Source organism: Oceanobacillus bengalensis (genome assembly GCF_003628445.1).
Taxonomy (GTDB): domain Bacteria; phylum Bacillota; class Bacilli; order Bacillales; family Amphibacillaceae; genus Oceanobacillus; species Oceanobacillus bengalensis.
In genome coordinates this window covers 1-44,580 of the sequence record NZ_RBZO01000031.1, presented here as the reverse complement: position 1 = coordinate 44,580, position 44,580 = coordinate 1, and the positions used below count along the sequence as shown (strand labels likewise).

Genomic DNA, 44,580 nt, shown 5'->3' with positions numbered 1-44,580 from the left:
AATTCAAGAGGAATGTGCGAATAAAGTGAAATAACCGTAAATCCAATTTAAAAATCATGGATTCACGGTTATTTGTCATGTTTACTTTGAAAAGTGCACTTTTTTATAATTCGGGCTTACGGTATACTTAAGGCAAGCTTGAACTACTCCATATAAATTAAAAAATAAAGCAAGAAAGAAGCTTCCCACAAATTTCATTAAACTTGTGGGAAGCCTCTTTTATGAGAAAGACTTCCTTCGAGCAAAAGCTCTCTCTTTCCTTCTTCTATTCTTACAACGGTTAAACTTGTTCCTTCTATTGCAGGAGGATCCCAAAGCTGTTTAATTGAATTACTTTTACACATCATTTGCAATACCTTTATAACCATACCATGTGTAACAATAAGTAGATTACCTGATTGATAGGTTTTTTGCATGGTTTTTAAAAATGCTTCTAGTCTTTCTTTTACATCTATAAAATTTTCTGTTTCATTTTCATTACGCATATATAAATTTGGATGATGGAAATAGCAATTATAGTTATGTGGGTCCATTTTTTTAATTTCCTCAACTGTTTTGCCTTGCCAGCTCCCAAGATTGATTTCCAACAAGTGTTCATCTGTTCTAAAAGACAAAGGCCTGTTCCCAATTAGTAATTCCGCGGTGTGAACTGCCCTTTTACTTGAACTAGAAATCACCGATTCAAATTTAGTTGCTTCTAATTTTCTTGCTAGTAATCTTGCACTTTGAATTCCATTAGAAGTTAACCTTGAATCTAACTGTCCTTGTAATCTATTTTGTACATTCCATTCCGTTTCGCCATGTCTAACAAAATAGAGATTCAACAAGGTAATCTCCTCCTACTATAGTTTATAAAAATGTTTCCCCGCAATTTCTTTTATTCTTTGTTCCGATTTAAAAGGATATGCAACCAAAAAGGAGGTCGATGGTCCTCCCGATTTTATCAAGTCAACTTTAGAGGATGATGTCGTCCCATTTTTCTCCAAACCAGGAATCATTCGCTCTAGTTCGTGGAGTACGCCCTTTGACCCAACTGGCCATACAGTTACATCTTGAATACTACATATTTCTTTAAATATAGATAATGGTGCGATTTTATCAGCTTGGGATATCACTTCTTCTCCTACCAATGGCAACCCAATCAATGCAATATGTTGTTGCTGTATGTCTTGTTGTTCCATATTACTTACATTTGATTTTTTTCCAATCACACTTAACCCCATTGCCGATTGGGATAGTGGAAAATTACTTTCTGTACTTCCTGTAATAGGTACGTTTTCCATTTGAAGTTCCAATAATCCCTTTTTCACTCCAGTAACGATTTCATCCCAAGCCTCCTCCCCGCAAAAGTTTTGAATAACAATGGAAATAGGTGTGGCTCCTGTGGCCAAGCATTCCATTATCGCTACTCTAAATGAATGGTAACTAACTGTTTTATATGGAACCTTTACAGCATCTTGTTCCTTCATTCCAATAGCCCCACTATTATCAGTAGTAATCACAAGCTTCTCGTCTTTGCTAATAGGAATGTAAAGCGCATCTCTCATCCTTTCACCTCGCCTCTATGATAAATCCCTTGAATTTTAGTAGTTAAAGGAGGAGTAACAACCCAAGCTATAGCTGTATTTAATAAAGAACCTATAAATAAAGAAGGTAAAAGTGCAAAATAAAAGGTCAAGTCAAACAAATAGATAAAAGGTATTGGGGAAACAAAGGCATTTCCAATAACAAAAAGAATACTCGCTAAACGTTTTTTCCCTCTTCGAAATAACATAGCAAATATGAAAACAAGGAGAGCCATTTCTAGTGCAATAATAAAATGAAGAGATCCAAGGGGCATCCCGCCAGTTAAAGCCGATATCATATGCCCAAGTCCTCCGACTATAGCACCTGGTCCTGCACCAAAAAATGTGGCACAAGTAAGGCTGGAAAGGAGTCTAATGCGACACTTCCAAGAATTGCAGGTACCTTAATGGCTGCACCGATAACAGACAGTGTAATAAACAAAGCTAATATACTCATTTTTCTAGCACCCATTTTACAATCCACTCCCCTTTAGTGTCCGATTAATACCATACCAAATTAAATCAACACGCTCACACCTAAGAGAAAGGTCTTGATAAAACCATCCTGTTAAATCCCGCCAATTTCTATTCTCTTTTTCCACAGGTACAATTCCTTTCATAATATCTGTACCAATGACGATGATTTTACGGTCGGAACTTAAACTTTCCCATTCTAGCCAATCCTCTATCACTTTCTTCAAATATTCCCTAGCTTGATTGATTGTCATTTTTGCGGACAGTTCTTTGGTCCACAACTCTACCCCTTCCAATACAATTTTCGAACTTTGCAAAATGGCGGGATTTTCCAATAACAACTCTCCTTTGTAGGCAGAAATCCATTCCGCTTCCTGATAGTTCTTATTTACCCAGGCTCGCTTCCCGTTAAAGGCACCTCCTGTAATGAAATGCAATGCGCTCCCCTCCTTAATTGATTCCAGTTAAATGTCAACACATATCCCGTACCGTGCAGAATTTCCCACTCCCAAAATTCTTTTTCACATGGAGACAACTTATCTAGTAAATACCGAATTACACCACCATGTGTCACAATGAACGCCTTCCGATAATCCTGTTGTACCATAGTGTCAACTAATCTATTCCATCCTTTTTCTACTCTCTTGGTAAACTGGCTAAAGTTCTCACCACCTGGAGGAGAATAAGTCAGCATATTATTCAGCCATTGCTGGTATTCTTTCCTCTCTTTTAATTCCTCATATGTTTTCCCTTGAAAAATTCCGAAGTTAATTTCTCTTAATTCGCGTAGAGTCAACGGGTCAACATGAGGGAATAATAGATTGATCGTAGACAAACATCGCTTTAAATCACTGGATACAAATATGTCATAGGTTTCTTTATTAAATTGATAAGTCGATAATTGTTGAATTGCTTCTTTACACAAGGGAGAATCATTCCATCCCATATACATCCTCTTCCTATTTCCCTCTGTTAACCCATGACGAAATAATGTAATAGCCACAGTGTCATCCATAAAACATTTTCAGTCCCCTCTACAGAAGCTCCAAGTACATCCCCTGTTATTCCACCAAACCACGTTACAGACTTTTTCCGAATGAAGAAAAAACATCCTACCGCAACTACTACAATGAAAAGCGCTAGTAAAAGTACATGCATATCAATAACAGCAATAAGTCCGAGCAATGCAATCAAATAAATAGGATAAATATTTAATGTACTAGGGTTACCTGCTTTCTTGAAAAAGAATGCCAGTCCATCTGGCTTAGCTGCTGGTACCCTTAAAAGCACCATTCCCATTACTACTTTACTCATAAAAGGAATGAATAGAATAAGGAAGAATGATAGGTCACTTACAAATACGGTAATTTCATAGATGAATAATAACCTTGAGCTTAGCAGAACAAGAACAGAAAGCGCTCCAAAAGCCCCCATTCGTGGATCCTTCATGATTTCTAGTCTTTTTTCTTTATCCTGGTAAGAGAAAAAGGCATCACTAGCATCCATCCACCCATCCAAATGGATTCCTCCAGTGATAATGATGGTGCAGAGCCAGACGATAAATGCAACGGCTAATACTGAAAAAGGTGTCCATTCCAAAAGTACATATAGCAATGAACTGTATAAAACTCCTTGCAACAAACCCAATAAAGGAAAGGATTGAATACTTTTCTCGATATGCACCTTATCCATTGGAAAGGACTTGTTAATCGGAAAAGCAGTTAAAAATTGCAGAGAAATGAAGAATCCTCTGAGCATCTTCATTTTTCCCTATCCCATCCATATGTAATATCTTTTATCTTTTCCCAGTTCAAGTGACTTTTCATTTGAAAAGCAAGTCTGTCATACCGATCCTCTTTTAACTCCCTTGTATACACTACATCCTTTATAGGTTGATGCTTCCATTTACGAATTTCATTCAACCATGTATTTCTCCATTCATCATTATGGAAAAGATGATGTACGTAGGTACCTATTATTTTCCCATCAAGACTGTAATACCCTTCGTTTCTCCCATCTTCCAATTTAAGGAATGGAGCTTCTTCTCCAATTATCACTGTTTTCCCTAAATGGATTTCATAACCCTCAATGGATTCATTTCCATTTAACTTTGTATTAGTATGGTAGTGTCCTTTCACACGAATTGTTTCTTTCTCCTCAAAGAAGTAAGTTCGAGCTGGAATAAAACTTATCCCTTTAACTCGCTCTCCCTTATTCCCCGTATCTGAGCCTGACTGATCGATTATCTCCAGCCCCATCATTTGAAAACCACCGCAAATACCCACCATAAAACCACCATGCTCAACAAAGTTATATAGTTGTTCCTGTAGCCCTGAGTCGTTGATTTCACGCAAATCATGGATAGTACTTTTCGTTCCTGGAATAATGACAGCGTCTGGTCTACCAAAATCGGATGCCTCTTTTACAAATCGAACGGAGACATCCTCCTCATAAAGAAATGGCTCGATATCACTGTAATTGGATATATAGGACAAAGAAAGAACAACAATATCAATTGGCTTCTCTCGTTTCATATAAAACTGTGACTTGATGGACAAGGAATCTTCCCCATCGATTTGATGGTTCTCTATATAGGGAAGAACACCAAGTACTGGAATGCTCGTTTTTTCTTCCAACCACTTTACACCATCTTGAAATAACCCGATATCTCCTCGAAATTTATTAATGATTAGTCCCTGTACCCGTCTTCGTTCCTCTGGGGTAAGTAGTTCCAATGTACCAATAATATTGGCAAAAACACCGCCACGTTCAATATCAGCCACTAAAATGACTGGCACATCCGCAAGTTCCGCTACCTTCATATTCACGAGCTCTCTGTCGTTTAGATTGATTTCTGCTGGACTACCAGCTCCTTCTATCACAACCATATCAAACTCTTTTTCTAAATAATCCAAGGAAGATTGGATAGCTTCCAGCCCTTTTCTATAGAACTTTTCTCGATAATCTCTCCCAGATAATGTTTCCTCTCTCTTTCCAAATAGAACCACTTCCGATTGTACATCTGATCGTGGTTTTAAGAGAATCGGATTCATCCATGCTGTCGCCTCCGTTTGAGCCGCTTCTGCTTGTATCCCTTGAGCCCGTCCAATCTCTTTTCCATCCACCGTTACATAGGAATTGTTTGACATATTTTGCGATTTATATGGAGTGACTTTCACACCCTCCTGTACAAATAGGCGGCATAACCCAGTTGTTATTAAACTTTTCCCTACATCCGAGGCAGTTCCTTGAATCATAATCCCTCTCATAATTTATCCCTCCTTCATAAGTAAAGGTATACCCGCTTCGACAACATATGCTTGTTTAGCAATGCTTGTAATTTGCTTGTGTAAATTCCCTAAAAGTTGACAATAGCTCATCATCTGTTCATTCTGAGGGATTGGATCAGATAAAACCTCATTACTCACAAGAACCAAATGGTTACAATTATTGGCTAACATTTTTATTCCAGTCCATATATGATGGAAAACTTCTTCTTTATGAAGTAACGGCTTACTCTTATCTAATTCATGAGCAAATAACTCATTCGATAATAAGGTGGTTAAACAATCCAATAGAAGAACATCATTTTCATGAAACTGAAATGCTACTGAGCCAATGTTGGTTGCTTGTTCCCACGTTTTCCATGAAGAACCACTTTCATTTCTATCCTTCCTGTGAAGTGCAATTCTTTCCTTCATCTCGCCGTCGAATGACTCACTTGTCGCGATATAATGAAGAGCCCCCCCAATTTCCATTGCTTTATTCAACGCCACTCTTTCAGCAAAGCTGCTTTTTCCACTACGCACTCCACCGGTGATAAACGTTATGGACGCTGTTTCCAATCCTTCAACACCTCCATAAGTTGATTATTTTCTTCTGTACTTTTAATAGCAAACCTGAGCCATTTTCCTTCTAAACCAGGAAAATTATACGTATGCCTCGGGACAATACCTTTCCTTAGTAGGAACTCAAATAGGGACAATTGATTTTTCTCCAATGGATCCCGTAATAAATAAAAATTAACTTGTGAAGGTGAGAAAGCAAAACCTTCTTTTCGAAAGAATGAAAATAACCTTTCCCTTTCAAAACGTATATATCCTGTCGTGTTTTGAACAAATGCGCCATCCTGTAGACATACTTGTCCTGCCAAAAGAGCCAAGGTATTTACACTCCAATGCGGCTGATATGTCGTCAATTTTTCTATAATCTGTTGATTCGCAAGCATATATCCTAATCGTAACCCAGGAATAGCAAACATCTTCGTCATGGAACGAAGAATAATTAAATGTTCGTATTTATTTACTAAAGGAGTAATCGGTACATAGTCTTCTAAAAAGTCATAAAAGGCTTCATCAACAATTAGAAAGATATTCCTTTGTGCGCACTCTTTTATAAGCTTAACGATTACTGAATAGGGGTAGTGAATGCCAGTTGGATTGTTAGGGTTACATAAAAATACGACATCCATATCGTCTAGTTTTTCAGCCATTTCATTCTCTTCCCATTTCCATTCCGACTCATTCAACTGGTGATAAAAAATTCGACAGTCATTTGCACGACAAACCTTCTCATACTCAGAAAAGGCTGGTTCAATAATGAGCACATTCTTTCCAGCGAATACCCGACCTAATAATGTAATTAGCTCGGATCCCCCATTTCCAATTAAGATGGAGCCTATATCTACGTCCGTTATTTTAGCAATCTGTTTCTTTAACAACAGTGCATGTGGATCTGGGTAATCACTTATCTCATTGTAAAAATCCACCCATCTTTTCATTAGATTATCAGGTGGACCCAATGGATTAATATTGGCACTTAAATCAATCCATTTATCTGGCTTTGGAATGCCCATCTTATCATATATATATTGCGGGTTAGAACCATGCTGTGGCAAATTCAAAAAGTATCCCTCCTAGCCATAAAATAAGTAAGAATAAAAGGCTGGTTCGTATTAATATCTTATTTGTCTTCGATATATGTTCTTTACTTAAAGATACAATAGGATCTCCCATTTTTGCTCTATTCGATTTGACTCCTTTATAATAATTCACTCCACCAAGTTGAATTCCCAGAAGAGCTGCTACTGCTGCTTCCAACCAACCACTATTCGGGCTTGGATGGCTTTTGGCATCCCGGAATAAGATTTTCCATGCATTTTTCACACTCATATTCTCTGGTCTATTTCCTAATAACATAAGGAAAGCAGTGAGTCGACTTGGTATCCAATTCACCAAATCATCCAATCTAGCGGAAGCCCATCCAAAGTCTTGATATTTTTCGTTTTTATAACCAACCATCGAATCACATGTATTAATTGCCCGGTACACAAAAGCAAGTGGTGCCCCACCAATCAGCCCCCAAAATAAGGGAGCAGTCACCCCATCACTTGTGTTCTCTGCAACGGTCTCTACGGTTCCCCTAACTATCTCTTCTTCACCAAGATTGTCGGTATCCCTGCCAACAATATAGGATAACTTAAGCCTTGCTTCCATTAAGTCTCCGTTCATAAGGGCACGATAAACCAATAAAGCGGCATCTTTTAATCCTTTTTGAGCAATCGTCGTAGAGATAAGGATACTCTCTAGAATGATCCCCGCAATCGGATGAAGGCGATAAAAGTAACAGACAAGAATAGCGGTAATGAGGAAAGTAACACAAGCGATTAGAATGACCATCAACGTCCCTTTGGCTCTACGTGACTTTCCGTGATTCAGCTTTTTTTCTAATAGGGATATTCCACTCCCAATCATCTTTACAGGATGGGGCCAGGTTGGAGGATCACCAATTAAAAAGTCAATGAAGATAGCTAATGCAATTGCTGTGAGATGGTATTCCATGCTCCCTGGTCCCTTCTTTCATTTTCTGATTAGCTTACAACTCGATTCCTTTAACAGCTGGTATTCCTTCATCATAATAATGCTTTTCCACCTCAACGACAGATACAAGATCAGCTATATCTCTTATTTCTTTATGTGCATTCCTTCCTGTAATTACAAGATGAACATGTTCTGGTTTGTTTTTAATCATGTGAATTACTTCATCTAATGGTAAAACATCATCAATTGGAAAAGTATCAATCGCTAAGGCGTTGTTTAACTCATCTAAAATCACTAAATCATATTCTCCACTCATCACTGTATCTCTAGCAATTGGCCAAGCCTTCTTTAAAGCTTCACGATGTTCTTCAGGTGTTTTCAACCAAGTAAATCCAATTCCTAGTTGAACCATCTCTACCCCTAGCTTTTCTAATGAAATTTGCTCACCATAAGAGCGTCTTGGTGATTTAATAAATTGCAGTATTTTTACTTTAAATCCTCTTCCAACTGCGCGTACAGCTAAGCCTACCGATGCCGTTGTTTTACCTTTCCCGTCTCCTGTATATACCAATGTTAATCCTTTTCTTTTACGCTTTACCATAACCTATCGAACCTCCTATTAATCTATCACTCTTTTTCATCTAGCAATTTAAATAATTAATCCATAGCCTTCATTTCTAAACATTTTTCAATCCAATGATCAACTAGTGATGGGCAAGAGGCAAAATGAATTTGAGTAAGTCCTGCCACAACATTGTAGGCGAGCATTCCTTCTTTATATTTTCCCCTCATCCCTTCTACCTCATAGGCAAATGGAATCTCTGAGGAGTGGTGATAGGTAGAATAATGAAATTCATGACCTTTTGCTACATTACTTTTAAGTAAAAAATTCCCTTCACATCCCACTATTTCTCGGTAACCAAGTGACTGTAAGGTAGGTTTCATCTGTATTTCACCAGGAATCATTCCAATCATTTCATGTTTGGTGTTATCTGTTGTTACCATTGATTCCGTTAAATACATAAAACCTCCACACTCCGCTAAAGTTGGTAATCCATTTTTAATTGCTGTACTTATGGACTCTTTTGTGACACGATTCCTACCAAGTTTCCTTGCAAACACTTCGGGAAAACTGCCTCCAAGGTAAAGCCCGTCCACATCATTTGGTAGACATTCATTAGCCAGTGGGGAAAAATATATAATATCTACACCATTTTCTTCCAACAGTTCTAGATTCTCAGGATAATACGTATTAAATGCTGCATCCTTTGCCACCGCTATTTTTAAAATCTTTTCTTTATTTTTGTTAAAAAGCGAGGGGCCACTAAAAGTTGTTAATGGTTCTGCAATAGAAAGTTCCAAAAACGTATCCATATCAACTGTCTCTAATACCAAGTCTCCTAATCTATCAAAGAAAGAATCTAAATCTCCTCTTTCAATCGTAGGAATCAGTCCTAGATGTCTCTCTGGAATTTCAATATCTAATTCTCGTTTTAAGTATCCAATGACAGGTATCCCACATTCTTGTTCAATTGCTGTCTTTACTAATTGAAAGTGACCTTCACTTCCCACTTGATTTGCGATTACTCCAACGATATTGGTAGCCTCCGCAAATAATTGAAAACCCTTAACAATTGCTGCAGCACTACGGGCCATACTCGAACAGTCGACAACAAGAAGTACGGGACTTTTCGTTAACATACTAATCTCTGCAGTAGAGCCGACATTTGTTTGTGGACTTTTTCCATCAAAGAAGCCCATTACCCCTTCGATAATCGAAATATCAGCGCCTACCTTTCCATGTGTAAAAATATCTAGTAACCTGTCTTTTGTAAACATCCAACTATCCAGATTTCGGGATTTCCTTTTGGTTACCGTTGTATGATAGGTAGGGTCAATATAATCGGGCCCACATTTATATCCCTGCACCGCGAGTCCACGTTTTCTTAATGCAGCCATTATTCCAATGGTTATGGTTGTTTTTCCTACCCCACTACCTGTACCGGCAATGACCATTCTTCTTTCTGACAAAATAATCTCCCCCTCCCTATTAAACTAAAAGGACCTTTTACCTTTGAACTCGTTTCAAATACTTCTTTACCGCTTTCATTGTTGCGTGATATACCAACTGACCAATCCCTTTGCCCATAACAGTTCCTGATCCAGCATAAGGGGTTACTTCTCCTTGCTGTGTAAGGCCAAGAAGGAGCGCGTCTGTTGATGTTCCAGTTGCGATTGTATCTGATTCAGGATCTTTAATTTGAAGGTCTTGTAATACCTTTACCTTTGCCTCGGTTGCGGACATGTAGCCATTAACAAGAGCCCCATCTGTAAAATGGGCATCTATAAACAACATCGTGTTAATCGTACCAATCTGGCTACTTGGATGTACTGCATATTCATTTGTGATATCGACAGCATTACCAATTCCAGCTGTTACAATGACCATCATGGGAATTCCTTCAATTTCTTTCGTTTCCATCACCATATCCTCCAAATTAACCGCAGTCATCATTCCTACTGCCTGTTCATATGGAATGTCGTACGTATTCATCTTCTCTTGCAAATCCTTTTTCGGATTAGAGCAATCATAGTGTTTATCCACATGGAAATTACAAAAGTGTTTTGCCCACTGTATCCCTTCTCCAATTACTCCATTTGAGATTGTTCGTAACGCTTGAAAAAATTGAACATGAATATACGTGCTATTTTTCACGATTTTATAGGACTTGTTGAAGTCGAAAGGGTTATCCGTTATCACATGTCCTGGTGTCATGAGAATCTGTGGTTTTGGTACTACTGGATGGGATTGTGATTTTACTTCGACCTCATATACCTTTTTTAACTGTTCTTCTTTCCGTAATACATCGACACCGCCGACTTCTAACAATTTGCCTTTTTCAAGTAAACCAATCCGATCTGCATAAAGGGAAGCAATATTTAAATCATGTAATATCGCTAAAACCGTTAGTCCTGTTTCCTGTTGCTGTTCTTTTAATAAATCAAGGATCTGAAACGTATGATTAATATCCAAATGATTGGTCGGCTCATCTAAAAGTAGAATTTCTGGCTCCTGTGCCAAAGCCTTTGCTAATAAAACCCGTTGCTTTTCACCTCCGCTAATCATCCGAAAAGGGGTATATCGATAATGGCTTATTTTCGTTTTCTCCATGACATCTGACATCATTTTTTGATCTGCTATGGATAGTTGCTTTAACATTCCCTTTTGATGAGGGTAACGCCCAAGACTAATAATCTCTTCAACCGTATAATCAAAGGAAACCTGGATTTCTTGGGTTAGGACGGATACTTTTTTTGCCTTTTCGAGCTTTGAATAGGAGGAAATTTCTTTTCCAGAAAGGATAATTTTTCCCTCCCTGATTGGTAGCTGTCCTGTAATTAGTTTAAATAGGGTTGTTTTACCACTCCCATTTGGTCCAAGTAATGCAAAGAACTCCCCTTGTTCTATCTCCAAATCCATTCCTTTAATAATGGGAGTATTTTTATATCCACCAACCAGATTTTCTATTTTTATCACTCTAGTCCCCCCTTCCACTGATTCGCTCTTTAACGAGTAATATCGCAAAAATCGGCGCACCGATTAGTCCTGTAATGACACCGAGAGGAAGCTCACTTGGTGCAACGACTGTCCTCGAAAGGAGATCCGCTAAAATGAGAAAGGCTCCACCTATTAACATCGATAATGGCAAAACATGCTTGTGATTAGGACCTGTCACTAAACGAACAAGATGAGGGATCACTAATCCAACAAATCCAATCGTTCCAGAAACCGCTACAGCAGCACCCGTTAATAAGGAAGCACCAATTAAGATGAATAGCTTTCCTCTTTTTACATTTACTCCTATATGGTCAGCTGCTTCCTCACCTAACGCTAAGGCATTTAATTCGCGATAGTGCACGAAAAGAATCAAGGCTCCGACTATCATAAAAGGGATAATAAGTTGCACATGACTCCAGCCTCTCATCGCCACACTACCATATAGCCAATAAATAATTTGGGTCATGGCATCTTGATCACCTAGCGAAATAATTAATGACGTAAGCGCCCCAATAAAAGCACTGACAATAATTCCTGCCAATATAATCGTTTCAATGGCCAAACTTCTGCTACTTAATCGAACTAAACCAAAGACAATGAATAATGTGATTAAACCACTTACGATAGCAACGACAGGAAGTGTATAGCTTCCTAATCCCACAATCGTCACTTGGAAAAATATGACAAATACTGCCCCTAAAGCAGACCCTGAAGAAACGCCAATCGTATAAGGGTCAGCTAATGGGTTTCTCAAAAGTCCTTGGAAGGCAGCACCAGCTAATGCTAGGGATGCTCCAACACAAAGTGCAAGTAAAACTCTTGGAAGCCGAATGTTCCATATAATCATCTCTACATTTTTAGGAACATCACTAAGCCACCCTATTCCAAGTGAATTTTCAAATACAATATGTAAAATGGTGGGAATTGGAATGTGCACACTACTTTCCAATAAACCGAGAAGGATTGTACCTAGTACAATCCCTCCTGCAAATAGATACAACCAAAATACTTTATTCGCCAAATACTTCTGGATAAATGAGCTCTGCAAGTGTCTCCACCCCTTCAATTAAACGAGGGCCTGGTCTTGTCACTGTATCGTTATTAACATCAAATACTTGCTCGTTCTTAACGGCAGGAACTTCCTTCCAACCATCACGTGAATACACTTCATTTTCTGGGTCATCTATATAAAATCCGTATGTCGTAATAATAACATCTGGGTTCAAATTGACAGCTTCCTCTTCAGTGAATTTCGCCCATCCTTCTACATCTTCTGCAGCATTTATGGCCTGGATGGACTCAAGCATCTCATGCATAAATGTATTTGTCCCTGTTGTAAAAATATCCGGAGATGGTGCTACTTCCACCCAAACCTTTTTCTTATCCGTTATTGCTTTTGCCTTTTCTTTAATTGCTTCATGACGTTCCTTCATATCAGCTATAAGTGCATCTGCTTCTTCTTGTGCTCCTGTCGCAGTAGCAATCATTTCCATTCCACTATATGCATCGTCAAATGATTCAGCACTTCCAGTTACGACAACCTCCATACCAGCTTCTTCATATTGGTTTAGCACATCCTCGTGATTGCCGTAGTGATAGTCCGTTACAAATACGACATCTGGTAAAAGCGTTAAGATAAGTTCCACATTCATATCCTGTGCTCCAACTTTTTGAATTTCTAAAGCTTCCTCTGGATAATTATCATAGTCAGATACTCCAATAATTTTATCTCCTAATCCAAGTGCAAATAAAATTTCTGTTGTACTCGCTTGAATCGAGACAATGCTTTCTGGTTCCGTTTCAATTGTTACCTCGCGTCCAACGTCATCTGTAAAGGTTATTGGAAACAATTCTTCTGCTGTTTCTTGTGTTTCCTCGTCTTTATTATCATTTGTTTCAACTTCTTCAGATACATTTGCCTCATTTTGTGTCTCTTCCTGTTCTTGTGTACCACAACCCACTAAAACTGCGATACTCAACAACAGAACAAAACCTATAAGCCCCCACTTTTTAAAAAAATTACTGTTCATTCCTTCTCCTCCTATTATTTCTTTGCAATAAAAAAACGCCATTTCCATGAGAAAGGGCGTAAAAGGATAAGGTACATTTATATCTTCAGTAAGTATCAATGAAGCATTTAGAATCCCAAATACTCTGACCGCTTAAATGTACTTTAAACATTCCTTTCCTCGAGGAGTTTAAAACCAAATAGGCAGGTCTCCTGACTTACGATTCAATAGTTGGTTAACCCTTCCCATGTAGTTTACACAGTGGATAATTTTAACCTTCCTCATCGCTTACAGTGGCGGGACCGTGTTGGAATTACACCAACTTCCCTTTTCATCTTAAATAAATCTTATAAAAATCATTTAAGAAACCTATTTGTCTGGCTATTTTTTATGCTATATACAATTTTAGTATAACCCCTCACCATTGTACAGAAATATTCCTACCTACTAATGTTTACCTAATTATTTAAAGGATAATATTTTTCATATTTACGAATTTCATCTAGTAATAACATGCAAAAGTAGTACAATGATAGTTAATACTGTAAATCGTACTACTATGTATTTTTATCTATCAAAATTACAACAAGGGAGAGTACCTCTTATGAATAATAAACAATGCCATTTCCGTGTAGAAAAGGATTTTTTAGGAGAAAAAGAAGTACCAATAGATGCTTATTATGGAATTCAAACAATGAGAGCTATAGAGAATTTCCCAATAACAGGTTATCGCATTGATGAGGCTTTAATTAGAGCAATGGCAATCGTTAAAAAAAGTGCAGCACTAGCTAACAGTGCCGTTGGACAATTAGATGAACAAATTGCTGATGGAATTGTAAACGCTGCAAATGAAATTATAGAAGGTAAATGGCATGACCAATTCATTGTTGACCCAATCCAAGGCGGAGCTGGAACATCAATTAATATGAATACAAATGAAGTAATTGCAAACCGCGCATTAGAATTAATTGGTGACCAAAAGGGTAATTATAGATTAATAAGTCCAAACTCACATGTGAATATGGCTCAATCCACCAATGATGCCTTCCCAACAGCCATTCATCTTTCAACACTAACAAGATTAGACCAATTACTGGTTGTAATGGAAGACTTGCATGCTGCGTTTCTAAAGAAAGCAGAAGAGTTTGATGGAATTATCAAAATGGGACGTACTCACCTGCAGGATGCGGTTCCAATCAGGTTGGGGCAAGAATTCGCAGCCTACGCACGAGTGCTTCAAAGAGATATAAAACGCATCAGTAGAACGCGTGAAAATCTATATGAAGTGAATATGGGTGCAACAGCAGTCGGAACAGGCTTGAATGCTGATCCAGATTATATGGAGAAAGTTGTCAACTACCTCACGCAGTACAGTGGACAACCAATCAAAGCCGTAGAAAATCTAGTAGATGGCACACAAAATACAGATTGCTATATTGAAGTATCGTCTTCATTAAAAAACTGCATGGTTAATATGTCAAAGGTGGCGAATGACTTACGCATGATGGCGTCCGGTCCACGCTCCGGCTTTGGAGAAATTAATTTACCTGCACGTCAGCCAGGATCATCTATTATGCCAGGCAAAGTAAATCCAGTAATGGCAGAAGTATTAAATCAAAGTGCTTTCCAAGTAACAGGAAATGATTTAACGATTACTTTAGCTTGTGAAGCAGGCCAGTTTGAATTAAATGTAATGGAGCCAGTTATTGTATTCAACTTACTGCAGTCCATAAAGGTTATGACTAATGTATTTACTGTGTTCCGTGAATATTGCTTAAGCGGCATTACAGCTAATAATAATAAAATGAATGATTATGTAAATAATAGTGTTGGTATTGTTACTGCAATTAACCCACATGTTGGCTATGAAACAGCTGCAATGATTGCAGATGAAGCAATCCGTACGAATCGTCCAGTACGTGAAATCGTACTTGAAAAAGGTGTACTAACAGCTAAAGAGCTTGATACAATTCTACAACCATTCGAAATGACACATCCAGGTATTGCGGGAAAAGAGCTCTTAGATAAAAAACGTAAAGAAAAGGAATTAGTAACTATTTAGTTAATAATTCAGCAAAAGGTGTCAGTCCCCCATACTTTAAAACTATACAACCGTGGGAGTCTGACACCCTATTTCTAACTAATTATTATTTTTAATGGCTGGGAGTATACTGCATAAATTGTTCTATGCGGCCTTAGCCAAAAAACACTTTCACACTACCTTCTTTATTTGCTATTTCTAAACAGTTTTGTAAGAAATCTAATATTTGTTTAAGATCCGACATTAAGAAATCACTTTCTGACAGTGAATTACCATTATCATATAATTGTTTGTAATCATTCAGTGCCTTTTCCATTTGTTGTATCGAGAAAGTAGAAATGTTGCCTGACCCACTAACACCCGCATTGAAATCATTTGCATCAAGTAAACTGTACAGTATAGTAGCATTATAATTCCCCATGCTAAAACGTGCATAAGCAATTGCTTCCCCAGCTTTATTGTATCCTGAAATATCGTGACCCATTAAATATCCTCCTTCAAATTCAAATCTATTTACCAGAAATGATATACATAGTGACAGATAATTAGTTCAAATAATTTTATCACTCCTTTCAAGCTAGATTTTTATTAAATAGTTCTTGTTAAAATAGGGTGAATGGAAAAAGGGTAAAAAGGTGAGCTAATTCAAAGTTCAATTAAGTAGTTATTCAAATACAAGGGGGCGTCATTCAATAATTTAAGGGTTTTAAGTACATGCAGCAAAAAAAGAGGAAATTACATGTATTTAAGTAAAAGATACGTAAAGCAAAAGAATTTGTCAAAAGAGCAAAAATCAAAAACACATTGCATATACTGCAGTGTTTTTGACTTTTCTATAGGGAGTATTTGAATTATGTAAATGGAAAAATGAATGAAAATAAAAAATCAGTGTTTTTAATCGTTAAGAAAATAATGCTTGCCCAATAGCAAAAAGCTGTCCACAAAGGTTGAAATAGATAACACTTTTGCAGACAGCTCTTTTTTATTTGGTTGATAGCACTCGGGCATCGAATAAACACGATAACTAAAAGAGAGGCTTTCTCAGTCTATTTATTAAAGAAAGATCACAATGTTGCTGTTAAAATAATGGAAAGTCCATTAAATAATGCATGAATAATCATTGCTGGATAAATAGAGTTTGTTTTTTCATAGGTCCAGGCAAAAATGAGTCCAGATAAAAAAGTGTATGGTAACGTATTAAATGTTGGGATGTGAACGATCATAAAAATGAAGGAACTAACGAACATTCCTGTGAAAAGCCCATACTTTGTTCTAAACCAACGATAAAGAAACCCTCGATAAAAAATTTCCTCGTAGATTGGTGAAATAATAGCAGCTGAGACGAATGCAATAATAAAGTTGATAAAAGTTAATCTTGTTTGTAAGCTCTCTGTTTTACTGTTGTCAACCCCAATTTGAAATACCCATTCCATCACATAAGAGACGATAATGGCAACGATTATTAGAACAACTGTCCATCCAATTATTGGTCCCCAATAGGATTTCGGGAATCGCTGTAAACCTACTTCCTTCCAAGATAACTTTTTCGGCTTAATCGCGATAAAGTACAACCCTAGTGTAAAAATGATGGACATGATAAACCCAACTAATGTCCCTGAATACAAATCATTTTGAAAGGCGTCAGTTAAGGCTTGCAGCAGTAAATATTCTATAAAAAAAGGAACAAGCACCAACACCAATACTAAGAGTAATGTTAACTCTTTCCATGACCACGGACTTCGGTTAAAAAAGTTTTTATTCATTCCTAATCCCTTCCCCTTCTTTTATGCTATATTTAGTTTATAAGATGACGTTACGTAACCTGCAAGTACTTTTTAGGGGGGATTTTTATGAAATTTTATTCTACTGGTGAAGTAGCAAAGAAGTTGACTATTTCTGTTCGAGCATTAAGATATTATGATCAAATTGGATTAATGACACCAAGTGAGAAGGATGAATATGGTAAAAGGCTTTACAATGATGAAGACTTATTAACCTTACAAAAGATAACGATATTAAAAATGCTAAATTTATCGCTTAATGACATTGGAAAAATCCTTTCGAAAATCACCATTGAACAATTACTTCATGCCCATAAAAAGTCCCTACAACAGAAAATGGAAGACCTTAATAACTCTATAAAATCTACGAATACTATCTTAAATATTATTAATATGGAAGGAGATTTAAATTGGGAACAATTGATTCCACTAATACTAGAAGCTCAGAAAAAGAATGATAAAGATATGAAGTGGAATGAATACTTTGACCAACAGGAGCAGGTAACCTTGAAGAAGAAACTACCTAAGATGGAAATAGATAACCCACAAATTCGACATTGGATTAACATCATTAAAAGAATTGAATTATGTATAGAACGAGGAGATACCCCTGATTCCATTGAAGCGCAAATTATTGCAGAGGATACCCTAGAATTATCCAATGAACTATTTGATGGGAATGAAGAGCTAGAGGTTAAATTTTTTGAAATACGGAAATCACCAGAAAAATCCCGTGATTTAAACCTCTATCCAGTTAAAGAGGACGTTTTACATTTTGTTGATGAGGCGATCCAATTTTATTTGGATAAGAGGAATCATGCATGAACCTTACCAGAAAGGTACTAGCAATGACTTAACAACTAAATTCAAATGTAAAATAGCCCTGGAAATCAACTCCAGGGCTATTTTACAAAAGATCACCAAATACTTTTTTACATTTTGTCATCCCTCTTAATCTACAGAAAGAAATCGGAAAGCTCGACTTAATACATGAGGAACAATTGATGCATGCTTTGCACCTACCATTTATTATGTACTTTTTCAGCAAAGCCAAAAATCTCGTTGACCTTGATTTTTTCCCCACCATTAATCTCTATATAACCGCTATACAATCCAAATATCTGGTTGGGATGATGTCTTAAAACACCTACATTAATATCAGAATGATTGAGATAAATCGGCTCAAACGTCATATCGATTGCTTTATCGCGGGAGGTGAAATGCCATGGATCCATATAATCAGAAGCAGGAATACCAAAATCCACATCATTTAATTTATACGCTTTTCCTTTGTAAAAAACCATATTTTCACTAGCCTTGCTTGTATCACCGAACCCGTAACCCAAGTTAAATCCAAACAACGTTCCATCTCCCAATCTCCCTGAGGCCGAACTCCAATACCAAGTATTATTATATGTCCAGACACCCCTTCCCCAATCCAATACTCCAAGCATATTCGTTAAGTCATATTTTTCTTCGCCTATTTTCAACATCCCTTCTGCTTCAAGGTTGTTCACTTTTTGATTATAGTAAAAGGCCTTTTCATCATCTGCAAATGGCGTCGCAATCACCATTGAATCCTGATTGCGGTAGTATAGTTTAACATCCAGTTCAAAAGTCTGCCCCCCATCGATATTTGGTATTCTGCAAAAAAGCCCCTTATGTGTCTCATGTGATTCCATACTCATTTGTATCTTTCGGTGCTGGTAAGTAATATCACCCGTTTTGCTGTCATTGGGCAAATTCATTTTCCCCATCGGAAAAAGGGATATTTTCTGAAAATCAAGCTGTTTTTGATTGGTAAAGTCAAAAAACTCCACTCCCGCTAATCCCATATAGGAATTATCAGCGATTGTCATGGTTACTCCAAAGTCTTTATTTCCAATAAAATAGTAATCCCATTCTTTAATCCTAAACTTCGATGCCTTAACCATTTGCCGGTTATATTGGAGAATTAAATGTTTCGCATAGCCTGACTGAGCTACGCGGCCTTGTTGATCAAGCAAGTTTCCTTTTTTCGTAATTTCAAACTGTTTCATTAATGTATCCATCCTTTTTAAAAGATTAAACCTTGTGCTAGCAGATGTTTTCTGCCCCCTTCCCTTTTGTATTAAATCTACTTATTGACCAATCAACAAAACAGAAAACGCTATCATTCCTTGCTATTCGTTAAAACAAAGACTAAAATAATTTACTATCCCTTCATAAATCAGATAAGCAAGTGGTATGTGAATAAAATGTTTTTGAAATATTAAGACGTTTATATTAATAGTATTATACCATTCTTTATTCATCAACCCAACTTTCCTACTGCAAGATTCAGACATTCACCACAATACATATAGCATAAACCCATTTATTAGTTAGTTCTTATGTAAAAACATGTGTAGAATAAATCGTGAGTCCCCCCTAAAAATGCCTTCAATAGAGTCGTAGATAGGATAGAAAATTTAACAAGTTATAGAGCTATAAGGCAAAACATTCACAGACCTAATGATAGATGTGCAGAAATGAAATCTATAGTAAGAATGATAGAGTCCATCAATATATTGTTTAACACTTGTTAGGATTTTACTATATGCTTCTTTGCAATCGTATCCTTTCTCTCTATATTCATTATACATTTCCTTCAAATTAACCTTTTCCATATCATTCACCTATTCCGTATAACTGATTATTTATCAATCTTACCCATTAGCTTAGTAACTGTTACCTAAATTCTAGCATAATATTCAAAAATGATATCACAGATTTTGAATAGAAAAGATGATCATTTAGACCAGCTTGTAGAGAATGTTTTTTCTCTATAAGCTTTTTTATTTGATTAAATATGGATATATATTTGGAGTTACTTTTTAGAAAATAGACTCCCATCCACCTACCCAAATCTGGATACGTGGCCTCCCCCAACCCAACTATATCTATTCCATGATAGTAGGGTCACTTGAGAAGTCACTCATCACTAAACCGAGTTCTGGAAGTTCATCCACATTATAGTAGGCAAAGTAAGATAAATAATAATGAAATATCATCATAAAATAGAGGAATTTCACGATACTAATTTTATGTTTTGCAGAAGATAGAAAAGAAAGCTACTCCACATATATTAGACACACTCGTATTAGTATGATGACAGAAGCTGAAATTGATTTAGCTACTATCATGGAAACGGTTGATAATGAGGATATGAAAACAACAATGAGGATTTTTACTCATTTTACAAAGGAAATGTCAAATTCTTCCACCAAAAACAAAAAAGTCAAGACGGAAGATTGCAATTGATCAATTTGTAATTGATGCATTTAAAAAAAATAAGACAGAACAAGAACGAATTATTAAACACTTTGGACAATCTTATCATAACAATGGTTATGTATTTGCAAATGTTAATCGCCATCCCGGTTATCCTTTGCTAATAAAATTCATTAAAAGCCGAATGGCAAGAATACTAAAAAAGACAGATTTGAATCTAAATGTAACCCCCCATTCACTTCGCCATACTCATACATCACTTCTTGCCGAAGCAGGTGTTGATCTAGATGAAATTATGGATGGTTTAGGTCACCAAGATGATGAAACTACTAGAAGAGTCTATCTTCATGTAACAGAAGGAAGGAAACAAGAAGCAGCTGATAAATTTAGTAATTTTATGGGTAATCTTACTGGAAAGCAAAATGTATCATAGCATTTTGCTTTCCAGCTACATATTTATTCAAATAATATTTATACCTTAATAATGCCTTTTTACTATTATATATAATAGTAAATAGTAAAATCTATTCCATTTTAAATAGTTACCCTAACTGGCGTTTAAATACTTTACTTGCAATTAAATAAGCGATGACTATGATCCCAACGCACCAAGCAAGCGCGGTCCAGATACCGTTGCCGACAGTCCCTTCATACAAGAGGGAACGAATCGAATTCACGATTGAAGTCACCGGCTGGTTCTCAGCGAACGCACGAACAATTTTAGGCATAGTTTCGGTAGGGACAAAAGCCGAACTGATAAACGGCAGGAAAATCAGTGGGTACGAATATGCTGTTGCCCCTTCCATAGACCCTGCTGTCAATCCCGGAATTACCGCAAGCCATGTCAGCGCCAGCGTAAACAGCCCAAGTATCCCAACTACCGCAAGCCAATCCACAATATCCGCGTTAGAACGGAAGCCCATCAAGAGCGCGACGAGTATAACCACCCCGACAGTAAGCGCATTGGAAATAAGCGAGGTCAACACATGAGCCCACAATACCGACGAGCGCTTGATGGGCATGGAAATGAAACGTGCCATCAGCCCGCTCTTTATATCTGTAAATAGCCGCAAGGAAGTGTAAGCGACAGCAGATGCGATGGTGATCAGCAAAATTCCTGGCAATAGATAATTGACGTAATTGTCCGTCCCTGTCTCTATGGCGCCGCCAAATACGTAGACAAACAACAGCATCATCATAATCGGAGTAATCGCCACCGTTATAATCGTATCTGGACTGCGTATGATATTGCGCATTAAACGCCCTAGTAATACTCCTGTTTTACTTTTCATTTACTTCTCCTCCTTTTTCCCGATGATTTCAAGGAAAATTTCCTCCAATGTCGGCTGCTTCTCGATGTATTCCACTTTCGCTGGTGGGAACATTTCCTTTAGTTCGGTAAGTGTACCGGTCGTGATGATTTTCCCTCCATGCAGGATGGCAATACGGTCCGCCAGTTGTTCGGCTTCCTCCAGGTACTGGGTTGTTAGCAATATGGTCGTGCCACCGCCTGCAAGCTCCTTGACAGTATCCCATACTTCAATCCGCGCTTCGGGGTCAAGCCCTGTGGTCGGTTCATCGAGAAAAATGACTGCTGGCTTCCCTATCAGGCTCATGGCTATGTCAAGCCGACGCTTCATTCCACCAGAATAATTGTCTGCACGGCGGTTGGCCGCATCGGTCAGGCTGAATCTTGCAAGTAGATTGTCGGCGACTTGAGCTGGATTGGAAACTCCCCGCAACTTGGCAATCATCATCAGATTTTCCCGCCCGGTTTGCATGCCATCTAAAGCTGCAAACTGTCCTGTTAGGCTGATACTCTGGCGAACATGATCCGGCTGACGCTGAACGTCAAAGTCACAAATACTTACTTCGCCGTCATTTGGCTTCATCAGCGTGGAGAGGATGTTGACTGTCGTTGTTTTGCCCGCTCCATTTGAGCCCAGCAGTGCGAAAATTTCACCACGCCGCACCTCAAAATCCACCCCCTTTAAGACTTCCTTGTCTTTAAATGTTTTTTTTAAACCTTTTACAGAAATTGCTGCATTGCTCATATTTTTTCCTCCTTATAAAATGCATTACAAGGCCGCATACGAGACCCGGAGATTGGGAAGTTTTGTCTGAGAAGCAACCGGGTTGCTCGCCTTCAGACAAAGGAATAATTATCCGGTCGAGTGCCTTGTGAAGGTAGATTGCCTTTTTTACTCTACTTAGTCTGACTGATAATCTGTATAACTTACTACTAAGTTAAAAATAAAACTGAATAGTAAGGTGGCAATTTAAATTTGTAACCAGCTATTCAGTAGGTATTATCTATTGAATTTTCCTTTTTTCAATCGCTTCATGATACTACTTTGCGAGATAGGTTTTAACATTAAAAAAACAGAATGTTATCAGTTCGGAGAAAATTCGAACTCATTTGTCGAGTTTGCCTTGTTAGCGTCAGTGCTAAGCGAAAATCCACTAGGATCTCGTCATTAGTCACGACCAATTGTATTGTTCAACTTCGCACGATATTTGTCCTTCCAAGTTTTCGCATCCTTCACTAGTTCGTCGCAAAAAGCGGCCACGTCCTCACCCGTGAGGTCAGTGACTTTCTTGCCTTCCGCTGCACCTTCCTCGAACAGGTCGAGAATGCTATTAAAGATACGGCTGATGTCCTTCCAATCGGTGGGACCACCAGCGGTCCACATATATTTTTTGATAGCGTTGTAAGCGTTGTGGTACTCACTTGGAAGTGCCTTCGCACGCTTCTCCATCGCCTTCCATTCCTGTTTGTCATCCATATTTCCGATAATTTTTTCAAAAATACTCATATTACCTCTCCTTTTGATTTTATTTTGTTTTGAGTTCGTTAATTTTGCTTGAGACAAATTCCCATTTTCCCCAAAAAAACCCAAGTTGTTCTTGACCTGCTGCGTTTAGTGTATAAAATTTTCTCGGTGGTCCCTTAGTGGATGGCTTTTTCTCGATGTCCACCAGTTTGTTTTTCTCAAGCCGCATGGTAATCGTATAAACTGTCCCTTCAACTACTTCAGTGAAGCCAAGTTCTCGCAGCTGTTGCGTAATTTCATAGCCGTAAGTTTCGCCACGGCTGATGATTTCAAGCACACAACCCTCAAGCACTCCTTTCAGCATTTCCGTAATGTTTTCCAATTTGTCACCCCATTAGTATTTCACTATATATTATTTAGTACTCTGTAGCACAGGTACTTTGTATTACCGATTACCAGTATATAGTACCGCAGAATAGCGTCACCTGTCAAGAATAAAATTTTATCAAAAAAGCCCCTTATTACGGACTTAATAGGACTATTTATAAAATTTGATGGCTCAGAATTAAGTCTGCTTTTTTTTTTTAAATTGATCACTTTAACCTAGTCTTTAAACTTTTCGTATAGGACGGACTGAATGGTCAACTTGAAAATCGCTATATTTATATTTACTGCATTTTCGTGGACATCAAGGATATTTGGAGCTTGATTAACAAGCGCTTGATTACGTGTGTCCTTAAAAACCTCTGATATAACCTTATTTGACGATAGAGATTCACCATTATCCATGCCATCAAACCAAGTAGTGAAGGACACGGGATTATTCTCAAGAAGACCATTTACTTTATCAATTGCAACAGAACGAATTATTCCCTATCAAAGCGAGAATAATGGACAATTGAACAAAATAATTAAGAAAGTGAGGACATTCAATGAAGTGAAAGGGCATTTTTACAAACGAGCTGTAAGTGCAAGAAGAAAAAATGCACTTGTGGCTCTAGATGGGCATTTGTCATCGATATTGGTATTGATCCAGTGACAGGCAAAGAAAACAAAAGACTAAAAGTGGCTTCGGGACGAAACAAGAGTCTGAAAAAGCAGCCACTACTATCATCCATGAGCTAGAACAAGGAATAGTCATCGAAGAAACAGATCAAACGTTTAATGATTTCACTAATGAATGGCTTCCAATCTACAGTGAAGCAAAAGATGTTAAACCGGGAACAGTTAGAGTTCGTCTTCTTGAAATATGTAAATTGACTCCCTACTTCGGTCAGCATAAATTAAAGGATATTACAAGAAAGATGTATCAGGACGCCCTACATGATTTAAATGATCAAGATTATTCTGATAGCACAAGAGAAGGAATTCACCGCACAGGAAGAATGATCTTCAGAAAAGCATTAGAAATGGAGTTAATCAAAAAGGATCCAACTGAATTTGCATATCTCAAGAAGGAAAAGAAAACAATTGAACAGTTGGAAGAGGAAGAAATTCCAAAGTATCTCGAAAAAGAAGAACTTGCTCTGTTTCTAAAAACAGCGGAGGATTATGGACTTGAACATGACTACCTAATATTTCTCATCCTCTCCTACACAGGAATCCGAGTTGGAGAATTAGTCGCACTCAAGTGGAAAGATGTTGATTTCGTCAATCACACAATTAGTATCACCAAAACGTATTATATTCCGACGAATAAGACGTTAAAATATTTACTAGTCACACCAAAGACACGAAAGTCACGACGTAAAATTATCGTGGATGAAGAAATCATAAACGCTTTAAAGGAGCATAAAGAAGTTCAAAATCAAGTGATTAAACAATTAGAGGATGATTACTACGATAAAGACTTTATCTTTACAAAAATGGAAAGGCAACATGGTTATCCTATTGTCATCAAGACTGTACAAAATAGAATGAAGAGACTGCTAAGCCTTGCCGATTTGAATCCAGAATTAACACAGCATTCTCTAAGACATACCCACACCTCACTTTTAGCTGAAGCGGATGTTGCACTCGAACAAATCATGGACAGGCTTGGCCACTCAGATGACCAAATAACAAAAGATGTCTATCTTCACGTAACGCAAGAAATGAAAAAAGAAGCCTCTCAAAAGTTCAGTGAACTCATGAGAAGCCTCCGTTAATTTACCTCAATGTTAGCAATATCGGTGATTCAATAATGTCGCCACAATGTTTGCAACGTATACGGTTTCGTTTTATAGATGCATTTTTGGTACTCAAGTCCGCCGTCAATTCCTACCGCTTCACATTTACCTAACTTAAAGTCATTAGTATCTAGCCACTGTAAAGCAGCAGCTTTCAGAAACCTACTCAACACTTTTTAATGATTCAATCATATCGATTTTAATTACTTTTCTTCTAAGCAATAAATTCGAGATGATTGTTAATACAAATGTAAGTATGATTGCCAACCCTATTGTAACGAAGCCCAGTCTATCAGGAATCTGTTGATTGGTGCTGGATAGCGCTTGGACAACTAATCTGTACATATAACCACTTATTGGTAGCGCAACAATTATTGCAAATGTCGTTAGTATGATATTTTCAACAAAAATAATTCTGTTTATCTTATTCTTCTGATAGCCTAACACCTTTAATGTGGCAAGTTCACGTGTACGCTCATATATATTAATCGAGGATATGGTAAACATTGCACCAAAAGATAATATAACCGCACAAACAATAAACATGATGAAGACGGGGTTATTTTGTTCAATCATATTGTCAACTGCTTTATTTAAGTCACCCCTATCAGAAATCGTATCTACAAAAGGGTCCTCTTCAAAATAGTTTTGGACATTGTTTCTATCTGCCCCACTGTTTAATTGAACCAATAGGGAAGTTGGTTTGTAATCAACACCGAGGCTATTTATATATGCTGGTGTACTGTAAAAGGAAGGATTTGTATATTGTGTCGATATTTCCGCTACCTTAATATCGATCGATTTCCCCTTCATTTCAGGAGCAATTAACTTAATCTTAATTGTATCCCCCGCTGATATATTGTATTCATCAGCATATGATTGTGGAACGAACACTCCCGTATCATCTAAAGTTACTGGATTATTCTGTTCATCAAAGAATTGAATGAGATTATTTTCCTTTTCCGTAACAATTAAAGATGCATTATTCTCATCAGGGAAGTCGACAAACTCAATTGGAATAGTAGATTGTGAATAATACTGGTCAACCTCGGATGGAAGTTTTATATTGCCCCCGGTTAACTCTCCTTTATAGTCCACTTTTAAATCGTATTTATAAACTTTATTAATTTGAGAAGCAATCGTTTGCATCGAAGTTTCAAAGCCAAAAGCAGTGATTAAAAGAATCACACAAACAATCACCCCAACCGAACTCGCCAATGCCCTTTTTGGGTTTAGAAAAATGTTTCTTAGGATCAGCTTATTTCCATATGTCAGTTTCTTCCATAGACCAGGAATTCTTTCCACTAACGTTTTCTTCATTTTCTTTGGTGGTTTTGGGCGTAATGCCTGTGCTGCTCGTTCCTTTAATATACTTCTTCCACTAAAAAAACATGCTATTACCCCGAAAACGATGGAAACGATAATCGGTGGAAATAAGGTATAAAATGAAATAGACAAGTTAAAGTTTGGCAAGGAATAGGTTTGTTCTATAACCGAATTTAGTAGATTAACAAGTGTAACAGTGGTAATGACCCATCCTACAACCGATCCAATAATACCTACCAAAACAGGATATCCCATATAATGCAATAAAATTTTACTGTCTTTTACACCCAATGCCTTCATAATACCAATTTGATTTCTTTGGGAGTCGATAACCCTTGACATGGTAAGAAAAATAATGACAGCCGCAACCATAAACAGGATGAGAGGAGAAACGGTACTCATCAATCTATTATTATTTATGGTTACATTTATTGCAGAATAACTAACCGATCTATCTTTATTCACTTGGTACAGATAAGGGAGTTCATTTGAGTAATCTTCAATGGTCTCACTAATTATACTGATATCATGTCCTTCTTTTGCGTCTACAAGCAATTCATTGTAATAAAAGTCACCGGCAATTTCCTCTATTCTATCTTCATGAATATAAGCTACACCATAGGTTTTATAGTCAGGTAAAACAAGGGACGGGTCCTCAATATTAAATGCATGTTCCACGTTCTCACCAAAACCACTAATAACAAAATCAAAATTGCCGTCATTTGTATGAAAGGTAATATGATCGCCAACCATATATTGATGCTCTTCCCCGTAGCGGGCATCTAACAGAATTTCTTCCTTATTTGATGGAATACTGCCACTTGTAACAGCAATGGTGTTGATCTCATTATTCTGTGGAATGGTATGTATCTTCAAGGTTGCTTTATATCCTTCAAACGTCTGATTCGCATCAAATGTATATCTTGCTTCTATTTTATTAATCCCCTCAATCTCCTCAAGACTAGATAATTCATTGCCTGTAATCTCGCTATAATGGACATTGGAGTCTGCTAAATTATGTTCTTCAAAATATTCTTCCGTATAAGCACTGAGGTCATTGCTTATCGTGATCAGACCAGCATAAAAAAATGCACCTACTGCGATAACTAAAACAATGGCTAAAAACTGCCCCTTAGATTCCTTGATATCCCGTAACAATTTTAAATGCAATTTCTTCACTACCACTCAATCCCCTCTATGCTTTGTGTTTCAACATTGGTGATCACTTCCTCTATTTTTCCGCTTTTCACTTTAATAACTTGATCAGCAATTGGGGTGATGGCAGCATTATGGGTAATTAAGACAATGCATTTTTGGGTTTCCTTATTTAAATCTTGTAGAAGCTTTAATACAGATTTTCCTGTTTTATAATCCAAAGCACCAGTCGGTTCATCACAAAGTAAAAGTAAAGGATTTTTAGCAACGGCACGAGCGATCGCAACTCTTTGCTGTTCCCCTCCGGAAAGCTGCGAAGGGAAGTTATTCTTACGATCATCAAGTCCAACTTTTCCCAATACTTCTTTTGCATCTAGATGATCCTTGCACACTTCAGAAGCAAATTCTACATTTTCCAGAGCAGTCAAATTAGGGATTAAATTATAAAATTGAAAAACAAAGCCTACTTCTTCCGCTCGAAATGTCGTTAATTTTTTTTCATCATATTGGGTAATGTTATTTTCATTTATAAGTACTTCGCCCGATGAGGCTATGTCCATACCCCCAAGTATATTTAGAATGGTACTTTTTCCAGCACCACTTGCCCCTAGTATCACAACGAATTCTCCCTCGTAGATTGAAAATCCCACACCATCTAACGCTTTTATGGACACGTCACCTAGCTTGTATTCCTTCGTAACATTTTTGAACTCTATTAATTTCTTTTTCATTATTACCCACTCCTATAATAAAAAATGAAGATGCTAGTAAAGCTGTACTAACATCTTCATTGTAAACCTGTGGGTTACCCCCAGCTCAAGGGGGGGCCTTTAAATTATTTTATGGGCGCATACATTTCTAAAAATACACGTTCTAAGCCTTCTTCATATGTAGTCAATAGTATGTTAATGTAAGCCATACCTGTTAATTCATATCCATTATCTTGCGCTATTTTCAAAAGCCTTTCTCCTACTTCATGATCAATACTCTTTTCACCATTAACAAATCTACCATCTTCTATCACCGTATAAATACACTTTGGATGAGAAAGGACTTCCCCTTTAAAATTTTTGTCTGCATCTTCTATTTTTCTTACAACGATAAATCTCTCTTCTTTCATCCCTTCTTCATCAAAGTGGATAACACGTCTAGCACTCGTTAAAGTAACAGCTTTCTTTAAATTCTCGGTACTATTTCTTATGGTTTCATACTCTTCGTAAGCAGCATATTCCGTTATTTCACCTTTTACTTCTAATGGCTTCATCTCTGTAATCGTAAATTCCCCTAAATGTTCTTTAATTTTATAATAGTCCTCCTTCACTGATTTTATTTTCTTTAAAAGACGTTTTTTATATGCAAGTTCCTCCAGTATTTTCGCTTCTTGCTCCGCTAATACATGTTCTAAATCGGTTACACTTTTACTCTGCTTTATTTCCTGAATCTTCTTAATCTCTATATCTAGTTCTCTATAAAAATTTGTTGTGATTACATCATGAATATCATATGGATTATATTTTCTATAACCATTTTCATCATCATACTTAGGTTTGACTAATTCCTTTTCTTCATAATACTTTAATGTATCTCTAGAAACCCCTAAAAATTTAGCTACTTGTCCAATCGTATACATCCTATTCCCTCCAAATTGATTGGTATAGAACCACTTACCTAAGCGAAATCCAAAAGAAGCGTTTAGCGTGACATTACATGACTGTTGAATCCAAAGACTTACCATTTCTATGTTACTAATCCGTCGTTAAGTATGATATAAATCTCTACTTTGATACTATACTTGAATTTGAGTAATCTCAACTGGCTACAGGAATAATTTAACTTTTTCTTCTGCATGAGGTGTAAATTAAATTCAATAAATAAAATCGAAAACACTCACAAACATTGATGTATCAACATTTACGAGTGTTTCATCAATTTATAAATAAACTCGTTTTCTTCTAAAGATGCATATGAACCATGCATCACTTCAAATGGCAATGATTCCGTTGGCGTTACAGTGTTTTCCTATAAACGAAGTCCTTAGAATGTCTAAATATTTATCTTCATGTTACAAAGGAATTTAAAAAAGGCTTCTCAAAAATTTAGTCAACTTTTGAGAAGCCTGCAATAATATATCAAACGTGAGCAAAATGTTAGCATTTCACTCTCATCTTACTTACAAACCCACTTATATCAAGGGTTGGGGGGCGGTATTACATCATGCCGCCCATTCCACCCATTCCGCCCATGTCAGGCATTCCGCCACCAGCGTTTTCTTCAGGAATGTCCGCTACAACTGCTTCAGTTGTTAAGAACATTGCTGCAACAGACGCTGCGTTTTGTAGTGCAGAACGAGTAACTTTAGTTGGGTCAACGATACCAGCATCAACCATATTTACCCATTCGTTTGTTGCTGCGTTAAATCCAACACCTACAGCTTCACCTTTAAGACGCTCAACAATAACAGAGCCTTCTAGACCAGCATTTACAGCGATTTGACGAACAGGTTCTTCGATAGCACGAAGTACGATGCTAACACCTGTTGCTTCGTCACCTTCAAGGTTTAGATCAGCAACTTTATTGTAGACGTTTAAGAATGCAGTACCACCACCAGAAACGAAACCTTCTTCAACAGCGGCGCGTGTTGAATTCAATGCGTCTTCAATACGTAATTTACGTTCTTTAAGTTCTGTTTCAGTTGCAGCACCAACTTTAATTACTGCTACACCGCCAGCTAACTTAGCTAAACGTTCTTGTAATTTTTCTTTATCGAATTCAGAAGTTGTTTCTTCTACTTGTGCACGAATTTGAGAAACACGACCTGTGATTGCTTCAGGATTTCCAGAGCCTTCAACAATTGTAGTGTTTTCTTTTGTAACAACAACTTTAGCTGCTTGACCTAACTGTTCGATTCCAGCAGTTTTAAGTTCTAAACCTAAATCTTCTGTAATAACTTGTCCACCAGTTAAGATAGCGATGTCTTCAAGCATTGCTTTACGGCGATCACCAAATCCTGGAGCTTTAACAGCTACAGCGTTGAATGAACCACGTAGTTTGTTTAATACTAATGTAGCAAGTGCTTCCCCTTCTACATCTTCAGCGATTAATAGAAGTGGCTTGCCTTGTTGTACAACTTGTTCTAAAACAGGAAGTACTTCTTGGATATTTGCAATCTTCTTATCTGTAATTAAGATATATGGATTTTCAAGAACTGCTTCCATCTTATCTTGGTCAGTAACCATGTAAGGAGAAGCATATCCACGGTCAAATTGCATACCTTCTACAACATCTAATTCAGTAGAGAATCCTTTTGATTCTTCAATTGTGATAACACCATCGTTACCTACACGTTCCATTGCTTCAGCGATTAATTGTCCTACTTCTTCGTCAGCAGCTGAAATTGCAGCAACTTGTGCAATTGCTTCCTTGCTTTCTACAGGTTTAGAAATAGCTTGTAATTCAGTAACTGCAGTGGCAACAGCTTTTTCAATTCCGCGACGGATGCCAACTGGGTTAGCACCAGATGTAACGTTTTTCAATCCTTCACGAATCATTGCTTGTGCAAGTACGGTAGCAGTTGTTGTACCGTCCCCTGCTACGTCATTTGTTTTAGAAGCTACTTCAGAAACAAGTTGAGCACCCATGTTTTCAAATGCATCTTCTAATTCAATTTCTTTTGCAATCGTTACACCATCATTTGTAATTAAAGGTGAGCCGAATTTTTTATCTAAAACAACGTTACGACCTTTTGGCCCTAAAGTTACTTTTACAGCATTTGCTAATGTATCCACACCGCGAAGCATTGCGCGACGAGCATCTTCACTAAATTTAATTTCTTTAGCCATCGTCCATCCTCCTCAGGAAATTATTATTTATTTAAGTAATTTTATTTATCAACTTATTCTACAATTGCTAAAATGTCATTCTCGCGTAGGATTAAGTATTCAGTACCTTCGTATTTCACTTCTGTACCAGCAAATTTAGAGAAGATAATACGATTTCCTTCTGATACTTCAAGTGCAACTCTTTCTCCATTGTCTAGCACGCGACCTGTACCAACTGCAACTACTTTACCTTCTTGAGGTTTTTCTTTTGCAGAGTCTGGAAGTACGATACCGCTTGCAGTTTTTTCTTCTTGTTCAACAAGCTCGATAATAACACGATCTCCTAGTGGTTTAATCATGTACATAATCCTCCTTGACTATCCATCATTTTATTTTTATTAATTATTAGCACTCACCACACTCGAGTGCTAATCACAATTATTATAATAATTAATTCACCAAGAAAATGCAAGCAATGTATCTCTAATTTAATCATTTTTTTATAAAGGACATCCTACTGTAAGAAAGAACAAAGAATATGTTAGAATACCTGTTATGTAAGAAAAATAAAAAAGAAAAACATTTTTCATTATAACTAGCAGTTATTCGAAATATACTATACTAACCCGAATAATCTGTACTAGAAGGAGCGTTATACATTTGCCTAAAAGATATTGGTATGTCATCTTAACTTATGTCATCATGCAACTATCCAGTATAATTGCTGGTCCAATTCTGTTTGCTCTATTTCCAGATAACTATTTAGAAGCGGCCATTTATTGGATGATTCTAAGTTTTACAGCTGCATTAATCATCACACTCTATTTAATGAAATCAGATATGCAAATGCCCTCTACTCGTGGTGCTTCAGATGTAGGACAAGTTATAGGTTGGTCAATCTTAGGATTATTTATGGCCTACTTCGCTCAAGGGATTGCAACATATATAGAAATTTATATACTTGGTATTGAAGCTGGTTCCCAAAATACAATGGATATTATGCAAATAGCTCGTGCACTCCCTTTGTTTATGATTGTACCTGCAATCATAGCTCCTATCTTAGAGGAAATAATTTTCCGGAAAATTATATTTGGTAGTTTGCATAACCACATGAATTTCTTTTTAGCAGCACTATTATCATCCCTTGTATTTGGAATCGTTCACGGAGAGCTTGAACATATGCTTATATATGCTTCGATGGGGTTTGTTTTTGCCTATTTATATGTAAAGACAAAGCGGATTCTTACACCCATTATTGTCCATGCAGCAATGAATTCCATTACGGTAATTGTTCAATTTTCCTATACTCCAGAAGAATTACAAAAACAACTTGAACAGCTACAGATGATACTAATAGGAGGATAACGATGAAAAGGAAAATTTCACTACTACCGAATGCTTTTTTCTACTTACTACTAGGAATGATGTTTATTTTTATTGCCATTCAAACGGTTGAAGGAACAGTATGGAACTTCACAACCATCCTTATCGCGTTAATTGCAACCTTTGACATTGGAATTGCAATAAGATTAATTATGATTCATTTTCGAATGAAAAAACGAAAGGGATAGCCAAAAGCTATCCCTTTCCTTAGTATTACTGCACACCTTTTAGTTTCCCAATCCAATCCTCTTTATTTTCAATCGACTTTTCCATTGTAGTATAACGTATAACAAATAGGTCATTATCCTTTATAAAGGCACGCCCCACTTCTTCCTGATCTAATTGAGCGTGATCCCCCGTAATAAAAAATTCAAATAGAACTTCTTCTTCAGATTCCTCCAACCTGCTGAATTCAAAGTCTCCAGATATCATTGAAACCAAGTTCTCTTCCATTGTCTTAATAAGAGGATCCACTCCAATGGAATCTTTTCCATCTTTATAATAGTGTAAAGTCAATAATTCTGTAAAATTCTGAAAGTCTTCTCCTTGTACAAGGAACTCAACTATTGCCTCACCTTGAATTTCTTGATAGTTACTAATTACCCATTTATTAGAATCAAATGGCATTTCTAAGTTCGTAATAATGTCAGCATATTCTCCTTCCATTACTACCTCTTCACTCGCTGTACCGTTCTCCAATTCCTCTCCATTTTCATCCAAATAAATGATTTCTATTACCTCTGTTCCGTATATCTTCCATTCCCCATCTTCTGGTCTTAAAACGTGAACCCCAGTCACTTTATTATTTTCATAAGCAGGTCCATCCACTTTTACGGTTGTCTGTGTATATGCTATTCTTGCTTCTTCTTCTGATTTCTCTTCTACTGTGACATCTGATAATGTAATATCCAATGTATAAAGAGATAGTTGATCAAATAAATCTTTTGTTCCCTCATAAGAAGGTGATCCACTATGAATGGTTTCCATATGTCCTGCTTCATCTTGACTCATGATTGTTTCGAAATTCTTCTCAAGCACATTAATTAACACTTCATCTTCAGGTATGCTCGGTTCCTCTTCCACTTCTGTTTCCTCAACAACCTCTTCTGCCTGCTGTTGGCCATCGTCTTCTGGAGTAGATACTTCGTTTGTTTCTTCCGTATCCTCCTTGTTACCTTCACTTTTTGTTTCCTCAGCATTAGAACAAGCGACAGCAATCGTTACAACCAAACTAAAAATAAAAATGAATAATCCTTTTCTTAACATGGATGAAGTTAGCCTCCTAGATGTTATTTTAAAAATTCCCAATAATCTTAAACCAGGTTATAGCATAACTGATTTATGAGAATTTTTATAGATGTCTTTTAGACTAAAAAAATGTTTTTACAAATGATTCTTTAGACACAACCTATTTACCAAATTGCTGCATAAAATATATACCCAAAAAAATAAAGCCACCTATCTGAACAGGTGGCTACTACATTTCTAACTATTCTTTTGTATCTAATGGATAGTGCTTTAAGAAATATACCAATGATTGTAATTCTACGGCTAAATCAATATGATGAACACGTACATGGCTTGGCACAGTAATTCTAGCAGGTGTAAAGTTTAGAATTCCATTTACACCTGCTTGTACTAATTTGTCTGCAATATTATCCGCTTCTGTTGCTGGGACCGTTAGAATTACTACTTTAGTGTCTTCAAGTTTTTCAAACAATTGATCAACATGATAAATTGGTACCCCATCAATATCAGTACCGACTTTTTCCCAGTCGGCATCAAAAGCCTTCGTAATTCGTATATTATTGTTCTTCATAAAACTATATTTTAAAAATGCAGTCCCAAGATTACCAGCGCCAATTAATGCTACTTCGGTAACTTCATGTTGATCCAATGTACTTCTGAAAAATCCAAGTAAATACTCAACATTATACCCGTACCCCTTCTTGCCTAAAGCTCCGAAATACGAGAAATCTCTACGAATGGTTGCAGAATCTACCTTTACCGCTTCACTAAGTTCTTTGGAAGAAACACGTTTTTTCCCCTGTTGATTCAAATTATTTAAGAAACGATAATATAATGGTAATCTCTTTGCTGTTGCCTGTGGGATTTTATTTTGTTCCATTGCTTTTCCTCTCTTCACTTCAATGAATTCGATTACATTTTATGATATCTTTAGTTTAACAGAAACTTGAGGAAATGTCGTGACATTTTTCACATATTAATTAAGTTGCTTCTATTCCCATCCTTACTGTACACTAGAAATTGTGGGGTGAAACACATGATTCTTATGCAATTAAATGGAATTTCAAAATCTTTCGGTGCTGAAGAGATTTTATCCAATATAAAAATAGAAGTAAAAGATAATGATCGTATTGCCATTGTTGGTAGGAATGGTGCTGGTAAATCAACACTATTAAAGATTATGGCTTCTGAACTTTCCTATGACGATGGGGAATTTATTAAACCCAAAGATGTGACAGTTGGCTATTTATCACAACACATGGCACTTGAATCTCAGAGAACCATCTGGGATGAAATGCTTGAAGTCTTTGAACCGTTACGAAAGCAAGAATATGAACTCAGAAAATTAGAAAAACAGATGGAAAATGCTACTAATTTCACAAGCCCAGAATATGAGAAATTATTAACAGATTATGATAAAAAACAACATGCCTTTCAAACAAATGGCGGTTACACGTATGAGTCTGATATTAAATCTGTCCTTACTGGCTTACATTTCCATAAGTATGATTACGAAACACCTATTACCGATTTAAGCGGTGGGCAAAAGACGCGCTTGTCCCTTGGAAAGCTATTGTTACAAAAGCCACAGCTTCTCATTCTTGATGAACCGACAAACCATTTGGATATCGAAACATTATCCTGGCTTGAGAACTATTTGGGGAGTTATCCTGGAGCTGTCGTCATTGTCTCGCACGACCGCTACTTTCTTGATAAGACGGTATCCATTGTTTATGAGATATCACGTCATAAAACAAAGAAATATCATGGTTCCTATAGTAAGTACTTAGAGCAAAAGGAATTAGAATATGAACAGGATTTAAAGGCATTTGAGAAACAACAAACGGAAATAAAAAAAATGGAAGACTTTGTCAGGAGGAACCTTGTTCGTGCCTCTACAACAAAGCGAGCACAAAGCAGAAGGAAGCAACTAGAAAAGATGGACCGAATTGACAGACCATTAGGGGATGAATCCTCCGCCTCCTTCTCATTCCAGATTGATCGTAGAAGTGGAAATGATGTATTAAAGCTTGAGAATCTTGCCTTTCGCTACGATGATGAAGATGAAAATCTCTTTGCAAATGTAAAACTCGATGTTAATCGTGGTGAGCGAATTGCATTAGTTGGTCCAAATGGAGTTGGTAAAACCACCTTACTAAAAGTTATCTTAGGTAGACTAGAAAAAGCGTACGGTACCATCCAAATAGGGACAAATGTCGGGATTGGCTATTATGATCAAGAACAGGCAGACCTTTCTTCTGCAAAGACGGTATTAAATGAGCTTTGGGATGAATATCCAACTATCAATGAAAAAGATATTCGTACCATTTTAGGTAATTTCCTTTTTTCAGGGGATGATGTATTAAAACCTGTACAAGCATTAAGTGGTGGTGAAAAGGCACGCCTAGCACTGGCCAAATTAATGATGCAAAAGGCAAATTTATTAATACTTGACGAACCTACTAACCATCTTGACATTGATAGTAAAGAGGTATTAGAGGCAGCATTAATGGATTTTCCAGGAACCATCATTTTTGTATCTCATGACCGCTATTTTATAAATAAAATCACCGACCAAATAGCTGAGATGGAACGAGATGGTATTACCGTATATTTAGGAGATTATGATTATTATCTAGAAAAGAAAGCAGAAGAAGCCGAGCGACAACTCCTAGAAGAAACCAAACAAATGGAACAACAGGTGAATTTGAAGAAACGTAGCTATAAGGAAGAGAAGCAACTTCAAAGTGAGAAGCGTAAGATAGAACGGCGAATTAACGAACTAGAAGAAATGATTGAGAATGTGGAAATAGAAATTAGTGAATTAGAGGAAAAAATGACCGAACCTGAAGTGTATCAGGACCATGAAAGGTCATTTGAATTAAATGAAAATATTAATACATTAAAGAGTCAGGCTGAGCAGTTAATGGAAGAATGGACAACCTTACAAGAAGGTTAAAATTGTTCAGGTAATACAAATAAATTATAACGAAGATAGGTAGACTTAATCTGCCTATCTTTTTATTTAATAAATGAATACGGAAGGAATTCGGGTGTAAAATAAAATCATAGGCCCTACTCAGCATTAACTTTTAAACAAATAATCTTTTTACATCTATGGAGGTTTATATTAATTGACGTTTGCAATTATAACGCTAATCGTGTTAATTATCGTTAATGCCTTTTTCGCAGCATCAGAAATGGCATTGGTTAACTTAAATGACAATAAGGTAAAACGAATGGCTGAAGCTGGAGATAAGAAGGCTAAAACACTACACCATCTTATTTCTCAACCTAGTCGTTTTCTTAGTACGATACAAATAGGTATTACTTTGGCTGGATTCTTATCAAGTGCATTTGCAGCTGATTTCTTTGCTGGCCCATTGTCAAATTATCTATTCGATTTAGGTGTTCCATTATCGTTAGACATTCTTAATACAATTTCAGTTGTTTTAATAACAATTATTTTATCTTATTTCACACTTGTCTTTGGTGAACTCGTACCAAAACAACTTGCATTACAGAAGGCTGAGGCTATATCCAATTTTGCCGCAGTACCACTATCTTTGATAGCCAAAGTTTTCCTCCCCATCGTTAAATTTCTAACATTCTCTACTAATTCTGTTGTTCGATTGTTTGGTGTTGATCCAAATGCTCAAAGTGAGCAAGCAACAGAAGAAGAAATACGAATGATGGTTGATGTTGGTGGAGAAAGAGGTACGATTAATAACGTTGAGAAATTAATGATTAATAATATATTTGAATTTAACGACAAAGTTGTTTCTGACATCATCACACACCGTACGGATATGAGCGTACTCCCTATTGACTCTGGGTTCGTTGAAACACTGAATATCATAAATAAATATAGATATACAAGATTTCCCATTTATGAAGGTGACATTGATAATATTGTAGGTACACTACATGTTAAAGATTTATTTCAATATATTAATGATGATGGTTCAAAGACATTTGATTTAAAAAAAATATTTCGTAAACCTTATTTTGTATTGGAATCACAATCGGTTGATGCGCTCTTCGCATCTATGCAAAAAGATAATGTCCATATTGCTATTGTCCTTGATGAATACGGTGGCACAGAAGGTTTAGTTACGATTGAAGATGTCATTGAGGAGATTGTCGGTGATATATTTAGTGAAAGCAATGAACCTGGCATTTCCGAGGAAGAGATTAAACAAATTGCCCCTAATAAATATAGAATGGATGGAACGTTTCGTCTCTGGGAACTAGAAGACATTTTAAAAATTGAATTTCCTACTGAAGAATTTGATACTGTCAGTGGATTTTTAATTAATGAAATTAGTTATATTCCTTCCGAATTAGAGCATCCAGTCATAACATATAAGAACCTCACATTTGAAGTAGAAGAGATTGCAGATAACAGAATTGAAGTGGTTGTTGTTACAATTGACACAAGTGAAACAGAAGATGATGGGAAGGATAATCAATAATTCAGGTGATTAGACAAAAACAACTACGGCAAAAGCTAATGTAGCTTAAGGCCGTAGTTGTTTTTTTACTTAAACAAGTAATCATTTTGAATGGTCTGTTCAACTGCAACGCGGTACACAATTCCTAGTCCAAGCATTGTGGATAACACCGAACTACCACCATAACTTATTAACAAGAGTGGAATACCTGTGATCGGCATAATTCCAAGGGTCATTCCAATATTTTGAAAAACATGAACCAAAATTAAACTTAGAAACCCAAAACAAAAGTAAGCTCCAAAAGGGGAATGTTTAAAAACATTTAACCCTAATGTTACTAATTTATAAAGGAGCATGAAATACAAAAAAATCACAAGCGCACTACCAACAAACCCAAAGCTTTCACCTATAACGGAAAAGATAAAGTCTGTTTGTGCTTCTGAATAATACACCTGTACACCATTTAACCCCTTACCAAATAATTGCCCAGAACCAAGTGACATATGAATTCGTTCAAAATGCCACGTAGAATCAGCTGATTGTTGTGCGGGATCAAACCAAGTCATTATCCTGTCTATTTGATAGGCACTACCACTGCCAACCAACTCTTTAGCTAGGTCAGGAAATCGTACAATAAAGGTCAAAACAGCTGCACCAGCACCAGCTACAATGGAAATTAAACTCAAGATAATTTTCCAGCTAATTCCTGAAAGAATAATCATCATTCCTAAGATAAATAAATACACCATCGATGTTCCAAAGTCCGTTTGCATCATGATAAGAGATACAGGTATTGCTGTAACGACTATTAATTTTATTAATAAGATTGTATCTGTTTTTAAATTACTTATTTCAAATTTGGCTTTGTGTTGCGTAATTACTCTTGCCATGAATAAAATTGTAGTAATTTTCGTAAATTCAGCAGGCTGTAAGGATAATGGTAGAAACTTAGGATTAAACCAACTCTTTGCACCATTAATTGGTCTCGCAATTGACTCTGGACTTATTAACAATACAAATAATATCAGAATACCAAAAATATATATATACGTACTGAATTTATATAACTGCTCTAAATCTAAATATTGAATAGCAGCTATGATACATACACCAATAGCAAACCAAACAATTTGTTTTATAACAAAGTCACTATTCGCATACTGCTCTAATTGCTCAGCATTATAAATAGCGAGTAAACTCGCACTAACAAATAATATAAATAATACAATTAAATCTGTTTGTACATAATAAGACTGCTTTTTATTCATCGGAATATCACCAAATTTCTTTCCACATTATAACAAAAGTAGAACCTCTATATTATCCACAGCACTTTTCCCAAAAAAACGGCTTTTTTATTAGTTATGAACAAAGTTATAAACAATATCCACAGATATAGTTATTTTTATCCACATTATCTATCCACATAATAAACAGCGTATATTATTGAATATCTAATAAAGTATACACATACCTGTGCATAACTTTGTGGACAATTTAGTAAATTAATCACTCCTATTTTAATAGGAGTGATGGATTAGCATTCAAATCTAATCCCGAGCGTCTTCCCTGTTTAAAGGCAATTGTACCTGCTGCAGCGATCATTGCTGCATTATCTGTGCATAACTTAATAGGAGGAACTAAAAGCGGTATTCCAGTATCCGCAAATTTTGTCTCTAACTCTTTTCTTAATCCCTTATTAGCTGCCACTCCACCTGCAACGATTACCTGTTTTACTTGGTATTCCCTTGCAGCTCGTAACGTTTTTTCGGTTAGTACTTCTACAACACTTGCTTGGAAACTTGCAGCTATATCTTCATTCTTTAATGTTTCCGCACGCTGTTTTGCATTGTGGATTTTGTTAATAACTGCTGATTTTAGCCCGCTAAAACTAAAGTCATAACTCCCCTCTTCAAGCCATGCTCGAGGGAAATCGATGGACGCTGCTCCTTCATGGGCTAATCTATCGATATGTGGCCCACCTGGATAGGGCAAGTTTAGCATCCTTGCAACCTTATCATATGCTTCACCAGCTGCATCATCACGTGTTTCGCCAATAACTTCAAACATGCCATGTTCACGCATTAAAACAAGCTCCGTATGGCCTCCTGATACGATTAGTGCTAATAGTGGGAAGGTAAACTCCTTCTCCAACCGATTGGCATAAATATGCCCTGCGATATGGTGTACACCAACTAACGGTTTTTGTTTTGCAAAAGCTAATGCCTTTGCACTATTCACGCCTACTAATAGCGCACCAACAAGCCCTGGTCCTTCTGTCACTGCAATGGCATCTATGTCTTCCCACGTTTGATTAGAAGCTTGAACTGCCTCTTCAAGTACCACTGTCATCTGTTCCACATGGTGTCTAGAAGCAATTTCAGGAACCACACCACCAAAACGTTTATGGCTTTCAATCTGTGAGGCAACAACATTCGATAGAATCTCTGTTCCATTTCTAACGACGGCAACTGCAGTTTCGTCACAGCTTGTCTCTATTCCTAATATAATTGTATCTTTATCCATTATAAATTCACCCACATCACAATGGCATCTTCCCCGTTATCCGTATAATAGTTTTTACGTATACCACCGGGGACGAGTCCAAATTTTCGGTATAGTTTTTGAGCTGCAATATTAGATACACGTACTTCTAAAGAAAGTCTATTTACACCTACACTGTTTAACATTTGCATAACAAAGGCGAATAGCTTTTCACCTAATCTATGCCCCCTATATTCAGGAGCAATAGCTATATTTGTTATCTGTGCATCATCAATTACTAGCCATACTCCAACGTAGCCCACAATTTTCTGATCTATTTCTATTACGAAATAGTGGGCATGCGCATTATCAATAATTTCCTGATAGAAAACATCGGTCGTCCATGGAGTAGCAAATGACGCTCTTTCCACTTCTAATACTTGCTCTACATCCACTAGCTCCATTTTTCTAATAATCATTTCTGCCATTTTACTTCTTATCCTCTTGTGCCTTCAACCAGTTTGCTTCTGCCTCTGCAAGTCTTAAATAATTTGGGGTTAATGCGTGTGTGTTATCTGCCTGCCTGTTTACCCCTGCTAAGCCTAACAAACTGGGTCTAGCTACATGATAAGGACCTTCAGGTATGTGCGCTAAATCTCCCAGTACTTCTTTAATGTTCTCTCGATGTAAAGCTATATCAGGGCTTAAAAACAGAACATTCTTCTTTTCCTCAGCTAACTTACTGAGCACGTCTTCCATCGCAACATTTTTTTCTTCAAATACGAGCTCTAACTTTTGATTTTTCCACTGGTACCCACCAGTGAATACTAATCCTCGCCTCGCATCAAAAAATGGACAAATAAGTCCATCAAAGAATCTACCTTGATATGCAAGAACTTCTAAACTTGAAACGCCAACAATTGGAATATCGAGTGCCCAGGCAAATGTCTTTGCTGTAGCTAGACCGATTCGAACTCCAGTATACGATCCTGGCCCTTTTGCGACAACAATTTTATCTAATTGATCAGCTGTTAATGATACTTCCTTCATTAATTGATCAATTGCAGGCATCAATCTTACAGAGTGGTTTTTTGCTATATTTGTTACGATTTCTCCTATGACTTTATCATTATTTAATATGGCAACACCCAGTGCTTGATTGGATGTATCAATTGCTAGTACATTCATTAACAGTAACTCCTAACTAAGGTAATTCATTAACAATCGATTCAAAATGAGTACTATTCGTAGTAAATTCTAACACTCTTGAACCTTCTTCACCATAATTAATTCTAATATTTAAAAGATGCTCTGGTAAATATTCTTCTATAAATGAAGCCCATTCAACCACCGTAACACCATTCCCGTTAAAATATTCATCAAAACCAATATCTTCATCTGAATGCTCTAAGCGGTAGACATCCATATGATACAAAGGTAGATTCCCTTCATATTCTTTTACAATAGTAAAAGTTGGGCTACTTACATTTCGTGTTATACCTAAGCCCTTTGCTATCCCTTTGGTAAATGTTGTCTTCCCTGCACCAAGCTCACCTTCTAATGTGAGTACATCACCAGCTCGAAGCATTTTTGCCAGTTTCTCTCCAATTAACATCGTTTCCTGGACTGTGTTTGTGTTTATCTTTAACTTATTCATTACAATCACCTACTTCAAATGATTATATCCTTTTTTCTTCAATTGTTCTTTTTGCTGATTCCGATATAGAAATACATCGTTTCCTTTATCAGACGAAACATACCCGATTTGGGTTACCATTGTATTTGTCTGATCAGCAATATGCTGTACTGTCTCCCATTCACTTTCTGGCACCGTACCAATTAATTCAAAATCCTCACCACCATAGTATTTCCACTTATGCTGAAGTTCTGGAGAAAATTGATAATAAGATGAATGTACTGGTACCAGCTCATCCTGTATTATAATCGTTACCTCGGAGGCCTCTGCGATTTCATTTGCTTCGTTCCCAATTCCATCGCTAATATCATTTAGTGTTACACGAGATAAATAAGATAGTTTCTTTGCAAAGTCAATTCTAGGTGAAGGCATTCGGTGACGTTCCACATAATAGTTAGTATCCTCATAGTTGCCCTCATTCATTAAAATATATAAACCTGCCTGTGAATCACCTAAAGTACCTGTTACAAAGACAAGGTCACCTTCTTTTGCAGTGCTACGATATCTTGCTTTTTCTTCTTCGACAAAGCCTATCACTGTTATAGAAATAGATAGTTCTATTCCTGATACTGTATCTCCACCGATTAAATCCATTGTATGTTGATTAGCTAAATCTTTCATGCCAATAAATATTTGACTTATATCCTCAATTGCCCAATTCTTAGGAATCACGATAGACACAAGATAAAAGGCTGGGGTTGCTCCCATAGCAGCTAGGTCACTAACATTTGCTCCTAGAGCTCGATAACCAACGTGATAGGGATCCATCGTTTTTCTGGTGAAATGTATCCCTTCAACGAATGTATCAACTGCCGTAACTATATCTTTTGAATCCGATCTAAAAACAGCAGCATCATCCCCAACACCTTTTATTAATGAAGATTGCTTATACGTATTTTGTTTAATTGAATCAATAAATGAAAACTCATCCATCATAATCACCATTTTCTTTTATCAACTACACCAATAATAGCAAAAAAGCTAGTAAAAAGGAAAAATACTTAGATAATAAAAAAACACACGATTATAACAAATCCTGTGTATTGTATGTATATTATATTGTTTTAAAAATGGCGGTCCGGACGGGACTCGAACCCGCGACCTCCTGCGTGACAGGCAGGCATTCTAACCAACTGAACTACCGGACCAATTTATTTTGTTTGGTTGCGGGGGCAGGATTTGAACCTACGACCTTCGGGTTATGAGCCCGACGAGCTACCAGACTGCTCCACCCCGCGATAATAAAAATAACATAAAAGGTACTGCCTGGCGGTGTCCTACTCTCGCAGGGGAACCCCCAACTACCATTGGCGCTGGAGAGCTTAACTTCTGTGTTCGGTATGGGAACAGGTGTGGCCTCTCCGCCATCACTACCAGACAATCCTTAAAAATAGTACAAGGTATATTTTATATGTTTTTATTAAAAAAGTCAACAGTTAATTAATTATACCTTAAAAACTAAATAAGAGTAAACTAACGACTATCATAAAAGAATTTAGTTAAGTCCTCGATCGATTAGTATCCGTCAACTCCACGTGTCACCACGCTTCCATCTCGAACCTATCAACCTCATC

46 protein-coding genes, 2 tRNA genes, 1 rRNA gene, 2 pseudogenes and 1 riboswitch are annotated in these 44,580 nt (G+C 36.8%); of the genes and pseudogenes, 10 read left to right on the top strand and 41 right to left on the bottom strand.

The window, feature by feature from the left end:
• Positions 1 to 197 precede the first annotated feature (197 nt).
• Genes D8M05_RS16365 through D8M05_RS16295 form a run of 16 tightly spaced genes read right to left on the bottom strand, consistent with a single transcriptional unit; the run spans position 198 to position 13,447 of the window.
• Positions 198 to 827 carry a histidine phosphatase family protein gene (locus D8M05_RS16365; RefSeq protein ID WP_121133727.1) on the bottom strand — a complete coding sequence of 210 codons (630 nt, stop codon included), beginning with the start codon at positions 825 to 827 and terminating at the stop codon, positions 198 to 200.
• A 15-nt stretch (positions 828 to 842) separates the two neighbouring features.
• Positions 843 to 1,547 (bottom strand): AIR synthase related protein, encoded by a 705-nt coding sequence (locus tag D8M05_RS16360; protein WP_121133725.1) that lies wholly within the window; start codon positions 1,545 to 1,547, stop codon positions 843 to 845.
• Positions 1,544 to 1,864, bottom strand: coding sequence for a hypothetical protein (locus D8M05_RS20640; RefSeq protein WP_245985465.1), 321 nt, complete (start codon positions 1,862 to 1,864; stop codon positions 1,544 to 1,546). Before D8M05_RS20640 ends, D8M05_RS16360 begins: the two co-directional genes overlap by 4 nt.
• Before the next feature lie 17 nt (positions 1,865 to 1,881).
• A complete protein-coding gene (locus D8M05_RS20635) occupies positions 1,882 to 2,037 on the bottom strand; it encodes a hypothetical protein (RefSeq protein ID WP_245985464.1) in 156 nt (51 codons plus the stop codon).
• Between the two features lies 1 nt (position 2,038).
• Positions 2,039 to 2,476 carry a bifunctional adenosylcobinamide kinase/adenosylcobinamide-phosphate guanylyltransferase gene (locus D8M05_RS16350; protein WP_121133723.1) on the bottom strand — a complete coding sequence of 146 codons (438 nt, stop codon included), beginning with the start codon at positions 2,474 to 2,476 and terminating at the stop codon, positions 2,039 to 2,041.
• On the bottom strand, positions 2,428 to 2,985 hold the full coding sequence (locus tag D8M05_RS16345) for a histidine phosphatase family protein (protein ID WP_245985462.1): 558 nt from the start codon (positions 2,983 to 2,985) through the stop codon (positions 2,428 to 2,430). Before D8M05_RS16345 ends, D8M05_RS16350 begins: the two co-directional genes overlap by 49 nt.
• Positions 2,986 to 3,011: 26 nt before the next feature.
• Positions 3,012 to 3,803, bottom strand: a complete 792-nt coding sequence (gene cobS, locus D8M05_RS16340; RefSeq protein ID WP_121133719.1) for an adenosylcobinamide-GDP ribazoletransferase — start codon at positions 3,801 to 3,803, stop codon at positions 3,012 to 3,014.
• Positions 3,800 to 5,308, bottom strand: coding sequence for a cobyric acid synthase (locus D8M05_RS16335; protein WP_121133717.1), 1,509 nt, complete (start codon positions 5,306 to 5,308; stop codon positions 3,800 to 3,802). Before D8M05_RS16335 ends, cobS begins: the two co-directional genes overlap by 4 nt.
• A 3-nt stretch (positions 5,309 to 5,311) precedes the next feature.
• Positions 5,312 to 5,884 (bottom strand): bifunctional adenosylcobinamide kinase/adenosylcobinamide-phosphate guanylyltransferase, encoded by a 573-nt coding sequence (locus D8M05_RS16330; RefSeq protein ID WP_121133715.1) that lies wholly within the window; start codon positions 5,882 to 5,884, stop codon positions 5,312 to 5,314.
• Positions 5,866 to 6,942 carry a threonine-phosphate decarboxylase CobD gene (gene cobD / locus D8M05_RS16325; RefSeq protein WP_121133713.1) on the bottom strand — a complete coding sequence of 359 codons (1,077 nt, stop codon included), beginning with the start codon at positions 6,940 to 6,942 and terminating at the stop codon, positions 5,866 to 5,868. The genes D8M05_RS16330 and cobD overlap by 19 nt, the downstream gene beginning before the upstream one ends.
• Positions 6,917 to 7,879: an adenosylcobinamide-phosphate synthase CbiB gene (gene cbiB / locus D8M05_RS16320; RefSeq protein ID WP_121133711.1), complete on the bottom strand. Its 963-nt coding sequence runs from the start codon at positions 7,877 to 7,879 to the stop codon at positions 6,917 to 6,919. The genes cobD and cbiB overlap by 26 nt, the downstream gene beginning before the upstream one ends.
• Before the next feature lie 34 nt (positions 7,880 to 7,913).
• Positions 7,914 to 8,459, bottom strand: a complete 546-nt coding sequence (locus D8M05_RS16315; protein WP_121133704.1) for a cob(I)yrinic acid a,c-diamide adenosyltransferase — start codon at positions 8,457 to 8,459, stop codon at positions 7,914 to 7,916.
• Positions 8,460 to 8,515: 56 nt separating this feature from the next.
• Entirely contained in the window at positions 8,516 to 9,889 is a 1,374-nt protein-coding gene (locus D8M05_RS16310; RefSeq protein WP_245985460.1) for a cobyrinic acid a,c-diamide synthase CobB, read from the bottom strand.
• A 37-nt stretch (positions 9,890 to 9,926) separates the two neighbouring features.
• Positions 9,927 to 11,396 (bottom strand): adenosylcobinamide amidohydrolase, encoded by a 1,470-nt coding sequence (locus D8M05_RS16305; RefSeq protein ID WP_121133703.1) that lies wholly within the window; start codon positions 11,394 to 11,396, stop codon positions 9,927 to 9,929.
• 1 nt (position 11,397) lies between these two features.
• A complete protein-coding gene (locus tag D8M05_RS16300; RefSeq protein WP_121133701.1) occupies positions 11,398 to 12,465 on the bottom strand; it encodes a FecCD family ABC transporter permease in 1,068 nt (355 codons plus the stop codon).
• Positions 12,428 to 13,447 (bottom strand): ABC transporter substrate-binding protein, encoded by a 1,020-nt coding sequence (locus D8M05_RS16295; RefSeq protein ID WP_121133699.1) that lies wholly within the window; start codon positions 13,445 to 13,447, stop codon positions 12,428 to 12,430. Before D8M05_RS16295 ends, D8M05_RS16300 begins: the two co-directional genes overlap by 38 nt.
• Before the next feature lie 164 nt (positions 13,448 to 13,611).
• A riboswitch (cobalamin riboswitch) is annotated at positions 13,612 to 13,814 on the bottom strand.
• 216 nt (positions 13,815 to 14,030) lie between these two features.
• Here D8M05_RS16295 and aspA point away from each other — a divergent pair.
• Positions 14,031 to 15,488, top strand: coding sequence for an aspartate ammonia-lyase (aspA, locus tag D8M05_RS16290; RefSeq protein ID WP_121133697.1), 1,458 nt, complete (start codon positions 14,031 to 14,033; stop codon positions 15,486 to 15,488).
• Positions 15,489 to 15,621: 133 nt separating this feature from the next.
• Here aspA and D8M05_RS16285 read toward each other — a convergent pair whose 3' ends face one another.
• A complete protein-coding gene (locus D8M05_RS16285; RefSeq protein ID WP_183072836.1) occupies positions 15,622 to 15,951 on the bottom strand; it encodes a hypothetical protein in 330 nt (109 codons plus the stop codon).
• Positions 15,952 to 16,531: 580 nt separating this feature from the next.
• A complete protein-coding gene (locus D8M05_RS16280; protein ID WP_121133695.1) occupies positions 16,532 to 17,230 on the bottom strand; it encodes a CPBP family intramembrane glutamic endopeptidase in 699 nt (232 codons plus the stop codon).
• 87 nt (positions 17,231 to 17,317) lie between these two features.
• Here D8M05_RS16280 and D8M05_RS16275 point away from each other — a divergent pair, with 87 nt between their 5' ends.
• Positions 17,318 to 18,073 carry a MerR family transcriptional regulator gene (locus tag D8M05_RS16275; RefSeq protein WP_121133693.1) on the top strand — a complete coding sequence of 252 codons (756 nt, stop codon included), beginning with the start codon at positions 17,318 to 17,320 and terminating at the stop codon, positions 18,071 to 18,073.
• A 194-nt stretch (positions 18,074 to 18,267) separates the two neighbouring features.
• On the opposite strand, the gene D8M05_RS16270 is transcribed toward D8M05_RS16275, so the two are convergent.
• Complete coding sequence (locus tag D8M05_RS16270) at positions 18,268 to 19,287, bottom strand: DUF2804 domain-containing protein (protein ID WP_183072835.1); 1,020 nt, start codon at positions 19,285 to 19,287, stop codon at positions 18,268 to 18,270.
• Positions 19,288 to 20,462: 1,175 nt separating this feature from the next.
• On the opposite strand from D8M05_RS16270, the gene D8M05_RS16265 reads away from it, so the two are divergent.
• Positions 20,463 to 20,933 (top strand): tyrosine-type recombinase/integrase, encoded by a 471-nt coding sequence (locus D8M05_RS16265; RefSeq protein ID WP_121133689.1) that lies wholly within the window; start codon positions 20,463 to 20,465, stop codon positions 20,931 to 20,933.
• A gap of 109 nt (positions 20,934 to 21,042) precedes the next feature.
• Here the strand turns inward: D8M05_RS16265 and D8M05_RS16260 are convergent, their stop codons facing one another.
• From D8M05_RS16260 to D8M05_RS16245, 4 genes are all read right to left on the bottom strand, one after another.
• Entirely contained in the window at positions 21,043 to 21,792 is a 750-nt protein-coding gene (locus D8M05_RS16260; protein ID WP_121133687.1) for an ABC transporter permease, read from the bottom strand.
• Complete coding sequence (locus D8M05_RS16255) at positions 21,793 to 22,554, bottom strand: ABC transporter ATP-binding protein (RefSeq protein ID WP_121133685.1); 762 nt, start codon at positions 22,552 to 22,554, stop codon at positions 21,793 to 21,795. It lies immediately after the preceding gene.
• Positions 22,555 to 22,977: 423 nt separating this feature from the next.
• A complete protein-coding gene (locus tag D8M05_RS16250) occupies positions 22,978 to 23,316 on the bottom strand; it encodes a DUF1048 domain-containing protein (RefSeq protein WP_121133683.1) in 339 nt (112 codons plus the stop codon).
• A gap of 19 nt (positions 23,317 to 23,335) precedes the next feature.
• Positions 23,336 to 23,656: a PadR family transcriptional regulator gene (locus tag D8M05_RS16245; protein WP_121133681.1), complete on the bottom strand. Its 321-nt coding sequence runs from the start codon at positions 23,654 to 23,656 to the stop codon at positions 23,336 to 23,338.
• Between the two features lie 348 nt (positions 23,657 to 24,004).
• Between D8M05_RS16245 and D8M05_RS16235 the strand changes: the two genes are divergently transcribed.
• From D8M05_RS16235 to D8M05_RS16230, 3 genes and pseudogenes are all read left to right on the top strand, one after another.
• Entirely contained in the window at positions 24,005 to 24,313 is a 309-nt protein-coding gene (locus D8M05_RS16235; protein ID WP_183072834.1) for a hypothetical protein, read from the top strand.
• Between the two features lie 46 nt (positions 24,314 to 24,359).
• A pseudogene (locus D8M05_RS20845) lies at positions 24,360 to 24,545 on the top strand (site-specific integrase); the annotation flags it as partial.
• 33 nt (positions 24,546 to 24,578) lie between these two features.
• Positions 24,579 to 25,421, top strand: coding sequence for a tyrosine-type recombinase/integrase (locus D8M05_RS16230; RefSeq protein ID WP_342772275.1), 843 nt, complete (start codon positions 24,579 to 24,581; stop codon positions 25,419 to 25,421).
• A gap of 1 nt (position 25,422) precedes the next feature.
• On the opposite strand, the gene D8M05_RS20945 is transcribed toward D8M05_RS16230, so the two are convergent.
• The 7 genes and pseudogenes from D8M05_RS20945 to groES all read right to left on the bottom strand — a co-directional run bounded on the left by D8M05_RS20945 (position 25,423) and on the right by groES (position 32,100).
• A complete protein-coding gene (locus D8M05_RS20945; protein ID WP_425454168.1) occupies positions 25,423 to 25,518 on the bottom strand; it encodes a DUF7695 domain-containing protein in 96 nt (31 codons plus the stop codon).
• Positions 25,507 to 25,615, bottom strand: a pseudogene (locus D8M05_RS20940) (hypothetical protein); the annotation flags it as partial. The gene D8M05_RS20945 and the pseudogene D8M05_RS20940, both read right to left, overlap by 12 nt.
• On the bottom strand, positions 25,605 to 27,947 hold the full coding sequence (locus tag D8M05_RS16225; protein ID WP_121133675.1) for an ABC transporter permease: 2,343 nt from the start codon (positions 27,945 to 27,947) through the stop codon (positions 25,605 to 25,607). The pseudogene D8M05_RS20940 and the gene D8M05_RS16225, both read right to left, overlap by 11 nt.
• Positions 27,947 to 28,654, bottom strand: coding sequence for an ABC transporter ATP-binding protein (locus tag D8M05_RS16220; protein WP_121133673.1), 708 nt, complete (start codon positions 28,652 to 28,654; stop codon positions 27,947 to 27,949). Before D8M05_RS16220 ends, D8M05_RS16225 begins: the two co-directional genes overlap by 1 nt.
• A 104-nt stretch (positions 28,655 to 28,758) precedes the next feature.
• On the bottom strand, positions 28,759 to 29,553 hold the full coding sequence (locus D8M05_RS16215; RefSeq protein WP_121133671.1) for a MerR family transcriptional regulator: 795 nt from the start codon (positions 29,551 to 29,553) through the stop codon (positions 28,759 to 28,761).
• Positions 29,554 to 30,130: 577 nt separating this feature from the next.
• Positions 30,131 to 31,762, bottom strand: a complete 1,632-nt coding sequence (groL, locus tag D8M05_RS16210; protein ID WP_121133669.1) for a chaperonin GroEL — start codon at positions 31,760 to 31,762, stop codon at positions 30,131 to 30,133.
• Positions 31,763 to 31,815: 53 nt separating this feature from the next.
• The gene (gene groES, locus D8M05_RS16205) at positions 31,816 to 32,100 is read right to left on the bottom strand and encodes a co-chaperone GroES (protein ID WP_121133668.1); all 285 of its coding nucleotides are present in this window, start codon (positions 32,098 to 32,100) and stop codon (positions 31,816 to 31,818) included.
• Positions 32,101 to 32,401: 301 nt separating this feature from the next.
• On the opposite strand from groES, the gene D8M05_RS16200 reads away from it, so the two are divergent.
• Both D8M05_RS16200 and D8M05_RS16195 read left to right on the top strand, forming a co-directional pair.
• Complete coding sequence (locus D8M05_RS16200; protein WP_121133666.1) at positions 32,402 to 33,106, top strand: CPBP family intramembrane glutamic endopeptidase; 705 nt, start codon at positions 32,402 to 32,404, stop codon at positions 33,104 to 33,106.
• 2 nt (positions 33,107 to 33,108) lie between these two features.
• On the top strand, positions 33,109 to 33,312 hold the full coding sequence (locus D8M05_RS16195; protein WP_121133664.1) for a YdiK family protein: 204 nt from the start codon (positions 33,109 to 33,111) through the stop codon (positions 33,310 to 33,312).
• A 25-nt stretch (positions 33,313 to 33,337) separates the two neighbouring features.
• Here D8M05_RS16195 and D8M05_RS16190 read toward each other — a convergent pair whose 3' ends face one another.
• On the bottom strand, positions 33,338 to 34,390 hold the full coding sequence (locus D8M05_RS16190) for a hypothetical protein (protein ID WP_121133662.1): 1,053 nt from the start codon (positions 34,388 to 34,390) through the stop codon (positions 33,338 to 33,340).
• A 223-nt stretch (positions 34,391 to 34,613) separates the two neighbouring features.
• Positions 34,614 to 35,252: a redox-sensing transcriptional repressor Rex gene (locus D8M05_RS16185; RefSeq protein ID WP_121133660.1), complete on the bottom strand. Its 639-nt coding sequence runs from the start codon at positions 35,250 to 35,252 to the stop codon at positions 34,614 to 34,616.
• A gap of 156 nt (positions 35,253 to 35,408) precedes the next feature.
• On the opposite strand from D8M05_RS16185, the gene D8M05_RS16180 reads away from it, so the two are divergent.
• On the top strand, positions 35,409 to 37,331 hold the full coding sequence (locus D8M05_RS16180; RefSeq protein ID WP_121133658.1) for an ABC-F family ATP-binding cassette domain-containing protein: 1,923 nt from the start codon (positions 35,409 to 35,411) through the stop codon (positions 37,329 to 37,331).
• A gap of 175 nt (positions 37,332 to 37,506) precedes the next feature.
• Positions 37,507 to 38,847: a hemolysin family protein gene (locus D8M05_RS16175; protein WP_121133656.1), complete on the top strand. Its 1,341-nt coding sequence runs from the start codon at positions 37,507 to 37,509 to the stop codon at positions 38,845 to 38,847.
• 65 nt (positions 38,848 to 38,912) lie between these two features.
• On the opposite strand, the gene D8M05_RS16170 is transcribed toward D8M05_RS16175, so the two are convergent.
• From D8M05_RS16170 to rrf, 9 genes are all read right to left on the bottom strand, one after another.
• Positions 38,913 to 40,094, bottom strand: a complete 1,182-nt coding sequence (locus D8M05_RS16170) for an FtsW/RodA/SpoVE family cell cycle protein (protein WP_121133654.1) — start codon at positions 40,092 to 40,094, stop codon at positions 38,913 to 38,915.
• Positions 40,095 to 40,341: 247 nt separating this feature from the next.
• Complete coding sequence (tsaD, locus tag D8M05_RS16165; RefSeq protein ID WP_121133652.1) at positions 40,342 to 41,352, bottom strand: tRNA (adenosine(37)-N6)-threonylcarbamoyltransferase complex transferase subunit TsaD; 1,011 nt, start codon at positions 41,350 to 41,352, stop codon at positions 40,342 to 40,344.
• Entirely contained in the window at positions 41,352 to 41,798 is a 447-nt protein-coding gene (gene rimI / locus D8M05_RS16160; protein ID WP_121133650.1) for a ribosomal protein S18-alanine N-acetyltransferase, read from the bottom strand. Before rimI ends, tsaD begins: the two co-directional genes overlap by 1 nt.
• A gap of 1 nt (position 41,799) precedes the next feature.
• Entirely contained in the window at positions 41,800 to 42,498 is a 699-nt protein-coding gene (tsaB, locus tag D8M05_RS16155) for a tRNA (adenosine(37)-N6)-threonylcarbamoyltransferase complex dimerization subunit type 1 TsaB (RefSeq protein ID WP_121133648.1), read from the bottom strand.
• 16 nt (positions 42,499 to 42,514) lie between these two features.
• Positions 42,515 to 42,967 carry a tRNA (adenosine(37)-N6)-threonylcarbamoyltransferase complex ATPase subunit type 1 TsaE gene (tsaE, locus tag D8M05_RS16150; RefSeq protein ID WP_121133646.1) on the bottom strand — a complete coding sequence of 151 codons (453 nt, stop codon included), beginning with the start codon at positions 42,965 to 42,967 and terminating at the stop codon, positions 42,515 to 42,517.
• A gap of 9 nt (positions 42,968 to 42,976) precedes the next feature.
• Complete coding sequence (gene thiL, locus D8M05_RS16145; RefSeq protein WP_342772273.1) at positions 42,977 to 43,942, bottom strand: thiamine-phosphate kinase; 966 nt, start codon at positions 43,940 to 43,942, stop codon at positions 42,977 to 42,979.
• Positions 43,943 to 44,077: 135 nt separating this feature from the next.
• Positions 44,078 to 44,154: transfer RNA gene (locus D8M05_RS16140), tRNA-Asp, on the bottom strand.
• Positions 44,155 to 44,167: 13 nt separating this feature from the next.
• Positions 44,168 to 44,244 (bottom strand) — tRNA-Met (locus D8M05_RS16135).
• A gap of 26 nt (positions 44,245 to 44,270) precedes the next feature.
• Positions 44,271 to 44,384, bottom strand: a 5S ribosomal RNA gene (rrf, locus tag D8M05_RS16130).
• Positions 44,385 to 44,580: the final 196 nt, after the last annotated feature.

What these genes read in the sequence shown, in the direction of transcription:
- D8M05_RS16315 (WP_121133704.1), bottom strand. Translation starts at nt 8,459, where the DNA reads ATGGTAAAGCGTAAAAGAAAAGGATTAACATTGGTATATACAGGAGAC.
- D8M05_RS16230 (WP_342772275.1), top strand. Translation starts at nt 24,579, where the DNA reads ATGTATCAGGACGCCCTACATGATTTAAATGATCAAGATTATTCTGAT.
- tsaD (WP_121133652.1), bottom strand. Translation starts at nt 41,352, where the DNA reads ATGGATAAAGATACAATTATATTAGGAATAGAGACAAGCTGTGACGAA.
- rimI (WP_121133650.1), bottom strand. Translation starts at nt 41,798, where the DNA reads ATGGCAGAAATGATTATTAGAAAAATGGAGCTAGTGGATGTAGAGCAA.
- D8M05_RS16185 (WP_121133660.1), bottom strand. Translation starts at nt 35,252, where the DNA reads ATGGAACAAAATAAAATCCCACAGGCAACAGCAAAGAGATTACCATTA.
- D8M05_RS16220 (WP_121133673.1), bottom strand. Translation starts at nt 28,654, where the DNA reads ATGAAAAAGAAATTAATAGAGTTCAAAAATGTTACGAAGGAATACAAG.
- D8M05_RS16360 (WP_121133725.1), bottom strand. Translation starts at nt 1,547, where the DNA reads ATGAGAGATGCGCTTTACATTCCTATTAGCAAAGACGAGAAGCTTGTG.
- D8M05_RS16280 (WP_121133695.1), bottom strand. Translation starts at nt 17,230, where the DNA reads ATGAATAAAAACTTTTTTAACCGAAGTCCGTGGTCATGGAAAGAGTTA.
- D8M05_RS16255 (WP_121133685.1), bottom strand. Translation starts at nt 22,554, where the DNA reads ATGAGCAATGCAGCAATTTCTGTAAAAGGTTTAAAAAAAACATTTAAA.
- aspA (WP_121133697.1), top strand. Translation starts at nt 14,031, where the DNA reads ATGAATAATAAACAATGCCATTTCCGTGTAGAAAAGGATTTTTTAGGA.
- D8M05_RS16295 (WP_121133699.1), bottom strand. Translation starts at nt 13,447, where the DNA reads ATGAACAGTAATTTTTTTAAAAAGTGGGGGCTTATAGGTTTTGTTCTG.
- D8M05_RS20640 (WP_245985465.1), bottom strand. Translation starts at nt 1,864, where the DNA reads ATGATATCGGCTTTAACTGGCGGGATGCCCCTTGGATCTCTTCATTTT.
- groL (WP_121133669.1), bottom strand. Translation starts at nt 31,762, where the DNA reads ATGGCTAAAGAAATTAAATTTAGTGAAGATGCTCGTCGCGCAATGCTT.
- D8M05_RS16270 (WP_183072835.1), bottom strand. Translation starts at nt 19,287, where the DNA reads ATGAAACAGTTTGAAATTACGAAAAAAGGAAACTTGCTTGATCAACAA.
- D8M05_RS16260 (WP_121133687.1), bottom strand. Translation starts at nt 21,792, where the DNA reads ATGAAAAGTAAAACAGGAGTATTACTAGGGCGTTTAATGCGCAATATC.
- D8M05_RS16275 (WP_121133693.1), top strand. Translation starts at nt 17,318, where the DNA reads ATGAAATTTTATTCTACTGGTGAAGTAGCAAAGAAGTTGACTATTTCT.
- D8M05_RS16335 (WP_121133717.1), bottom strand. Translation starts at nt 5,308, where the DNA reads ATGAGAGGGATTATGATTCAAGGAACTGCCTCGGATGTAGGGAAAAGT.
- D8M05_RS16215 (WP_121133671.1), bottom strand. Translation starts at nt 29,553, where the DNA reads ATGTATACGATTGGACAAGTAGCTAAATTTTTAGGGGTTTCTAGAGAT.
- D8M05_RS16285 (WP_183072836.1), bottom strand. Translation starts at nt 15,951, where the DNA reads ATGGGTCACGATATTTCAGGATACAATAAAGCTGGGGAAGCAATTGCT.
- D8M05_RS16250 (WP_121133683.1), bottom strand. Translation starts at nt 23,316, where the DNA reads ATGAGTATTTTTGAAAAAATTATCGGAAATATGGATGACAAACAGGAA.
- cbiB (WP_121133711.1), bottom strand. Translation starts at nt 7,879, where the DNA reads ATGGAATACCATCTCACAGCAATTGCATTAGCTATCTTCATTGACTTT.
- D8M05_RS16345 (WP_245985462.1), bottom strand. Translation starts at nt 2,985, where the DNA reads ATGGGATGGAATGATTCTCCCTTGTGTAAAGAAGCAATTCAACAATTA.
- D8M05_RS16195 (WP_121133664.1), top strand. Translation starts at nt 33,109, where the DNA reads ATGAAAAGGAAAATTTCACTACTACCGAATGCTTTTTTCTACTTACTA.
- D8M05_RS20635 (WP_245985464.1), bottom strand. Translation starts at nt 2,037, where the DNA reads ATGGGTGCTAGAAAAATGAGTATATTAGCTTTGTTTATTACACTGTCT.
- D8M05_RS16180 (WP_121133658.1), top strand. Translation starts at nt 35,409, where the DNA reads ATGATTCTTATGCAATTAAATGGAATTTCAAAATCTTTCGGTGCTGAA.
- tsaB (WP_121133648.1), bottom strand. Translation starts at nt 42,498, where the DNA reads ATGAATGTACTAGCAATTGATACATCCAATCAAGCACTGGGTGTTGCC.
- cobS (WP_121133719.1), bottom strand. Translation starts at nt 3,803, where the DNA reads ATGAAGATGCTCAGAGGATTCTTCATTTCTCTGCAATTTTTAACTGCT.
- tsaE (WP_121133646.1), bottom strand. Translation starts at nt 42,967, where the DNA reads ATGAATAAGTTAAAGATAAACACAAACACAGTCCAGGAAACGATGTTA.
- thiL (WP_342772273.1), bottom strand. Translation starts at nt 43,942, where the DNA reads ATGATGGATGAGTTTTCATTTATTGATTCAATTAAACAAAATACGTAT.
- D8M05_RS16170 (WP_121133654.1), bottom strand. Translation starts at nt 40,094, where the DNA reads ATGAATAAAAAGCAGTCTTATTATGTACAAACAGATTTAATTGTATTA.
- groES (WP_121133668.1), bottom strand. Translation starts at nt 32,100, where the DNA reads ATGATTAAACCACTAGGAGATCGTGTTATTATCGAGCTTGTTGAACAA.
- D8M05_RS16190 (WP_121133662.1), bottom strand. Translation starts at nt 34,390, where the DNA reads ATGTTAAGAAAAGGATTATTCATTTTTATTTTTAGTTTGGTTGTAACG.